The organism is Pseudomonas sp. PDM22, assembly GCF_014851965.1.
Lineage (GTDB): Bacteria > Pseudomonadota > Gammaproteobacteria > Pseudomonadales > Pseudomonadaceae > Pseudomonas.
The window spans coordinates 223,814-281,484 of sequence record NZ_JACVAR010000004.1; the positions used below are offsets into that span (position 1 = coordinate 223,814).

The 57,671-nt window shown below is 61.5% G+C and carries 45 protein-coding genes and 2 tRNA genes (2 of these 47 running past the window's edge); 4 read left to right on the forward strand and 43 right to left on the reverse strand.

From position 1 onward, the window contains the following. On the forward strand, positions 1-691 hold the 3' portion of the coding sequence (locus IB255_RS16040) for a GTPase/DUF3482 domain-containing protein (protein WP_081515303.1). It extends 683 nt beyond the left edge of the window; 691 of the gene's 1,374 nt are visible here — the last part of the coding sequence; the start codon falls outside the window, past its left edge; it ends in the stop codon at positions 689-691. 168 nt (positions 692-859) lie between these two features. Here the strand turns inward: IB255_RS16040 and IB255_RS16045 are convergent, their stop codons facing one another. Further along, entirely contained in the window at positions 860-1,327 is a 468-nt protein-coding gene (locus IB255_RS16045; protein WP_139791443.1) for a metallophosphoesterase family protein, read from the reverse strand. 48 nt (positions 1,328-1,375) lie between these two features. After that, on the reverse strand, positions 1,376-2,767 hold the full coding sequence (locus tag IB255_RS16050; RefSeq protein ID WP_065086527.1) for a uracil-xanthine permease family protein: 1,392 nt from the start codon (positions 2,765-2,767) through the stop codon (positions 1,376-1,378). A gap of 269 nt (positions 2,768-3,036) precedes the next feature. Here IB255_RS16050 and IB255_RS16055 point away from each other — a divergent pair, with 269 nt between their 5' ends. After that, positions 3,037-3,498: a pilin gene (locus tag IB255_RS16055; protein ID WP_065086526.1), complete on the forward strand. Its 462-nt coding sequence runs from the start codon at positions 3,037-3,039 to the stop codon at positions 3,496-3,498. Positions 3,499-3,562: 64 nt separating this feature from the next. On the opposite strand, the gene ilvD is transcribed toward IB255_RS16055, so the two are convergent. Further along, positions 3,563-5,401, reverse strand: coding sequence for a dihydroxy-acid dehydratase (gene ilvD, locus IB255_RS16060; protein WP_065086525.1), 1,839 nt, complete (start codon positions 5,399-5,401; stop codon positions 3,563-3,565). 377 nt (positions 5,402-5,778) lie between these two features. Between ilvD and IB255_RS16065 the strand changes: the two genes are divergently transcribed. Next, positions 5,779-6,108: a hypothetical protein gene (locus IB255_RS16065; protein WP_081515304.1), complete on the forward strand. Its 330-nt coding sequence runs from the start codon at positions 5,779-5,781 to the stop codon at positions 6,106-6,108. A 163-nt stretch (positions 6,109-6,271) separates the two neighbouring features. Here IB255_RS16065 and IB255_RS16070 read toward each other — a convergent pair whose 3' ends face one another. Together IB255_RS16070 and IB255_RS16075 are read right to left on the reverse strand one after the other, a co-directional pair. Beyond that, a complete protein-coding gene (locus IB255_RS16070; protein WP_081515305.1) occupies positions 6,272-7,468 on the reverse strand; it encodes a class I SAM-dependent rRNA methyltransferase in 1,197 nt (398 codons plus the stop codon). An 88-nt stretch (positions 7,469-7,556) separates the two neighbouring features. After that, positions 7,557-8,096 carry a type 1 glutamine amidotransferase domain-containing protein gene (locus IB255_RS16075; protein WP_081515306.1) on the reverse strand — a complete coding sequence of 180 codons (540 nt, stop codon included), beginning with the start codon at positions 8,094-8,096 and terminating at the stop codon, positions 7,557-7,559. Positions 8,097-8,289: 193 nt separating this feature from the next. Between IB255_RS16075 and IB255_RS16080 the strand changes: the two genes are divergently transcribed. After that, positions 8,290-9,114 carry an HDOD domain-containing protein gene (locus IB255_RS16080; RefSeq protein ID WP_139791463.1) on the forward strand — a complete coding sequence of 275 codons (825 nt, stop codon included), beginning with the start codon at positions 8,290-8,292 and terminating at the stop codon, positions 9,112-9,114. 129 nt (positions 9,115-9,243) lie between these two features. Here the strand turns inward: IB255_RS16080 and IB255_RS16085 are convergent, their stop codons facing one another. The 38 genes from IB255_RS16085 to mutY form a co-directional block, all read right to left on the reverse strand. Beyond that, positions 9,244-11,142 carry a beta-ketoacyl synthase gene (locus IB255_RS16085; protein WP_081515307.1) on the reverse strand — a complete coding sequence of 633 codons (1,899 nt, stop codon included), beginning with the start codon at positions 11,140-11,142 and terminating at the stop codon, positions 9,244-9,246. A 255-nt stretch (positions 11,143-11,397) separates the two neighbouring features. Continuing rightward, positions 11,398-12,330, reverse strand: a complete 933-nt coding sequence (gene arcC, locus IB255_RS16090; RefSeq protein WP_065086519.1) for a carbamate kinase — start codon at positions 12,328-12,330, stop codon at positions 11,398-11,400. 69 nt (positions 12,331-12,399) lie between these two features. Further along, a complete protein-coding gene (locus tag IB255_RS16095) occupies positions 12,400-13,410 on the reverse strand; it encodes an ornithine carbamoyltransferase (protein WP_065086518.1) in 1,011 nt (336 codons plus the stop codon). Between the two features lie 140 nt (positions 13,411-13,550). Beyond that, a complete protein-coding gene (gene arcA / locus IB255_RS16100) occupies positions 13,551-14,807 on the reverse strand; it encodes an arginine deiminase (RefSeq protein WP_081515308.1) in 1,257 nt (418 codons plus the stop codon). Positions 14,808-14,823: 16 nt separating this feature from the next. Next, a complete protein-coding gene (gene arcD, locus IB255_RS16105; RefSeq protein ID WP_081515309.1) occupies positions 14,824-16,275 on the reverse strand; it encodes an arginine-ornithine antiporter in 1,452 nt (483 codons plus the stop codon). Between the two features lie 672 nt (positions 16,276-16,947). Further along, positions 16,948-17,367, reverse strand: a complete 420-nt coding sequence (locus IB255_RS16110; RefSeq protein ID WP_081515310.1) for a GtrA family protein — start codon at positions 17,365-17,367, stop codon at positions 16,948-16,950. Next, positions 17,364-18,659, reverse strand: a complete 1,296-nt coding sequence (locus IB255_RS16115; RefSeq protein ID WP_081515311.1) for an NAD(P)/FAD-dependent oxidoreductase — start codon at positions 18,657-18,659, stop codon at positions 17,364-17,366. Before IB255_RS16115 ends, IB255_RS16110 begins: the two co-directional genes overlap by 4 nt. Next, positions 18,659-19,597, reverse strand: a complete 939-nt coding sequence (locus tag IB255_RS16120; protein ID WP_081515312.1) for an NAD-dependent epimerase/dehydratase family protein — start codon at positions 19,595-19,597, stop codon at positions 18,659-18,661. The genes IB255_RS16115 and IB255_RS16120 overlap by 1 nt, the downstream gene beginning before the upstream one ends. Beyond that, positions 19,594-21,144, reverse strand: a complete 1,551-nt coding sequence (locus IB255_RS16125) for a hypothetical protein (RefSeq protein ID WP_081515313.1) — start codon at positions 21,142-21,144, stop codon at positions 19,594-19,596. Before IB255_RS16125 ends, IB255_RS16120 begins: the two co-directional genes overlap by 4 nt. 170 nt (positions 21,145-21,314) lie before the next feature. Further along, on the reverse strand, positions 21,315-24,482 hold the full coding sequence (locus IB255_RS16130; protein ID WP_081515314.1) for a hypothetical protein: 3,168 nt from the start codon (positions 24,480-24,482) through the stop codon (positions 21,315-21,317). A 45-nt stretch (positions 24,483-24,527) separates the two neighbouring features. After that, positions 24,528-25,268, reverse strand: a complete 741-nt coding sequence (locus IB255_RS16135) for an SDR family oxidoreductase (protein ID WP_081515315.1) — start codon at positions 25,266-25,268, stop codon at positions 24,528-24,530. Then, complete coding sequence (locus IB255_RS16140; RefSeq protein ID WP_192210562.1) at positions 25,265-26,587, reverse strand: FAD-binding oxidoreductase; 1,323 nt, start codon at positions 26,585-26,587, stop codon at positions 25,265-25,267. Before IB255_RS16140 ends, IB255_RS16135 begins: the two co-directional genes overlap by 4 nt. Beyond that, a complete protein-coding gene (locus tag IB255_RS16145; RefSeq protein ID WP_081515769.1) occupies positions 26,587-28,032 on the reverse strand; it encodes a UbiA family prenyltransferase in 1,446 nt (481 codons plus the stop codon). The genes IB255_RS16140 and IB255_RS16145 overlap by 1 nt, the downstream gene beginning before the upstream one ends. 109 nt (positions 28,033-28,141) lie before the next feature. Beyond that, complete coding sequence (gene dctD, locus IB255_RS16150; RefSeq protein ID WP_081515317.1) at positions 28,142-29,527, reverse strand: two-component system response regulator DctD; 1,386 nt, start codon at positions 29,525-29,527, stop codon at positions 28,142-28,144. Continuing rightward, positions 29,524-31,317 (reverse strand): sensor histidine kinase, encoded by a 1,794-nt coding sequence (locus IB255_RS16155; RefSeq protein WP_081515318.1) that lies wholly within the window; start codon positions 31,315-31,317, stop codon positions 29,524-29,526. The genes dctD and IB255_RS16155 overlap by 4 nt, the downstream gene beginning before the upstream one ends. Before the next feature lie 168 nt (positions 31,318-31,485). After that, on the reverse strand, positions 31,486-36,423 hold the full coding sequence (locus tag IB255_RS16160; protein ID WP_081515319.1) for a GT99 family glycosyltransferase N-terminal domain-containing protein: 4,938 nt from the start codon (positions 36,421-36,423) through the stop codon (positions 31,486-31,488). Then, positions 36,420-37,730 (reverse strand): ABC transporter ATP-binding protein, encoded by a 1,311-nt coding sequence (locus tag IB255_RS16165; RefSeq protein ID WP_218189928.1) that lies wholly within the window; start codon positions 37,728-37,730, stop codon positions 36,420-36,422. Before IB255_RS16165 ends, IB255_RS16160 begins: the two co-directional genes overlap by 4 nt. Next, positions 37,720-38,538, reverse strand: a complete 819-nt coding sequence (locus IB255_RS16170) for an ABC transporter permease (RefSeq protein ID WP_081515320.1) — start codon at positions 38,536-38,538, stop codon at positions 37,720-37,722. Before IB255_RS16170 ends, IB255_RS16165 begins: the two co-directional genes overlap by 11 nt. Beyond that, positions 38,538-39,095: a dTDP-4-dehydrorhamnose 3,5-epimerase gene (gene rfbC, locus IB255_RS16175; RefSeq protein WP_081515321.1), complete on the reverse strand. Its 558-nt coding sequence runs from the start codon at positions 39,093-39,095 to the stop codon at positions 38,538-38,540. The genes IB255_RS16170 and rfbC overlap by 1 nt, the downstream gene beginning before the upstream one ends. Continuing rightward, positions 39,095-39,976, reverse strand: a complete 882-nt coding sequence (gene rfbA, locus IB255_RS16180; protein WP_192210563.1) for a glucose-1-phosphate thymidylyltransferase RfbA — start codon at positions 39,974-39,976, stop codon at positions 39,095-39,097. The genes rfbC and rfbA overlap by 1 nt, the downstream gene beginning before the upstream one ends. Further along, entirely contained in the window at positions 39,973-40,881 is a 909-nt protein-coding gene (gene rfbD / locus IB255_RS16185; protein WP_081515323.1) for a dTDP-4-dehydrorhamnose reductase, read from the reverse strand. The genes rfbA and rfbD overlap by 4 nt, the downstream gene beginning before the upstream one ends. Next, entirely contained in the window at positions 40,878-41,936 is a 1,059-nt protein-coding gene (gene rfbB, locus IB255_RS16190) for a dTDP-glucose 4,6-dehydratase (protein WP_081515324.1), read from the reverse strand. The genes rfbD and rfbB overlap by 4 nt, the downstream gene beginning before the upstream one ends. 3 nt (positions 41,937-41,939) lie before the next feature. After that, complete coding sequence (locus IB255_RS16195) at positions 41,940-42,911, reverse strand: glycosyltransferase family 2 protein (RefSeq protein WP_218189929.1); 972 nt, start codon at positions 42,909-42,911, stop codon at positions 41,940-41,942. A 343-nt stretch (positions 42,912-43,254) separates the two neighbouring features. Beyond that, positions 43,255-43,330 (reverse strand) — tRNA-Thr (locus IB255_RS16200). 74 nt (positions 43,331-43,404) lie between these two features. Further along, positions 43,405-44,943, reverse strand: a complete 1,539-nt coding sequence (locus tag IB255_RS16205) for a DHA2 family efflux MFS transporter permease subunit (protein WP_151188596.1) — start codon at positions 44,941-44,943, stop codon at positions 43,405-43,407. A gap of 13 nt (positions 44,944-44,956) precedes the next feature. Beyond that, a complete protein-coding gene (locus IB255_RS16210) occupies positions 44,957-46,141 on the reverse strand; it encodes an efflux RND transporter periplasmic adaptor subunit (protein ID WP_081515326.1) in 1,185 nt (394 codons plus the stop codon). Positions 46,142-46,155: 14 nt separating this feature from the next. Beyond that, positions 46,156-47,643 (reverse strand): efflux transporter outer membrane subunit, encoded by a 1,488-nt coding sequence (locus IB255_RS16215; protein WP_081515327.1) that lies wholly within the window; start codon positions 47,641-47,643, stop codon positions 46,156-46,158. Beyond that, positions 47,640-48,113, reverse strand: a complete 474-nt coding sequence (locus IB255_RS16220; protein WP_081515328.1) for a MarR family winged helix-turn-helix transcriptional regulator — start codon at positions 48,111-48,113, stop codon at positions 47,640-47,642. The genes IB255_RS16215 and IB255_RS16220 overlap by 4 nt, the downstream gene beginning before the upstream one ends. A 388-nt stretch (positions 48,114-48,501) precedes the next feature. Then, positions 48,502-49,722 (reverse strand): methyltransferase, encoded by a 1,221-nt coding sequence (locus tag IB255_RS16225; RefSeq protein WP_081515329.1) that lies wholly within the window; start codon positions 49,720-49,722, stop codon positions 48,502-48,504. 66 nt (positions 49,723-49,788) lie between these two features. Then, positions 49,789-50,481, reverse strand: a complete 693-nt coding sequence (locus IB255_RS16230; protein ID WP_081515330.1) for an ABC transporter permease — start codon at positions 50,479-50,481, stop codon at positions 49,789-49,791. Then, positions 50,478-51,173 carry an ABC transporter permease gene (locus IB255_RS16235; protein ID WP_081515331.1) on the reverse strand — a complete coding sequence of 232 codons (696 nt, stop codon included), beginning with the start codon at positions 51,171-51,173 and terminating at the stop codon, positions 50,478-50,480. Before IB255_RS16235 ends, IB255_RS16230 begins: the two co-directional genes overlap by 4 nt. A gap of 56 nt (positions 51,174-51,229) precedes the next feature. Then, a complete protein-coding gene (locus IB255_RS16240) occupies positions 51,230-51,982 on the reverse strand; it encodes an ABC transporter substrate-binding protein (protein ID WP_081515332.1) in 753 nt (250 codons plus the stop codon). Between the two features lie 14 nt (positions 51,983-51,996). Then, positions 51,997-52,770 carry an ABC transporter ATP-binding protein gene (locus IB255_RS16245; protein WP_045215765.1) on the reverse strand — a complete coding sequence of 258 codons (774 nt, stop codon included), beginning with the start codon at positions 52,768-52,770 and terminating at the stop codon, positions 51,997-51,999. Positions 52,771-53,053: 283 nt separating this feature from the next. Continuing rightward, positions 53,054-55,384 carry an LTA synthase family protein gene (locus IB255_RS16250; RefSeq protein ID WP_081515333.1) on the reverse strand — a complete coding sequence of 777 codons (2,331 nt, stop codon included), beginning with the start codon at positions 55,382-55,384 and terminating at the stop codon, positions 53,054-53,056. A gap of 305 nt (positions 55,385-55,689) precedes the next feature. Beyond that, a complete protein-coding gene (locus IB255_RS16255; RefSeq protein ID WP_081515334.1) occupies positions 55,690-56,778 on the reverse strand; it encodes an acyltransferase family protein in 1,089 nt (362 codons plus the stop codon). Positions 56,779-57,148: 370 nt separating this feature from the next. After that, a tRNA-Phe gene (locus tag IB255_RS16260) sits at positions 57,149-57,224 on the reverse strand. Positions 57,225-57,302: 78 nt separating this feature from the next. Beyond that, positions 57,303-57,575, reverse strand: a complete 273-nt coding sequence (locus IB255_RS16265; protein WP_015479334.1) for an oxidative damage protection protein — start codon at positions 57,573-57,575, stop codon at positions 57,303-57,305. Next, a protein-coding gene (mutY, locus tag IB255_RS16270; RefSeq protein WP_081515335.1) for an A/G-specific adenine glycosylase crosses the window boundary here: on the reverse strand, positions 57,572-57,671 show its 3' end. The gene runs 968 nt beyond the window's last position; 100 of the gene's 1,068 nt are visible here — the last part of the coding sequence; its start codon lies off the right edge, out of view; the stop codon is at positions 57,572-57,574. The genes IB255_RS16265 and mutY overlap by 4 nt, the downstream gene beginning before the upstream one ends.

A 57,671-nucleotide genomic window follows, 5' to 3' on the forward strand; every position in this document is an offset into this window, starting at 1 on the left:
GATCGCCGAGCTGCTGGTGGATGTCGCCGCTTGCCGCCAACTGGTGCCCGCTGGCGACAGTGCTGTTCGAGCAGCCACCGAGACGCTGCGCAATCAGGTGCGCAAGCGCGAAGATACCTGCGTGAAGGCGCTGCTCAGCCTCTACGCCTTCCGCAAGGACGACGCCCGCGCCGCCGATCTGCCGTTGCTGAACGGACGCTGGGGCGATGACCTGTTCAACCCGGAAACCCTCCGCCAACTGGGCATTCGCCTCGGTGGTGGCGTTGCGGCCGGTGCCGCGGCGGGGGCGGGGATCGACCTGCTGGTCGGCGGCCTGACCCTCGGCGCGGCCACAGCGCTGGGCGCCATCGCCGGCGGCGCCTGGCAGACCGTCGGCCATTACGGCCAGCGCCTGCTGGGCAAGCTCAAGGGCAGCCGCGAACTGTCGGTGGACGACAGCGTGCTGCGTCTGCTGGCGCTGCGGCAGCGGCAACTGCTGGCGGCCCTGCAGACACGCGGGCATGCGGCGGTGGAGGCTATTCAGGTGCAGTCGCCCGAAGACAAGCAGTGGCGCGAGGGCAAGCTGCCCGAGGCGTTGCGCAAGGCGCGTGCGCATCCGGAGTGGTCCGGCCTCAACGGTCGCTTGCGCAGCGAGAAGACCGAGCGGCAGGAGGCGGTGGCGCAGTTGGCTTCGCAGTTGCTCGAACCATAAGCCCATCGTCAATTTGCGAAATCGGCATGGCTGACGCCCCCTCACCCAGCCCTCTCCCTCCGGGAGAGGGCTGGGTGAGGGCAAGCATGAGCGCTGAATTTACCTGTGGGAGCGAGCTTGTGACTCACTTGGATGTGGGGAATGCCGTTTTCGGCCTCGCGAATGCTCTTAGACGAGCGTGACCATCTCCACCCTTGGCTGCCCTTCGGCGATCTCCAGAATCGCCAAGGCAATCGGCAACTTGAACCGCCGCGGTCCAGCGCTGCCCGGATTCAGGTACAGCACCCCATCGCGCACCTCGTTCAGCGGTTTGTGCGAATGGCCCACCAGCACGACATCGATGCCTTCGGCCGACGGATCGATGGCCAACTGCTTGAGGTCGTGGATCAGGTAGAGCCGCCGCCCGCCCAGTTCCAGCAGCAGTGTTTCCGGCAGCGCGGCGGCCCAGTCGTCGGTGTCGTTGTTGCCGCGCACCACGTCCAGCGGCGCCAGGGCGCGCAGCTGGTCGAGCAATGAGGCGGGGCCGATGTCGCCCAGGTGCAGGATACGCTCGCAGCCTTGCAGCGCCGCCAGCGCTTCGGGGCGCAGCAGGCCGTGGGTGTCGGCGATGACGCCGATGCGCAGGGAAGTGGTCATCCGGGGAGCATAAACGACGACGCCACCCGAAGGTGGCGTCGTGGCGGTTCAGCCGTTGTGCGAGGCCTTGGCGGCGTCGGACTCGGGCAGGAACCAGTTGAGCAGCAGAGCGCAGATGCCGCCGGTGGCGACGCCGGATTCCAGCACGTTGCGGATCGCGTGGGGCATGTGCGCGAGGAACTCCGGCACCTGGGAGATGCCCAGGCCCAGCGCCAGGCTGACGGCGATGATCAGCAGCGCGCGGCGGTCCAGGTGGGTGCCGGCGAGGATGTTGATGCCGGAAGCGGCGACGGCACCGAACATCACCATCACCGCGCCGCCGAGCACCGGCTCGGGGACGGCCTGGATCACCCCGGCGACGCTGGGGAACAGGCCCAGCACGATGAGCATCGCGGCGATCCACAGGCCGACGTGGCGGCTGGCGACGCCGGTCAGCTGGATCACGCCGTTGTTCTGCGCGAACACGGAGCTTGGGAAGGTGTTGAACAGGCCGGCCAGCAGCGAGTTGGCGCCGTTCACCAGTACGCCGCCCTTGATGCGCTGCATCCACAGCGGGCCTTCGACCGGCTGCTTGGAAATCTTGCTGGTGGCGGTGACGTCACCGATGGCTTCCAGCGAGGTCACCAGGTAGATCACCAGCATCGGGATGAACAGGCTCCAGGAGAAGCCCAGGCCGAAGTGCAGCGGCACCGGGACCTGGAAGGCCGGCGCCTCGTGCATGCCGGTGAAGTCCAGGCGGCCCAGGTAGCCCGCCAGCGCGTAGCCCACGGCCAGGGCGATGACGATGGCGCCGCTGCGCATCCACACCACCGGGATGCGGTTGAGGATGACGATGATTGCCAGCACCAGGCCCGACAGCATCAGGTTCTCGCCGTTGGCGAAGGTGCCGTTGGACATGGCGGAGAAGCCGCCGCCCATGCTGATCAGTCCGACCTTGATCAGGGTCAGGCCGATCATCAGCACCACGATGCCGGTGACCAGCGGAGTGATCAGGCGCTTCACGAAGGGCAGGATGCGCGACACGCCCATCTCCACGAAGGAGCCGGCCATGACCACGCCGAAGATCGCCGCCATCACCGCTTCCACCGGGGTGCCGTTCTTCACCATCAGCGCGCCGCCGGCGATCAGCGGGCCGACGAAGTTGAAGCTGGTGCCCTGGACGATCAGCAGGCCCGCGCCGAATGGCCCGAAGCGCTTGCACTGGACGAAGGTGGCGATGCCGGAGATCACCAGCGACATCGACACGATCAGGTTGGTGTCGCGCGGCGACACGCCCAGCGCCTGGCAGATCAGCAGGCCGGGGGTGACGATGGGCACGATGATCGCCAGCAGGTGCTGCAGTGCCGCAAGCCACGCGATGGGCAGGGCGGGGCGGTCTTCCAGGCCGTAGACCAGATCGGGCTGGTCCTTGGCGGCGGACGGATTCTCGAGGGAGCTCATGGGCGGCGGTCCGGGAAAAAAGAGCGCGATTTTACTGGCCCACGGCGGGATCGCACAGTGCCATGAGGCAAGTTGGGATGAATGGGGAAGCCTGGGTTCCTACGGCGTCATAGTGCGGTGGCACTCCGAAGGCTTTCGGCGTGGAAAAAACTGCCGAAATTTCAACAGGGTGCGCGGAAGCGTCTGAGTGTGTCGGCCCGCTGGCGTGGCTTCACTGGAATGCATCCGGAGCCATTCGGGCGTCCGGCTCTATCCAGAGGGATACGACGATGGGTAAACAACAAGGCTTCACCCTGATCGAGCTGATGATCGTGGTGGCGATCATCGGGATTCTGGCTTCGGTCTCCATTCCCATGTATTCGGACTATTCGTCGCGCTCAAGAGCTGCGGCAGCCAAGGCAGAGCTGTCCGCCGTCAAAACCGCTGTGAGCCTTTGTATCTCTGAAACGGGCAAGGCAGATGATTGCAAGGCGGGTGATTACGGGATACCGGAAAACTTTGCTGCGACGTCCAACATCACTGGCGACTATGCCGTCGAGAAGGGCGTGATTAAGGCTACGACTGCGGCCACTGATGCGGATGGGAATGCGCTCAAGATTGAGCTGACTCCTACCAAGGCAACGGGAGAGAGCTCGGTCGCTTGGGAAGAGAAGGGATCCATCTGCAATGCGGATCGTGGGCTCAAGCCGGGTTCGGGTGATTGCCCGAAGGTGCCTGCAACCAAGTCATAAGCCTTCAGGCCACATCAATAAAAAAGCCCGGCATTCGCCGGGCTTTTTCATGTCACCGCCAGACTCAACCGTCCAGCAGCGCCTTGTCGCGCACCGCGCCCTTGTCGGCGCTGGTGGCCAGCAGGGCGTAGGCTTTCAGTGCGGTGCTCACCTTGCGCGCGCGGGGCTGAGCTGGCTTCCAGCCCTTCTTGTCCTGCTCGGCGCGGCGGGCGGCCAGTTCTTCATCGCTGACCAGCAGGTTGATACTGCGGTTGGGGATGTCGATCAGCACCTTGTCGCCGTCCTGTACCAGACCGATGGCGCCACCCGCGGCGGCTTCCGGCGAGGCGTGGCCGATGGACAGGCCCGAGGTGCCGCCGGAGAAGCGGCCGTCGGTGAGCAGGGCGCAGTCCTTGCCCAGGCCCTTGGACTTCAGGTAGCTGGTCGGGTACAGCATTTCCTGCATGCCCGGGCCGCCTTTCGGGCCTTCGTAGCGGATGATCACGATGTCGCCCGGCTTCACTTCGTCGGCGAGGATGCCCTTCACGGCGCCGTCCTGGCTTTCGAAGATCTTCGCGCGGCCTTCGAACACATGGATGGATTCGTCCACGCCAGCGGTCTTCACCACGCAACCATCGAGGGCGATGTTGCCGTACAGAACGGCCAGACCGCCTTCCTGGGAGTAGGCGTGCTCGACACTGCGGATGCAGCCTTCGGCGCGGTCGGCGTCGAGGGTGTCCCAGCGGGTGCTCTGGCTGAAGGCCACTTGCGTGGGGATGCCGGCGGGGCCGGCCTTGAAGAAGGTGTGGACCTTCTCGTCCTGGGTCTGGGTGATGTCCCACTCGGCGATGGCGTCGGCCATGCTCGGGCTGTGCACGGTCGGTACGTCGGTGTGCAGCAGGCCGCCACGGGCCAGCTCGCCGAGGATGGAGAAGATGCCACCGGCGCGGTGCACGTCTTCCATGTGGTACTTCTGGATGTTCGGTGCGACCTTGCACAGCTGCGGCACCTTGCGCGACAGGCGATCGATGTCGCGCAGGTCGAAGGCGATCTCCGCCTCCTGGGCGGCGGCCAGCAGGTGCAGGATGGTGTTGGTCGAGCCGCCCATGGCGATGTCCAGGGTCATGGCGTTCTCGAACGCCTTGAAGCTGGCGACATTGCGCGGCAGTACGGACTCGTCGCCTTCGCCGTAGTAGCGCTGGCACAGTTCGACGGCCAGGCGGCCAGCGCGCAGGAACAGCTGCTCGCGGTCGGAGTGGGTGGCCAGGGTGGAACCGTTGCCCGGCAGGGAAAGCCCTAAGGCTTCGGTCAGGCAGTTCATCGAGTTGGCGGTGAACATGCCGGAGCAGGAGCCGCAGGTCGGGCAGGCGCTGCGCTCGTACTCGGCGACCTTTTCGTCGGAGCAGGAGTCGTCTGCGGCAACGACCATGGCGTCGACCAGGTCCAGGCCGTGGCTGGCCAGCTTGGTCTTGCCAGCTTCCATCGGGCCGCCGGAGACGAACACCACCGGGATGTTCAGGCGCAGGGCGGCCATCAGCATGCCGGGGGTGATCTTGTCGCAGTTGGAGATGCAGACGATGGCGTCAGCGCAGTGGGCGTTGACCATGTATTCCACGGAGTCGGCGATGATCTCGCGCGACGGCAGGGAATAGAGCATGCCGTCATGGCCCATGGCGATGCCGTCGTCCACGGCGATGGTGTTGAATTCCTTGGCCACGCCGCCGTGTTTTTCGATCTCGCGGGCGACCAGCTGGCCCAGGTCCTTCAGGTGCACGTGGCCGGGCACGAACTGGGTGAAGGAGTTGGCGATGGCGATGATCGGCTTCTTGAAGTCTTCGTCCTTCATCCCGGTGGCGCGCCAGAGGGCACGGGCGCCGGCCATGTTGCGGCCGTGGGTGGAGGTTTTCGAGCGGTAATCGGGCATGACAGGTTCCTGCGCATCAGGTCACGGTGGGAGTCGATCCGGGTCTTTAAGTGCGGCGGCGTACAGCGGGTAGGGCTGGCCGGCGAGACCTTGAGCAAACTCTAAGTCGTATCGTGAGCGCGGTACGCACCGGATGCAAACAGCAGATGGCCTTGCATGGGCGAGGTCGGCGCGGGGCTTGGCGGGGTCACCGCCTGCTCGGCCGGGGCTCACAGGCCCGCCGGGGGATAAATGGCAGGAATGCCCCGGATTCTACGCCGGCCCTTGCCGCCAGGGAAAGGCTGGCGGTCGGCACAAGGCATAGACTTTCGCCGCCCCGGCGTGGTCTGAATGGCCACTGGCGCTTTTCCCGTCCCGTTCGTTGAAGGAGCAACCCCATGAAAGTCACCCGCATCGTCCTGCTCGCCGCGCTGTTTGCCGGCAGTGTGCAGGCCTCGTCCGACGAAGCCTGGCAGGCGCAGGACAAGCAGCAGCGCGAAGCCTGCCTGGCGCTGAGCCATCTGCAGAACAAGAAGGTGCTGGGCTCGCCGGTGCTGTTCGACGACAGCGTGGGCTACACGGCGCTGATGATCGGCGGGCAATACCCTCAGAAAAAGAATGCTCAGAAGCACATGCAGGGCAAACCGGGCCGCGAGCTGTGCCTGTTCGAGCGCAAGACCGGCAACGCAGTGATCAGCGAGGCGGATTCGTTGATGCCGATGAAGTAATCGCAGGAGAGGATCGCGGATAAAGCGTCCCGCTTTATGCGCCCTACGCGGCTGCACACCGTAGGGCGCATAACGCCCCCGGCGTTATCCGCCATCCATTGCTGCATGAAAAACGGGGCGTTCCCCTGCGGAAACGCCCCGTTTTCTGGAGTGACGTGAAGCCTTAGCCGTTGGGCAGCAGGCGCACGGTCAGGCTCTTGATGTAGCGGGTTTCCGGGATCGCCAGGTGCACCGGGTGGTCCGGACCCTGACCGCCGCGCTCGAGCAACTGGATGTTGCGGTCCAGGTGGCGGGCGCTGCCCAGCAGGATGTTCTGCAGGTCGTCCTCGGGCAGGTGCATGGAGCAGGAGGCACTGACCAGCACGCCGTCCTTGGACAGCAGGCGCATGGCCTGTTCGTTGAGGCGGCGGTAGGCGGCCTCGCCGTTCTTCAGGTCCTTCTTGCGCTTGATGAAGGCGGGCGGGTCGGCAACGATCACGTCGAAGCGCTCGTCGGCGGCCTTCAGCTCGCGCAGGGCGTCGAATACGTCGCCTTCCACGCAGGCGACTTTCTCGGCGAGGCCGTTCAGCGTGGCGTTGCGCTCGACGCCGTCGAGGGCGAAGCCGGAGGCATCGACGCACATCACTTCGCTGGCGCCGAAGGCCGCGGCCTGGATGCCCCAGCCGCCGATGTAGCTGAACAGGTCGAGCACGCGCTTGCCCTGCACATAGGGCTGCAGGCGGGCGCGGTTCATGCGGTGGTCGTAGAACCAGCCGGTCTTCTGGCCGGCCAGCACTGGGGCTTCGAACTTCACGCCGTTCTCTTCCAGGGCGACCCATTCCGGGACTTCGCCGTAGGCGTTGGCGACATAGCGCTCCAGGCCTTCGGCGTCACGGGCGCTGGAATCGTTCTTCCACAGCACGGCGCTGGGCTTGAGCACCTGCAGCAGGGCGGCAAGCACGTCGTCGCGGTGTTTTTCCATGGTCGCCGAGGCGAGCTGGACCACCAGTACATCGCCGAAGCGGTCCACCACCAGGCCCGGCAGCAGGTCCGAGTCGCCGTAGACCAGGCGGTAGAAAGGCTTGTCGAACAGGCGGTCGCGCAGGCTCAGGGCGACATTCAGGCGGTGAACCAGCAGGGATTTGTCGAGAACGTGCTTGGTATCGCGAGAAATCAGGCGGGCGCAGATGAGGTTGTTCGGGCTCATCGCGACGATGCCCAGCGGCTTGCCGTTGGCCATTTCCAGGATGGCCTGTTCGCCGGCGCCGAATCCGTTCAGCGGGGTGGCGGCGACGTCCACCTCGTTGCTGTAGACCCACAGGTGGCCGGCGCGCAGGCGGCGCTCGGCGTTGGCTTTCAGACGCAGGCTGGGCAGGGTCATGGGGGAGGGCTCCGGCAAAAAGAGCGGGATTATAGCGCAGCAGCGTGCGCCGCCGGAGCGCGGCGCACGGGCTTTTGATCGGCGGCTCTCAGGCGGCGAGGGTTTCGATCAGCTGCTTGCTGAAGGCGGGGATGTCGTCGGGCTTGCGGCTGCTGATCAGCCCGCCATCGTTGACCACCTGTCGGTCGACCCAGTGGCCGCCGGCGTTGTTGATGTCGTCCTTGAGCGAGTTCCAGCTGGTCAGGGTCTTACCCTTCACCAGACCGGCTGAGACCAGCAACCAGGCGCCATGGCAGATCACTGCGATGGGTTTGTCGGCGTGGGCGGCCTTCTGCACGATTTCCTGGGCCTTGGGCAGGTTGCGGATCTGGTCGGCGTTGATCACCCCGCCTGGCAGCAGCACGGCGTCGTACTCGTCGATGCGGGCGGTCTCGAAGGTGTCGTCGACCTTGAAACTGTCCGCCGGCTGGTCGTGGTTCCAGCCGCGCACCTTGTCCTTGCTGTCGGAGAGGATCTTCACCTTGGCACCCGCTTCCTTCAGGGCGTCGCGGGGGCCAGTCAGCTCCACCTGTTCGAAGCCGTCGGTGACCAGGATGGCGATGGTCTTGCCTTTGAGTGTCTGGCTCATGTGGCTTGTCTCCCATTTCGTCCGCTTGGGTGTAAAGGTTCCGACACAGCCGCCGATGAAAGTTCAATCAAAAGCAGCACTTCCAGAAGCCCCGGCTCTGGGTAAACTGTGCGCCCCGTCAACTTTTCCCAGCGCGACCATGTCTCAAGAACTCTCCGCCGAACAGATCCGTCAGGCCCTGCAGGGCATCAGCGTGCCGCCGCAGCCGCAGATCATGGTTGACCTGCAGATGGAGCAGTTCATGCCCAACCCGGACCTGAAGGCGATCGCCAAGCTGATCAGCCAGGACCCGGGGCTGTCCGGCGCGCTGCTGAAGCTGGTGAACTCGCCGTTCTTCGGCCTGGCCAACCGCATCACCTCGATCCAGCGTGCGGTGAACCTGCTGGGCAGCCGCTCGGTGATCAACCTGATCAACGCCCAGTCGATCAAGGGCGAGATGAGCGACGCGACCATCGTCACCCTCAATCGCTTCTGGGACACCGCCCAGGACGTGGCCATGAGCTGCCTGACGCTGGCCAAGCGCATCGGCTACGAGTCGGTGGACGAGGCTTACGCGCTGGGGCTGTTCCACAACTGCGGCATTCCGCTGATGCTCAAGCGCTTCCCGCACTACATGGCGGTGCTGGAGGAGGCCTATGCCAGCGCGAGCGACGAGCGCCGCGTGGTGGACACCGAGAACCGCGTGCTGAACACCAATCATGCGGTGGTCGGCTACTTCACCGCGCGCTCCTGGCGCCTGCCGGAGCACGTCTGCGAGGCTATCGCCAATCACCACAATGCGCTGTCTATCTTCAGCGAGGACAACTGCCGCGATACCCAGCTGAAGAACCTGCTGGCGATCCTCAAGATGGCCGAGCACATCTGCGGCTCCTACCGCGTGCTGGGCAACCAGGACGAGGACCACGAGTGGGAGAGCGTGCGCGCGCTGGTGCTGGATTACGTCGGGCTCAGCGAGTACGACTTCGAGAACCTCAAGGCGAGCATTCTCGAGTTGGGCGTGGGGCAGGGGACCTACTGAATCTGCCTGCGTCGAAGCACCCTGTAGGAGCGGGCCATGCCCGCGATCGCGCGCATGGCGCGCTCCTGAACTGCTACTGGATACGAAAAAGCCGGGCATCTGCCCGGCTTTTTCGTTCAACGTCGGCGATCAGTCGAGCATGTCGCTGAAACGCGCGTCCTTCTTGTAGGCAATGGTCTGGCTGAAGCCGGGGACCTGGATGCCACGGTCGCTGATCTCGATGGCCTGCTCGTCGATCATGTCGTTGCCGAAGTTGTAAATGATGTCGAAACGGCCCTGGGTCGCGGCTTCGTCGTACTGCCGGGCGGCAGCGCGAGTGGCTTCGCGGCGGCCCTGGTAGTCGGCGAAGGCGGCGTCGCCGTGGCGCTTGCGCAGCATCTTCTCGGTGATGGCCGGGGACAGCAGCACGCCGGTGGCGTTGTTGCCGCCGAAGCCCTTGGAATTGATGAAGCAGACTTCCAGGTCGTCGCGGCGCACGTCGCTGCTGGACAGGGCGATGTGGTCCTTGAAGACGTCGTCGGCGAACTTGTCGACGGTCTTGATGCCGGGGATGACGCCGTAGCGGAAGGTGCCCAGGGCGGAGATCATCTGGTCGGCGCTGGCGGTGGCCAGGGAGTGGCCGACGAAGGCTTTCACCGCGGTGACCGGCCAGCCCTCGATGCCGAAGGCGGTGGCGACGCGGTCGAGGATTTCCGATTCGGTCACGCGGTTGGCCGGGGTGCTGGAGCCGTGGGCATGGACGAAGCTGTGCTGGCGCACGCTCTTCTCGCCGACGATCTGCGCGGCGGCGGCCACGGCCTTGGCCATGGTCAGGTAGTTGCCCGGGCCGGGGGCGGAGATGGACTTCTTGAAGCCGTCGGCGTTGATGAACACGTCCGGCACCGAGCCGTGGATGTCGGCGCCCAGCTCCAGGGCCAGGGCGTCGTCCATCAGCACCACGTACTGCGCGGACTCGGCCAGGGAGAAGCCGCAGTTGTCGCCGAACGGGCGGCTGGCGCGGCGGAAGTCGACGTCGTCGCGGCCTTCGATGTGGCGCAGGCCTTCCTCTGTGGCCAGCGCGCCCATGGCGGCGTAGCCCTCGATGATCTCGGAGGTGATCGGCGCTTCGGCGTTGCCGACGATGGCCACGCGGGCCTGGCCGGTGGTGATGACGTCGATGCCTTTCTGCAGGTTGTACAGGAAGGTGGCGCAGGCGCCGGTGACGCTACCGGTCATGCCGACGCTGCCCAGCACGTAGGCGTTGATGAAGTCGGTGGGCATGCTGTTGAAGCCCAGCGGCAGCTGCTTGGCCGACACGCGGTGGCCGCGCAGGCGCGACTGCAGCAGGCCGCCGAAGCCGTTCTCGTCCAGCTGGCTCATGATGCTGCTGGAGAACACGGCGATTTCGTCGGGCTGGACGGCGTTGCAGATGGTCTGCCAGTCGAGGCCGGTGGAGCGCACCGCGTCGGTGGCGGCGACCACGGACATCTGCAGGCCGCGCGGGTGGAAGCGCGAGTTGTACAGCTCGCTCGGCTCGAAGCCGGTGGGCAGCTGGCCGGCGGATTTCACCGGCAGCGCGCGGTAACTGTCGACCTTGAATTCGCAGCTGTCGTGCAGGGTGACGCGGACTTCGCCGCCTTCGAGTTCTTCCACCGACCAGTTGGCCGGCAGCGGCTCGGGCAGTTGCTTGCGCAGGGTGGTAAAGGTTACCGGGCTGCCGGCGGCGCTGACGGTCAGGCTCTTGTGGCAGTGCGCGGCGTCGACGTCGAGGTATTGCAGCTCGATGCGGCGGATCAGGGTGGACTGGCGAATCTGCTGCTCGAAGCGCTGCTCGATGGCGGCCAGGTCGAGGCTATTGCCGTCGGCGTCCTGGTACTGGCCGTCGACGACCTTGACCAGTTTCATCATGACCGCGAGACCGGCGAGGGTTTCCTGGCGGGCAGCGGGCTCCATGGATTCGAGGACGGTGCGGCGGAACCCATGGTGGAAGGAACTGCGGCCAGCCGCGTTATATCCACCAAAACCAACGATGACCGGTAGTCGAGACATCTCTCGGAAACTCCTTCAGCAAGTGCATCTTGCGCGCCGGACGACGGTGGCCCATGGCGGGGCGGCCCGGTGGCACAAAGCCAGGCGTGGCTTCTAGTGATTCGGAATGCTTTAGCTGACGAGGATGATGACCGCCGAGTCACGCTCGCGCCAGGATTTGTCGGAAGAAGGCGACGAGTTCCCGAGCGAATCCTGCAGGGCTCATGAATGAAAACGGGAGCCGCGAAGGGCTCCCGTTTTTTACCGCGGCAAATCTCAGCGGTATTCGATGCCAGCTTTCTTGGTGCTGACGCGAGTACCGGACTTGCCTTCGGTGATGGCGACGATGTTTTCCAGCGAGCCGATCACTGCGTCCTTGCCGGTCGCGCGGGCGAACTCGATGGCGGCCATGACCTTCGGGCCCATGGAGCCGGCGGCGAAGCCTAAGCGTTCCAGTTCGTCCGGGTGGGCCTGGGCGATGCCTTTCTGGGTCGGTTTGCCCCAGTCGATGTAGGCCGCGTCCACGTCGGTGGCGATGATCAGGATGTCAGCGGACAGTTCCTGGGCCAGCAGCGAGGAGCAGAGGTCCTTGTCGATCACCGCCTCGACGCCGGAGAGTTTCTTGCCGGATTCGTCGTACATGGTCGGGATGCCGCCGCCGCCAGCGCAGATGACGATGGTGCCTTTCTCCAGCAGCCACTTGACCGGGCGGATCTCGAAGATGCGCTTCGGACGCGGGCTGGCCACGACGCGGCGGAACTTGTCACCGTCCGGGGCGATGCTCCAGCCTTTCTCCTTGGCGAGGGCTTCGGCCTCTTCCTTGGAGTAGACCGGGCCGATGGGCTTGGTCGGGTTCTTGAAGGCCGGGTCCTTGGAGTCGACCTCGACCTGGGTGAGCAGGGTGGCGAACGGTACTTCGAACGGCAGAAGGTTGCCCATTTCCTGTTCGATCATGTAGCCGATCATGCCTTCGGTCTCGGCGCCGAGAACGTCCAGCGGGTACGGGCTGACCTTCTCGTAGGCCGCGCCCTGCAGGGCCAGCAGGCCGACCTGCGGGCCGTTGCCGTGGGCGATCACCAGCTCGTTGCCGGGGGCAACCTTGGCGATCTGTTCGGCAGCGATCCGTACGTTGGTGCGCTGGTTGTCGGCAGTCATGGGCTCGCCACGACGCAGCAGGGCATTGCCGCCCAATGCGACGACGATACGCATATTCATTTCCTCCGAAAGAGTGGGAGCGCCCGGACCGGCGACCTTGTCGCGGTCCGGGGCTGTCCGGCATTACATGTCGGCGAGGGTCGAAACGAGGATTGCCTTGATGGTGTGCATGCGGTTTTCCGCCTGCTCGAAGGCAATGTTGTACGGGGATTCGAAGACGTCTTCGGTCACTTCGATGCCGTTCTTCAGGTTCGGGTACTTGGCGGCGATTTCCTTGCCGACCTTGGTCTCGCTGTTGTGGAAGGCGGGCAGGCAGTGCATGAACTTCACGCGCGGGTTGCCGGCGGCCTTCATCATGTCCATGTTGACCTGGTAGGGCAGCAGCTCGTTGATGCGTTCGCCCCAGGCTTCGACCGGCTCACCCATCGATACCCAGACGTCGGTGTGGATGAAGTCCACGCCCTTGACGGCTTCTTTCGGGTCTTCGGTGATGGTGATGCGGGCACCGCTTTCTTCAGCGAACTTCTTGCAGGCGGCGACGTGTTCGTCGGTCGGCCAGAGTTCCTTGGGAGCGGCGATGCGTACGTCCATGCCGAGCTTGGCGCCGATCAGCAGCAGGGAGTTACCCATGTTGTTGCGGGCGTCGCCCAGGTAGGCGTAGCTGATGTCGTGCAGCGGCTTGTCGCTGTGCTCGCGCATGGTCAGCACGTCGGCCAGCATCTGGGTCGGGTGGTACTCGTCGGTCAGGCCGTTGAACACCGGTACGCCAGCGAACTTGGCCAGTTCTTCGACGATTTCCTGCTTGAAGCCACGGTATTCGATGGCGTCGTACATGCGGCCCAGTACGCGGGCGGTGTCCTTCATCGATTCCTTGTGGCCGATCTGCGAGGAGTTCGGGTCGATGTAGGTGACGTTGGCGCCCTGGTCATAGGCGGCGACTTCGAAGGCGCAGCGGGTGCGGGTCGAGGTCTTTTCGAAGATCAGCGCAATGTTGTTGCCTTTCAGGTGTTGCTGCTCGGTACCGGTGTACTTGGCGCGTTTCAGGTCGCGGGACAGGTCGAGCAGATAGCGCAACTCGCGGGTGCTGTGGTGCATCAGGCTGAGCAGGTTGCGGTTGTGCATGTTGAAAGCCATGGTGTTTCTCCTTGTGGGATCCAATCTCGGCCCTCGTCAGTACAGCTCGTGGCTGGCGGGGCGGGCGGCCCTGGCAAGGGCCGCCTCGTGAGGTCAATGCGCTCTGGTTGAGGTAGTCGCGTTTATCGGGTGCCGATCGATCAGTAGTCGATCGGGTCGCGGATGATCGGGCAGGTCATGCAGTGACCGCCGCCACGGCCCCGGCCCAGTTCGCCGGCGCTGATGGTGATGACTTCCACGCCAGCCTTGCGCAGCAGGGTGTTGGTGTAGGTGTTGCGGTCATAACCCACCACCACGCCCGGTTCCAGGCAGACCACGTTGTTGCCGTCGTCCCACTGTTCGCGTTCGGCGGCGAAGCTGTTGCCGCCGGTTTCGACGACGCGCAGTTTCTTCAGGCCCAGGGACTCGGCGACGACGGTCATGAAGTCCTTGTCTTCGCGCTGGACGTTGATGCCGTAGGGGCTCTTCTCGTCCGGACGCAGGATGAAGGGAACGATCTCTTTCACCACTTCGGGGAAGACGGTGACCAGGTCGCGGTCGCAGAAGGTGAAGACGGTGTCCAGGTGCATCGCGGCGCGGGATTTCGGCAGGCCGGCGACGATGACTTTCTCGGCAGCGCCCTTGGCGAACAGTGCCTGGGCTACCTGGCCGATGGCCTGGCGGGAGGAGCGTTCGCCCATGCCGATCAGGACGACGCCATTGCCGATGGGCATCACGTCACCACCCTCGAGGGTGGACATGCCGTGGTCCTTGTCCGGATCGCCGTACCAGACTTCGTATTCGGCGTTGGTGAATTCCGGGTGGAACTTGTAGATGGCGGTGGTCAGCAGGGTTTCCTGACGTCGCGCCGGCCAGTACATCGGGTTCAGGGTCACACCGCCGTAGATCCAGCAGGTGGTGTCACGGGTGAACTGGGTGTTGGGCAGCGGCGGCAGCAGGAAGCTGGAGTGGCCCAGGTAGTCGCGGTACATCTTCAGCGCCTTGGCGCCTTCGCTTTCCGGGATGTCGTCGGAGGCCACGCCGCCGATGAGGAACTCGGCCAGTTTGCGCGGCTCCAGGCTTTCGAGCCAGGAGCGCAGCTCGAGGGTCAGGCCGAGGCCGACGCTGTCAGCGGTGATCTTGCGATCGAGGATCCACTTCAGGGCTTCGGGGTTCGCCACGATGTCGGTCAGCAGGTTGTGCATTTCCAGAACATCGATGCCGCGTTCGCGCATCTTGGTGACGAAGTCGAAGTGGTCGCGCTTCGCCTGGTTCACCCAGATAACGTCGTCGAACAGCAACTCGTCGCAGTTGCTCGGGGTCAGGCGTTGATGGGCGAGTCCGGGCGAGCAGACCATCACTTTGCGTAGTTTGCCAGCTTCAGAATGGACGCCAAGTTTGGTTTTTTCCGTGCTCATGAGATGTCTCCAGGAGTTACAGAGTGAGGAAGCCGTCGTAGAGGCCATAGGCCGCGATCAGTGCACCGATCACGACAACCGCGAAGATGAGCTTCTCGACATTGGTGAAGATGGGTTGGCCCACTTCATGTTTCGCTTTGGCGAAGAGGATGACGCCGGGCGCGTACAGCAGCGCCGACAGCAGCAGGTACTTCAGGCCACCTGCGTAGATCAGCCACACCGCGTAGAGAACCGAGATACCGGCGATGATCAGGTCTTTGGTGCGGTCGGCCGAGTCGGTCTCGTAGGTCTCGCCCTTGACTGCCAGCAGCAGGCCGTAGGCCGCGGACCAGAAGTACGGGATCAGGATCATCGAGGTGGCCAGCAGCAGCATCTTGGTGTACGGGTCCATGCCACCGTCGGCGCTGCCGGAGGTGAAGAACACGATGACCAGGAAGACCTGCACGCAGATGTTGGTCAGCCAGAGGGCGTTGGCCGGCACCTGGTTGGCGTTCTCCTTGCGGAGGAACTCCGGCATGGTGTGGTCCTTGGCGGCAGCGAACATGATCTCGGCGCACAGCAGTACCCAGGAGAGCAGGGCACCCAGCAGGGAGATGAGCAGGCCGACGCTGATCAGGACCGCGCCCCAGTGGCCGACCACATGCTCCAGCACCAGCGCCATCGACGGGTTCTGCAGCTTGGCCAGTTCCGGCTGGGTCATCACGCCCATGGACAGCACGTTCACCAGTACCAGCAGCAGCAGGACGGTGATGAAGCCGATTACGGTGGCCTTACCGACGTCCGAACGTTTTTCCGCACGGGAGGAGAAGATGCTCGCGCCCTCGATGCCGATGAACACCCACACGGTGACCAGCATCATGTTGCGCACCTGGTTCATCACGCTGCCCAGGTCAGGATTGCTCTTGCCCCAGATGTCCGCGGTGAAGATGTCCAGCTTGAAGGCGAACAGGCAGATCAGGATGAACAGGAACAGCGGGACGATCTTCGCCACCGTGGTGATGGTGTTGATGAACGCCGCTTCCTTGATCCCGCGCAGTACCAGGAAGTGCAGGGCCCACAAGAGGATCGACGCGCAGACGATCGCCGCGACGGTGTCGCCCTTGCCGAAGATCGGGAAGAAGTAGCCCAGGGTGCTGAACAGCAGGAGGAAGTAACCGACGTTGCCGAGCCAGGCGCTGATCCAGTAACCCCAGGCCGAGGAGAAGCCCATGTAGTCACCGAAACCGGCCTTCGCGTAGGCGTACACACCACCGTCGAGTTGGGGTTTGCGGTTGGCCAGGGTCTGGAAGACGAATGCCAGGGTCAGCATGCCGACCGCGGTGATGGCCCAACCGATGAGGATCGCGCCGACGTCAGCGCTGGCGGCCATGTTTTGCGGGAGAGAGAAGATGCCCCCGCCAATCATCGAGCCGACAACAAGAGCCGTCAAAGCGCCTAGCTTTAGTTTTTGGCTGCTTTCTTGCGACATTTAAGAATCTCCCTATAGGAAGTTGGAGAGTGAGGCTATTTAGCGCCCGTCTTGGCGGGGCACTCCTGATTCAGGTCAATAGCTTGCTATCCAATGTATTGGGCAGTACTTCCTGCTCTGCCCACCCCGCATAAACCATAGGAGAGGTTTTGCATTAGCGCCCGATTTAGAGGGGATTTCGTGAAGATTTGAGCGCGGTTTCATGACCGCAGAATGGCAGTCGATTTCGCAGGCCCACGCAGGGCGCGTCGTTGCGCTTGATTCGCAGATGCAGAAAGGCGCAGGACCGCTGTGTAGGAAAGTCCTGAACGAAGATGCGGGAGGGGAAAATTGGCCGGGGCAGGATCACTGCACCCGGCGATGCGCCTGTCGAATCGAAGGCACGAGATGGCAAGAAGCCCGAAGGACACCGCCGGGTTCGTGGCCTGGCGGGCGCGACGTGGCAGGCACGTCGCGAGATGTGATGCACAAGGCAATCGCACCTGTGTCGCAGAGCAAGGTGTGTGCCAGGGCTGAAGACTACGTCAGAGCGCTCTGTGGCGCTGTTCGCCCTTGGTCGCAGTCCAGGCCATCGGCGGATTTCTGCTCAGAGGTCGTTGTCGTCGGCGGAATTTCCGCCATTGGGGAGGAGTGCACTACACCCGCATGGTGCACGGGTGTAGCGCGCAGGTCCTACCTTTCCGATGCCTTCGGGCCGGCAAAGGTGAAGAACTTGTACAGCAGGAAGGTACCAAAGGCAGGAACCGCCAACGAGAGGGCATGCGCCAGTCCATCGGCAATGGCCTCGAGGTTCATTTGACGCAGCACGTAGCGGAAGCCCAAGGCGGAAATCCAGACCACTGGCATGAAGGCCACGTTGATCAGCAGGAACTCCCGGGCCTGCGCAGCTATCGGCCGGGGCGAGCCTGGAAATACAAAACGTCGATTGAGCAGGAACGCCACGCTGATCCCAACCAGATAGGCCAGCAGCACCGACAGCGAGTAGTTGAACTCCTGGCTAAGTGCGTAGCGGGTACACCAGTTGGCCAGGGCAGCTGTCACGCCGACACCAATGAAGGTCAGGAACTGGCGGGTCAGGAAGTGCCTGATCATTTGGCTGCGGCCTGGATCGCCATCTTGCGGCCGAAGTCGATACTTTCCGAAATGCCGCGATCCTCCGGGTAGTAATAGGAGGTATCGGCGGCCCACAGGCCCTCGACCGGAAGTTCAACCGGCGGCAGGTGCTCCAGGTACCCGGGGTCGCAGATCGGTTGGGCGTAGCGATAGCGGCTGGCGCGCAGTTCGAGGAAGTCGGTGTCGGCCAACTGCGGATTGATCTTCTGCAGGTAGCGTTTCACCTTGTTCAGGAAGGCCTGGTCCGGCTCCTGGAACTTCGGGTGTTCGCCGGGCATGTAGAAGGGCACGTAGACGATGTGCTCATCCAGCGGGCGCAGATTGCTGTATTCCACGAGTCCCGGAATATCCATCTCGGGATCGTTGGTGTTGAGCCAGAAGTTCTCGGTAACCGCCTTGCGCAGCTTGGCGATGACGCAGACCACGGCAATGTTGTTGACCGAGCCGAACGCCTTGAGAGTGGCTTCGGGCAGATCTGGCATCAACCGCGGGACATAGGGCATCGGAATAGTACTGATGACCTTGTCGAAGGCGTGCTGCTCGCCGCCGGCTTCGACGCCACGGATCTTTCCGCCATCCATCAGCACCTTGCTGACAGGGGTGGCCAGGCGGAACTCACCGCCGTGCTGCTGGATGTAATCCCGCAGGCCGTGCAGCAAGGTCTCGGAGCCGCCGTCCAGGTAGCCCAGTTTTTCCCTGAACAGGCTGTAGCGCGAGCGGCCGATGCGGCGGATACGGCTCCAGATCCAGGCAGCCGAGAGGTTGCTGGTGTAGTCGTAGAACTTGTAGTCGAACAGCCGGCGCCATAGCACTTCATAGGCTTCCGCCCCGACCCAGCGCTTGATCCAGCCCGTGGCCTCGACGTGGTCCAGGGGTTTCCAGTCGTTACGCTTGGTCGAAAGGAACGCATGCAGGCCATAGCGGAACTTTGCGATGAAGCTCAGGCCGGAGAACTTCAGCAGCGCGATCGGGTTGCCCCAGGGCTGGACCTTGTTCTGGTACCAGTAACCCATCTTGGTCTCGACCCATTTCATGTGGTCGGCGAGGCCCAGTTCGTCCAGCACCTTGAGGAAGGCGTGGTCGGAGATGCAATGGAAGTGGTAATAGCGCTCAATGGACAGACCATTGAAGTCGAAGTGCGCAGTCATTCCGCCGACGCGGTCGTCAGCCTCGAAGATCACTGGACGATGGCCGTCCTTTACCAGCTGATAGGCAACTGCCAGGCCCATCGGGCCGGCGCCGAGCACGGCGATGCGTTGATTGTCCTTCATCAGAAATCCAGTACGACCTTGCTGTAGGTGGGGTGCTTGAAGGTTTGTTCCACGGCCTGGGCGAACGGCGTTGGTTTCACCTTGAAGATGCCGGGCCAATCGATCACCTCGAATTCATCGCGGGCCACCAGGGCCTTAAGCTGATCGGCAGTGAAGGGCGGGTTCTTGTCGAACAGGGCCCAGATCTTCAGCAGCGCGTAGAAGAGCCCATAGGGGATCTTCAGCAGCATGCACTTGGCGCCAGTGGTGTTGCGAATGGTGCGAATGATGTCGATGTAGTCGACTTCTTCCAGGCCGGTGATGTTGTAAACCTGGCCGGCGATGCGCGACTCGATGCAGCTGGCGATGATGCTGCTGAAGTCGCCGGCGTAGAGGGGTTGGCGCATGTAACGGCCGTTGCCCGGGATGGGGAATACCGGGACCTTCTGCATGAAGCGCGACAGCCAGCCCAGGTGCTTGCGGTCGAACCAGCCGAACATCAGGGTCGGGCGCAGCACGACACAGTTGATCCCGCTCTCCAGAACGATGCGCTCCTGCTCCTTCTTGGTATTGGTGTAGTGGTCGTCGGCGACCGACTCCACCACGGAGGAGCTGATGTGGACGGTGTAGGGAATCTGGTAGCGCTTGATCAACTCGAGGATGCGTTCGGTCGAGGTAATGTTGTTGCGCACGAACGGCTCCGGATTCGGATCGCCGATTTGCGCCTGGAGCATGACCACGCTGTCGGCGCCTTCGAAGTGCTTCTCCCACTCACCGGGCTCGGCGAGGTCGACATACTCGATGGTCAACTCCGGGTGCAGGCTGCGCAGGGTCTCGAGGTTGGCGCGGTGCTTGTCGAGGATGATCAGGTTGGTGTAGCCACGCTCCTTGAGCTGGGCGACCAGGTTCTGGCCGACCAGGCCGGCCCCGCCGGGGATGAGGATTTTCTTGCTGGTCAATTGGTTGTGCCTCCCAGGCAGACGAGCTGAACATCGTGAATCACTGACTTCCCCAGATTCTCGGTGGGATCCAGGCGCAAAGTGTCATCTTTGTGGCGCCGCTTGAATGCGAAATGCATAACGACGTCTCCGGTGGGATAGAAACGTCGTACAGAGCGTTGTTCCTTGAAGTTGAACTGCTGCCCCCAGAAGAGTTGTGCAAACCCCCCCTTTTCTCGCCATGCGTGGACCACTACTCCGAGATAGCGCTGGTCTTGGCATTGCGGAAGGGAAAATTGGATGCTCGGCTCGACGTCACCGGTCTCAAGTGCCATTTCACCGGGGGTATCCAGGCGAACGGCATTGTAGACATGCAACTGATCGAGCGGAATCTGAACTGCCGTCAACGGCGGCAATTGTTTCTGTACGTGAGCGGCCCATCCAGGGAACGCCGGCATGCTGGGGGCGATGGGAATGTACAAAGGACTAACTTGTTCTGCGAGACGACTGTATGCCATCCATTGCTGTTCGCCTCTGTCTACTCGGACTGCCCCTTGAATGCAGACCAGGGCGAATGCCACCAACGCCAGCACGCCAATGGTCGCGAAGTAACGAAAGGCAAGACCTGCCGAAAAAATCAGCAGCGTATAGGGGATCAGGTAATACCTCGAGCAGATCCCTAGCGGGCTGAGCAGCTGCGGTTCGTGCCGCTGAGTGAGCAGGCCGGCCAGGTAGAACATGGCAGCCAGCGCGAGCAGCGATACCTGAAGAACTCTCTCCTGATGGCTGCCTCGTATGAGTTGCATGGCCAATGCGTAGGCAAAGAGCACCCAGACCAGCAACGCGCAAGTTGCACCGAATACCGAGTTCAAACCAAAAGTGAAAAATACCCAGAGAGCCTGAAGCCAATGCCGGTAGTCGGGGTCCATCGGAGCGGTGCTGTCAACTCTATCGCTGGCTACCAGGAAGTAAACCTGAATCAGTGCACTGCCGATGATGATGAGGTAGACCACTGCAGCCTTTGTCATCCGTCTGTGGAGGAGTGTCTGCAGAACGAGAATCGGAAGTGTGATCAGAGCAAAGGGGCCTGTCAGACCGGCGATGATCAATGCTGTGCTGGTGAATACTCCTGGCTTGGTGGTGTCGGGATGGCAAATGAACAGAATCAGCGCGATGGCGATGAACCAGTGGGCATTGGTGAGAGTAAAGAAAGCTTCTCCATTGTTTGGCTGCAGAAGGACGCAGCCGACAAGAATGAGACAGCTGGCATTACTCAGTGCATGTTGGCGGCCATAGTGGCAAATGAGAAATACGGCGATGCCGACAGCCAGGAGCCATCCCAGGTTGAAGAGACCAGGAATGAAGGCGAGTGGGAACTGGCTCGCCAGCAGCGCGACCAGGCGTGGGAAAAGGTGCAGATAGCCATTATAGGGGGACCAGACTGCCTTGACTCCGCCTTCAAGTGCCTGGTTGAGAAAAACGTTGCCGTCCTCTCCCCACAGACTCCCCAGGATCAGGCTCGAGTTGCCCACTTTCAGCGCCAGGAGCGCCAGCATGAGCAGGAGCAACAGCGATGTCCTGAAGCGTTCGATCTTTTCCTCTAGAAATGTATGAGCGTTAGTGACGTTTCGGCACGCCCAGGCCTGTGGATTGCGAAACATCGGTGTCCCGTCTGTAGTGCTGAAGGCAGGTGGAGAGCGGGCCCGCATGCGGATCCGCTGCCACATACGACCGTATGTCAGTTCAACGTGATGGTTTGATCCAGCGACTGGCACCGCTCGAATTGGTCGCCATTGCTACGCACGATACCAACGCGGTATTCGCCGGAAAGCTCATGGGTGTCAAAGCGGGCCAGGAACCCGGACTGGATGAGCTTCTCGTTCTTGAAGAGGCTGCTTACGTCGCTTCTTGCCACCGCTTCCGTCGGGAATATCCGGGATACGCCGTTATGATCCTGCAGAGTGACGAATACATGCTCAGGAAGTTTCCCCTCGGCGCTGGAAAGCACGGTCCAGCCTTCGATAGCTGCATTCTCCCCAGTCTTGACGGGAGTGCCGGTGGGCTTTCCATTGATGGAGTCCAGGTGCCCTTCACAACTTGTGCTTGGTCGCGCGTTCTGCAAAGCGAGTGAGGCCAGATTGCTCGGTCCATTCAGGTTGATTGAGACAGCATCCTTGGGACCGGGGCACTCCTCGTACGGACCACCGCCAGTGCGCAGTACGCTGATATGGAAGCGGCCCGAGAGGCCACGGGTGTCGACTCGGGCAATGTAGCCTGCGTTGGCCAGCCGCGGGTTCTTGAAGGCATTGCTCACATCCGGCCGCCGCTGAGGACGAGTGGGATAGATTCTGTTTTGGCCTTTCTCGTCAGTCAGCTTGATGAAGACGTCTTCTGGAAGTTTTGCCTCAACGCTCGACAGAGCGGTCCAGCCTTCGATGTCCACGTAGTCGCCAGTTACGGCTGCGCCATCCACAGATACGCCAGCAATCGAGTCCACGTGCCCCTCGCATTGTGCGTTCGGGGAGGCCTGGAGCATGGCGGCAGTCGACTGGATGGGCTGGGATATGATGTTGATCGCTACTGGCGCCTGTAGAAGCTTGCAGTGCTCATACTCGGATCCGCTTCTACGCAGCACACCAATCTCGTAATTGCCGGAAAGTGAGCGAGCGTCAATCGTGCTGGTGATTCCGGCCCGGTCCATAGTCGGTGACTTGAAATAGGCGGCAAGGTCCGGGCGCATTTGAGTCTGGGCAGCGTAGAAGCTCATCTCGCCATTTTCGTTGCGAAGGCTGATGAACACTTGATCAGCCAACTGGCCTGTCGTGCTGGAGATAGCGGTCCATCCTGTCACCTGGAGGGTGCGACTGAGGACCTCGCTGGAGCTCGCCGGTTCACGATTGAGCGAGTCTATATGCCCTTCACAGGATGGATTTTCGCGAGCGTCAAGCATTGCCTGGGAGGGGCTTGCGTGAGCAGCAAAAAGATTCTCGACGGGTGCGTGTCGAGGGGGAATGTCGACCTGGATGAACTGGACCTGCAGGCTCTCCTGCCAGTCAGAAGACGAGTCATCCTTGGTAATCCAGAAGCTGGTGACTTCTTTTTCCACCGGTACTTTCGTCGGACCATCGGCGAGAAGCGCCAGATCAAACGCATCTTCGATAAGCGGTGAAACGACAAAACCACTCTCTGCCATGCTGGGGACGAAGTGGAATTTGCGACGCTCACCGTTGCGCAACTCCAGGTTGATACTCAAGCCCCCGCTTTTGTACAGCGTCTTGCTGATCTTTCCCTGCAGGGTTTGCTTCATGGAAATGCGGGCGAAGAGTGCTCCTGAATACCTTGGAATCGTTATCGCCTGTCCCAGGGTTGCCGTCTGCGTGTGCACTAGCCCGCTATCCAGATCGACCGGATCAAGGCGCTCTCGATGGAGTACCAGATAATTGCCATCCAGTGAGATGGGCGCGTAGTTGCGAAGCATGGTTGGCCAACTGGCGCCGTCTTCCAGAGCGGGAAAGCGCCCATCTATGCTGGTTACTTTTACAAACAGGTTATCCGGGGACTTTTGAGAGCGGAGATGGGATTCGTTCGCTAGCGCCAACGCGGGTGTATAGGCCGAGTAGCTTTGGAAGACCGGCCGTGGTGCCCACTTGTTGCCGGAAGCGATCAGGGTGGTGATATCCCATGGATAGATGTCGCTGGTGCCACTCAGCATGCGTACAGGATCTTCCTGATGCAGGTGAGTGAGTCTCTGTTGGTAGGCAGTTGCGAGCTTGCCGGGAGAAGTAATTCGCTCGGCAATTGCCCGGCCAGCGGAAATGTAACGATCAGCCAGGTTGCCACGGACATTCAGCAAGTCGTAGGACGGCACCTGCAGGGCCAGAGCTACCCCCCCTGCCAAGCACAGAGCGAAGAGTGGCTTGGGGATGTGGTTGGCCAGAAGCAGAATGGCGATCAAGAGAGAGCCCAATGCGATTGCCACGTGATCCACGCGAACGAACGCAGCCTTGAAAGACAGGAACAGGTATAGGGCAAACGCCAGAAGCAGGAAAAGTGTGCTCAACCGAGGGCGACGGCCTGGCAGTAGGCTTATGAGGATCAGGCCGCTGACGATCACATAGGTGATGATTGCCCGGTTGTCCCCATAGGTCGCCATGGCGATGGTATAGCCGGAAATGATCGGCAGAATGTTGTGGAAGAACTGCAGCAGTGCAGAGAGAGGCTGACCCGCAGCCAGCCAGAATATCAGTGCGGCTAGCGGTGGCAGCAACAGTGTTGAGATGGCGACAGTGTGTTCTTTCCGGATCCATGCCAGTAATGAGCAGAGAGCTCCCACACTCAGGCACAGGGGCAGCAAAGATCCCTTGATGAGCGGAAGCAGCCCAAGGCCCACGGTGCAGAGGATGAAAAGAGTCCTCGCCCCATGTTTGCCGGCACCATCTCCCAGAAGCTGATGGAGTGTTAGTGCCAATAGCAGGGGGTAGGCAAAGAGCAGACTGTCCTTGCTGATTACCCCTAGCCAGCAGAAAGCAAGGGTGGCCGCCAAGATCGCCCAGGCAGGTAGTCTGCGATAATTGATCAGCAGAAGCGTGCCATAGATGGCGCCCAGTATGGTTCCGCTGATTACCCCTAACAGATCGCTCTGTGGGTGGTACATGAACGTAAAGAGCGAGGCATAGGGGCCGAAGGTAAAGACCACGTCCTGGCCAATCACAAGTCTTTGGGCGAGAGCCTCTTGTATGCCGACCGCCCAGGATGCATCCAGCCCCATGTCCGGTAGGCGAGGAGCGATGGGGGCGACAATGCCAACCAGAAGGATCATGACCGTAGCGTGAATCAACCATTGCAGGATTCGGCTAGCAGTGATTTGTGCCCGACCGGTGGCTGGGGTCGTGGAAAAAATTGGCATGGCGAGTTCCGGTGCCCTCAGTGACTTAGTGATTCCGTTCGGTGGTCAGATGTTGGTTTTCTTGAACAGCCCGGTAGGAATGTTACGAATCAACAACATGATCAGGCTCCAGAACCAGGGCGTATAGATCGAGTCCCGGTGCTTTTCGATTGCGCGGTTGATGTCCCGGGCAACTTGATCAGGGGTCGCCAGCAGCAGTTTGGGCAGGGTCAACCCTTGGGTCATGGGTGTATCGACGAAGCCCGGCTTGATTGTGAGCACATGGACTCCTACCTTGAACAAGCGCGCACGCAAGCCCTCGCAGAACGTGCTGACTGCCGCCTTGGCAGTACCGTACAGGTAGTTGGAAGGACGACCACGGTCTCCCGCCACCGACGAAATCACAGCCAGTGTTCCGGTGCGCTGTTCTTCCATGCGATTGGCCAGGCGGGTCAATAGTGCGATCACGCTCAGGCCGTTGCTGGAGAATTCACGCAGAGCGACGTCGACATCCTGCTGACAAGCTGCCTGGTCTGGCAGGGTGCCATGTGCGATCAGGCATACGTCGACTCGGCCCAAAGTGCTGAAGGCTTCCGCCAGCATGCTCTCATGGGATGGCAAGTCATTCAGATCAAGTGCGTGGGTCTGGACCAAGCTGGTTCCCCGCGCGCGCAGGTCGGCGGCCACCTGTTCGAGCTTTTCGGTATTGCGCGCCACGAGGAAGAAGCGAGCCGGTTCAGTTGCCCATTGGCGCGCGCAAGCGGTGGCGATGGCGGAATTGGCGCCGATGATCAGGATGTTTTTCATGCTTGAGTCACGCGTGTCCAGAATTGGGAGATGAGTGCCGGGTCACGGAGGGCCTCGACCTGCTGCCAGGCCGGATAGAAGGCGCGGAAATCCTCGCCGGCCATGTGTGCGTCCTTGGCCGGGTACAGTCGCCCTCCCGCCTGGCGAACGACCTGGTCGAGGCGACGGAACAGGACTCGGTCGAGATCCTGGTGCTGAGGGAAGTCCAGGGCCAGGGAGACGCCGGGCATGGGGAATGACATGAGTCCGGGAGAGGCCACTGTGCCACAGCGTTTCATCACGGCGAGGAACGAGCCGCTCCCGCTGCCGGCGATACTGGAGAGAACTTCGCGCATGGCTGGCTCGGCTACTGCATCGGGAATGACACACTGGTACTGCTGGAAGCCTCGGCGCCCATAGATCCGGTTCCAGTGCAGGATGCTGTCCAGTGGATAGAAGAACGGGTCGTAGCTGCCTCGGGAGCCACGGCGTCCCGGCTGGTGAAGGTGGAAATAGGCATTATTGAACAGATTAAGACTGAGTCTGTTCATAAGAGTGATGGGGGGCGTGACAGGGACGCTCAGGCGCGTTCGCCCATCAAACTGCAACTTGCCCTCACGGGCGTGATTGCCAACGGAGAAAACTCCCCGGCCGGCAGAACTGCCTCGCGCCAGGCAGTCGATCCAGGCGACGGTGTATTCGTGGGTGCGGTCGAACTCTTCGGATAGCGAGAAGAACTCGCCAAGTGAGTCGAAGCGCACATTGACACCATCTATCTCGCTCGACGTGATCGGCATCAATTGCAGTTCAGCCCAGACAATCACCCCACTCAGCCCAAGCCCGCCAATAGTGGCTCGGAATAGCTCGGTATTCTCCTGCGCCGAGCAGACCAGTGCCTCCTGTTGATCGGAGCGCAGCAGAGACAGGCGTTGTACGTGGCGGCCAAACGTCCCACGAACGTGGTGGTTCTTGCCATGCACGTCGTTGGCGATGGCGCCGCCCAGTGTTACGAACTTGGTGCCCGGTGTGACGGGAAGAAACCAGCCACGAGGAATGGTCACTGCGAGAATCTCGGCCAGCGTGATGCCCGACTCGGCCAGGATGACGCCATTTTCCCAGTCGGCAGATATCAGTCGGTCAAGTTGCCGGGTCTGCAGCAGCTCTCCACTGGATGCCAGGCAACTATCGCCGTAGCTTCGGCCGTTTCCGTAGGGGAGAGTACCGGCCGGGTGTTTTGCCAGCCGATGCAGAAGCGCAGGTAGTTCGCTTTGCCAACTGCAGGGGTGTCGTTGCTGGAGGAGATACGGATAGCGGCCCCAGGATGCCAGTTCTCGGGTCATCAGGCTGCTACCCAGAATATCAACGCAAAAAAGGCACCAATCATCAGGCTGGCGCGGTCCTTGATTGCAAAGACGACGGGGTCGTCATGCATCAGCCCGCGATGGGTCAACATCCAGACTCTCGTTATCCAGAACAGCAATAATGGGCAGGCGAGCCATATCAGCTGCGGATAGTGATACATGGCGGCAGTGGTAGCGTCCTGGATGTACAGGGCGAGGACCATGACTGACAGGTAACCCGAGGCGGCTCCCAGGGACGAGATCATTTCCAGGTCATCCGGATAGTAGCCGCGTCCTCGTGTTTTCTGACTCTTGCCCTTCATCCGTGCTTCGCGCAGTTCGGCATAGCGTTTGACCAGAGCCAGGCTGAGGAAGATGAACATCGAGAAGGCCAGCATCCAGAAGGTCAGCTTGACGTCAAAGGCAAATGTGCCGGCAATAATGCGCGAGGTGTAGAGCATTGCCAGAACTATGACGTCCACCGCCATTCTGCGCTTGAGCCAGAAGGAGTAGGCGAGAGTCAGCAGGTAGTAGGCGGCCAGTGCCAGACCGAACTTCCATGGCAGCAAAAGTGCGGATCCGATGAACCCGATGAGCAGTAAAGCCGGGAAAGCGAACAACCCGCTCTGAATTGATATGGCGCCGCTGGCGAATGGGCGGCGGCGTTTTGTGGCGTGGTGCCGATCATCTTCCAGGTCGAGCAGATCGTTCAGGATGTAAACACTGGACGCACACAGGCCAAAAAACAGGAAGGCGAGCAGACCGTTGAGCAGCAGTTGGGGCTCGAGCAGGCGATGGCTGGCCAGAAGCGGTACGAAGATCAGGGCATTCTTGGCCCACTGGTGAACGCGCAGCGCCTTCAACCAGGTACGGGCGACCTTGATTTCCCGCTTGATTTCACTCTCGACGTTACCGTGGTCATGCGCGCGGCGACTGATCTTGCCGTTGGAGTTGACGACGTATGCGCGCCGCGCGGCCTGCCAGACCGGCAGATCATCCGCCGAGTTGCCTGCGTAATCGAAGCCCTGCATGCCAAATTCCGCAACCAGCGCATCGCGCTTGCGTTCGGCGGATAGGTTGGTGTTTTCGTCTGTGGCCATCACCTGGTCGAATACGCCCAGGTGGTCGGCAATGCGCTGGGCATAGCTGTGATGGCTTGCCGTGGCCAGAATGATCCGGCGACCGTTCTGTCTTTCCTGGCGAATCAACGCCAGGACGTCTTCGTTGTAAGGCAGCACGGATACGTCGAGCGGCGCCATATGGGCCAAGCGGCTTTTGAGGTTTGCTTTCCCCTGAGCGAGCCACCGTACGGGTGTCAGTGCTTTCAACGGGTGGAGTTTGAGAAAGCTGAGGCCTGACTCGAGCAGTAGGTCACTGTGAATGAGGGTGCCATCAAGATCGATGACCAAAGGGGCTGACACGTACTGCTTCCTCAACAAGTCCATATGCAAAAGAGACAAGAGCCCTGGTGATTGATGTAGGACTCTTCGGAGCCTGCGGATAGTAACGTCTGAAGTCATGCAGCAAAAGCCGTAATCCGATGCTCTGCCGTTTTCACCCTTCGCGGTCACCACCATCACCGGGGTTCAACAGCAGGCCGTGCTTGCGCAGTTTGTCGTGCAGGGTCTTGCGCGGTACGCCCAGCGCTTCGGCAAGGCTGCGCAGGGAATTGTGCGAGCGGCCCATCTCGGCGGCGATCAGCGAGCGCTCGAAGGATTCCACCTGCTCGTTCAGCCCGGCGCCGGGAGTGGCGGCGGTGGCCTGCCCGTGGCTGTCGTCCAGCCCCAGGTCCAGGCCGAGGGCGTAGCGCTCCGCGGCGTTCTGTAACTCGCGGACATTGCCCGGCCAGCCGTGTGCCAGCAGTTGCGCACGTTGCGCCGAGTCCAGCGGGCGGGCGTTCAGGCCATGGCGCTGCGCACCGCGCTCGGCAAAGTGCTGGAACAGCAGCAGGATGTCGTCGCCCCGTTCTCGCAATGGTGGAATGCGCAGACTGGCTACATTCAGGCGGTAGTAGAGGTCGGCGCGGAAGCGGCCTTCATCGGAGGCCAGGCGCAGGTCCTCCTTGGTCGCCGCGATGATGCGGATATCCAGTGGAATGAGCTGGTTGGAGCCCAGGCGCTCGACGGTGCGCTCCTGCAACAGGCGCAGCAGCTTCACCTGGACGTCCAGGCTCATGCTCTCTATCTCGTCGAGGAACAGCGTGCCGCCGTTGGCGAACTCGAACTTGCCGATGCGGCGCTTCTGCGCGCCGGTGAAAGCGCCCTGTTCGTGGCCGAACAGTTCGCTCTCCACCACTGACTCGGCCAGCGCGCCGGCGTTGATGGCGACAAATGGACCGTTGCGGCGGCTCGACAGGTCATGCAGGGCGCGGGCGACGACTTCCTTGCCCGAGCCGGTTTCGCCCAGGACCAGCACGTCCGCCTGGATCGCCGCGAGCGATGCGACCTGCTGTTGCAGACGCTGCATTGGCGCAGACTGGCCCACCAGACGGCCCCGGACTTCTTTCTGCTCGGTCAGGGCCAGGCGCAGGCTGCGGTTTTCCAGCACCAGTCGGCGCACATCGAGTGCGCGGCGCACGCTGTCCAGTAGCGCATCGCTGGGGAAGGGCTTCTCGAGGAAGTCATAGGCGCCCGAGCGCATGGCCTTCACGGCGAGCGGTACATCGCCATGGCCGGTGACCAGGATCACCGGCAATTCGGAGTCTTGCGCGTGCAGTTGCTCCAGCAGTTGCAGGCCATCGATGCCCGGCATGCGGATGTCGCTGACGATAACTCCCGGCCAGTCACGCGCCTGCTGCGGATCGATCTGCCGCGCATCGCCCAGGGCGACCACCTTGAAGCCAGCGAGGTCGAGGGTCTGGCAGAGCGCCTGGCGCAGGTGCGGGTCGTCATCGATCAGCAGCACCTGGGTGGTGGAGTCGAACGGCTCGGCCGAACTCATGCGCGGGTTTCCTCTTGCGGCGTCAGGGTCACGCCGGGAATGCCCGGCAACAGGTGCAATTGTACGAGAGCGCCGCCCTCGGGGTGGTTGCCCAATTCAAGATGTCCGCCCAGCGTGCGTAACAGGGTGTCGCAGATGGCCAGGCCCAGACCCAGGCCTTTCGCGCTGGTCTTGGTGGTGAAGAAGGGCTCGCGAGCATGGGCCAGGGCTTCGTCGGAAAAGCCGGGCCCGTTGTCACGCAGGGACAGGATGATGCGCTCGGGCGTCTGCTCGGTGGTCAGCCAGATGCGCCTTGGCAGTCCCTTCTCGGCCAGGGCGTCGAGGGCGTTGGAGATCAGGTTGGACAGGATCTGCCGCAGCCGCGTCTCGCCGGCCTGCACCCAGATTGCCGCGTCGGGCAAGTCGCGCAGCAGTTCCACGTTCATCGCCTGGCGGCGCTGGGCGAGCAGGGCCAGGGCGTCATTGATCGCCGGCTGCAGTGCGACGTTTTCCGGCGCCCGGCGGGCACCGCGGGCGTAAGCCTTGAGGTGGCCAATGATCGAGGCCATGCGCCCGGTCAGTTCACCGATCTGTTCGAGGTTGCCGCGGGCGTCGCTGTAGCGCTCGTGGTCGAGCAGTACGCGGGCGTTGTCGGCGTAGCTGCGTATCGCCGCCAGCGGTTGGTTGAGCTCATGGCTGATGCTGGCGGACATGGTGCCCAGGGCGGTCAGTTTGCCGGCCTGCACCACTTCATCCTGGGCGTGCATCAGCTCGCGCTGCGCCTGCTCGCGATTGCTGACTTCCTCCTGCAGCCGCATGTTGGCACCTTCAAGCTCCTGGGTGCGCTCCTGCACACGCAGTTCCAGCTCGTGCTTGGCCTGGGCCTCCAGGGCAATGCGTTCGAGGTAATGGCGGCGGCTGATAGTCAATAATGAGAGTAATAGAAGCAGCGCGACCAGGGTGGCCGCGCCGATCAGGACGACGCTGCGTACCGGTGCGTCGACCTGGGATCGAGGGGTATAGATGCTAACCGTCCAGCCAGTCTCGGGCAGGTGGCGGCTCTGGCTGATCCAGCGGCGCTGGTCGATCTTCAGCGGCGCCGGGTGCAGCACCGGATAGGGAATGTTCTCGGCGATCTCGCGTTGCTTGGCGGGGGATAGCTCCTTGCCAGTGTGGAAACGCCAGGCGTTACTGGACGAGAGGATGACGACGCCGTTGGAGTCCATGACCAGCAACTGCTCCGGCGTATTACCCCAGAGCTGCTCCATGTGTTCGAGGTCGACCTTCACTACCAGCACGCCGAGCAGCTTGCCGCCGTCGCGGACATCGCTGGCGAAGTAGTAGCCGCGGCGCTTGGAGGTCGTCCCCAGGCCGAAGAATCGTCCCTGCCGACCTTGGGTCGCTTCCTTGTAGTAGGGGCGGAAGGCGAAGTTGCGGCCGACGAAGCTGTCCGGCTGATCCCAGTTGGAGGCGGCGTGGGTCATGCCGTCCGCCTGGATCAGGTAGATGACGTCTGCCCCGGTGCGCCCGCGGATGCGCTGCAGTTCCAGGTTGGCGGCGTTCTGTGCTGTCAGGCTCTCCGGCGTTTGCAGCGCGGCGCGCAAGGTCGGCAGTTCACCGAGGATCGGTGGCAGGTCCTCGTAGCGGCGCAGGGTGCCGAGCAGGTTGGCGACGTAGAGGTCGAGGGTCTGCTGGTTCTGCTCAGCCAGTTGCTCGCTGTAGTAGCGCTGGGCGAAGAAGTGCAATGGCCAGAGCAGAAAAGCAGCGAACAAGAACAGTAGCAGGGCATGCCAACCAAATCGATTAACCATAGCCAGACGTGCCTGTTACAGGGGGAAAGTTGCAAGGATTTTATTGGATATCAGCGGTATTGGAAGGCTTGCCGGTCTATGGGCGCTGGCGGTTTCTTTCAAGCGGATAGCAACAGGCCAGCGCAATGGCTGGCCTGTTGTGGTGAAGGTGAAGCTCCTCGGCGCCTGTTATGGCTCGCTGGCTTCGACTCCATTGAGCCGGAAGGGAGCTCCGCCAGATGCACTCTGCAGAGTATGCTGGCTGAGTAATTTATCTCTTGCCGCATTAGCGAGCTGGTGCCTGAGAGTCGCGTCGCTGACCAGACGATCCAGTGCCCCATACCAGGCCTCGGGATCATTGGGCACTACCAGACCGGTGACCTCGTTTTCGATCGTGTCGCGATAGGCCGGTACGTCGGAAGTCAGTGTCGCGAGCCCCATGGCGGTGTAGTCGAGGAACTTGATGCCGCTCTTGGCGCGATTGAATTCGTTGTCCACGAGTGGGGCGATGCCGATATCGAAACTCATGGAACGAATCAGCCAGCTGGCAAAGGCAGGATAGGACGTGCTTGCATGGCTGGGAACGTCGATGTACCGGCACCAGCCTGATTCGTTTCTGTCTGCACTTACCCCGATGAGATTGATGCTGACGGCCTTGCCATATTTGTTCTTGATTCGTCGCAGCACGCCTTTGACCATTTCGAAGTCTGCGTGGTGCGTCATCGTGCCCATGTAAACAATCGCTACCTCATTGTGCGCCCAGCGATGCAGCGGTGCACCGTCGAGCGCCCAGGTAGAGGCATCCAGCGCGTTCGGAACGACCTTGACGTTGTTGCTGTGCTTCGCCATTCGCTGCTTCAGCTCTGGCGTGGAAACTCGCACTTCGCTCGCCTTGGAGGCCAGCAGGCGGATACTGGATGCGTAAGCGGCATACCGTGCCCGTTCGGGGTGTTCACTTTCGGCAATGCCAAGCAGGTCATCGTCGAGGTCGTAAACGAGGCGCATGCCATGCTTCTGACAATGCTCGACCAACTCGGTGGCGTGATGTCCGTGCAGTGCGATCCGGTGCGTGTAGATGGTATCAGCCACATAGCGGTGGATGTCCGCCGGACGAATGACCCTGACGTTTGAAGATGGACCTGCGGTGGCCAGTAGCGGAAGAAGTACTCGGATGTAGGCGCAGGGGCTAGGACGCTCTCCCAGCATTTCTGCAACAACCAGAATGCTGTGGGTGTCGGAACGACGCAGATCGACGAGAGTGGCTTCTGCACTTGCATCGGTTGCAATCAGATGCGCATAGCGATCGGGATAGAAGGCTTCCTTCGGTGCAGCGGGTTCCGCCTCGGTATGGGGAGGGGGCAACTGCTGCTCAAAGTGCGTGCGAATGCTCTGGAAGAACTGCAGCGTTTCTTCGCCGGAGGAGTTCCACGGCTGGACCCAGCTCCATGGGCGCCCGGCAACTCTCTCCGGCAGCGCACCCAGGTTCGCCCCAACCACGGCGCGTCCCGCCGAAATGGCCGCGCTCAAGGTGTAGCTATAGGTTTCCGGCCAGGTGGAGGCGAGCCAGATGACGTGCGGATCCGTTTCATCAATCAGTCGGATCAGATCCTCATCGCGGTACTCGCCACTTTCGGAGTAAATGTCGGATTGAGGAAGGGTTTCCATCGACCGACCAATCAGGTGGAAGTGGATGTCCCGTGCATTCTCCTTGCGTGCAGCGACGAGGCAGTCGGAAACGAGCTGCGATCCCTTGTGCTTGGCCAGCCAGCCAAGAAGCACAACGCGCAACGGTTCATCCTGGGCAAGGGTGGGAACCCGGAGCGGTACGTCGTCGAGTACTTCGTGGCTTTCGACGACTACGGGAGCAGATGGGTGATAACGCTGGACCCGGTTTGCCACGTCCTGGCTGGGGCAAATGACTCGCCGTGCATCATCCAGTAGCCACGCATGTTTCTGGCGCCACCAGACGATGTCCTGCGCGCCATGTGCTGGCCTGGCCGCAATGCAGCGATTGCAACCGCTGGCATCGGGCTCCCCGCAGTAGCGCCCTTCGTGAGCAAAGTTTATCTGGGGGCAGAGGCTGTAGTAGTCATGGACGGTGAAGTCGAAGGGAACGCCCAGGCTGGCAATGACTTCCTGAAGCTTCTCGGGCATTCCAACGGTGTGATGAATGTGGATGTAGGTGACGCCGAAGGACTTCAGCAGGTCTGTCAGGAAAATGACATGGTCTGTCAGGTGCAGGTCGAAACCTTGGAGATCCGAGTTGGCGGACTTCAGGATGACAGCATCTTCCTGGCCGCTTTTGGGCTGCAGGATCAGGCAGTGTGCCTTGTCTTCCAGGCTCGCGCAGAGCTCATCGACGTGCTTCTGAGTACCTCCCCCGAGGTGGTGGGTAACCATCAGCACTACAGGCAAGCCGCTCAGCCGGTAACGCGCAGCGGTGGCCGCAATTCGCATCGGCTCAGCTTCTGCGGTCGTGACGTGCTTGGCGACTTCCGCCTCGTAGCTGGGGTAGCGGTCCCGCAGGATCTGCATGGCGCGCGCCTTGCCTGGAGAGCTATCGGATTGGAAGCTGACCTCGCCGGCATGGAAGACGAATGTGTCAGTTGCCAGAAGGTGGGTCCAGCCGTTGGCAAGGGCCCGAAGGCAGAAGTCGTTTTCTTCACCGTAGCCTTTGCCGAAGGCTTCTTCGTCGAACAGGCCAACCTCATCCAGGCAGGCGCGGCGAATGTACATACAGAAGCCGACGGCGGTTGGAAGCGTGACCGAACGACCGGCGTTGGCTTCCCAGAACGCCTGATTGAGGAAGCCCAGGTCCTCTTCTCCAGGCAGGCCACGAATGCCCTCGATGCGGGGGTAGCTGCAAATGGTGGCATTGTTGGAGAAGGGGGTTACAGAAGACACCCGTTCGCTGCTGTACGCATGCCACACCAGCCGATCGAGCCAGCCGTCGGCGACCTCGGTGTCGCTGTTGAGCAGCAGCACATCGTTTTCCGGCGCCAGGCGCATGCCGCGGTTGACAGTGCCAACAAAGCCAAGGTTTTCCTCGTTACGCAGGACGATGAACTCTGGGGATTGCGGCAGGCTTTGCAGGTACGCCGAGACTTCCGGCTCCGGGCTGCAGTCATCGATTACCACGATTCGCGCAGGAGTGTTGCATTTGGCTGCGAGTACCGACTCGATGCAGTTTCGTGTTTCTGTCAGGCCGCGATAGACCGGAATGATAACGTCGACATCCACGAGAGGAGCGTCAGGTAGTGCTGTGGAGTTGACAGGCAGATAGTCGGACAGCGGTCGCAAGCTGGTGACCGGAGCGAGCCTCGATTCCGGAGAGCCGGCGGAGTGATGCTGATTGACCAGTGCCAGCGATGCTCGTCGACGAAGTCCTTTAATTCCCTCGTTACCGACAATGACCCAGGCCTTCTTCAGGATGGCTTTCGCGCCGTCACGCCGGAATAATCTCATTATTCCGTGGAACCGGTAGCGGAGCTTGGGCATAGCAAGGCCCAGCCTGCGCAGAGGGGCGGTTAGTTTCCAGCTGGTAGAGCTCATCAAGCTGGTGATAGTGGCCTCGCGGGCCATCACCGCTTCGTGATAGGCACCGATCTCAAGCGAATGCAACTGTGCAGCATCCTTGAGCACCGCAATATCGGCGTCGTGAGCGACTACCTTTCGGCGCAGTACGTTGAGGCTGGTGTGAGAACTGTAGAGCTCACTTTCCAGTTTCGTCTCGCGATCTCTTGCCTGCAGTAGCTCGCTTTCCAGCTCTCGCTCGCGGACACTGACCTGTGACAATGCATTTTCCAGCTCTTGCTCTCGTAAGCTCGCTCGAGATAGTTCTATTTCCAACTCGCTTTCCATACGGCGAACCTCCTCCTCCAATTGCTGAGTTCTGGTCCTGAGTTCTGATTCGCTGTGGATTAGCTTTTCCATGTTGTTCCGCTGAAGTTCCTGTTCAATCATCTGCTTCAAGGTCTGTGGCATTTCAGGATGAGGTGCGCCGTCCTCGGCTGCATAATGAGCTATATGGCGATAGGTAATGTCGCGCTCATTGTGACAATTAAGTCGAAAACGCAGGTAATCAATGTCAAAGATCAGCTCCTGCGGCACCAGATAGCTGAACAGATAAAAAGCAAGTGCTGAGTGCCGTGTTTCGACTGAGGACTCCACGATGAACTTGTAGGAGCTGTCGCCGAGGGCTGTTACCTTCTTGTCGCGTAGCAGCGCCTCGAAACCTATGCTGGAGTTGATGGTGAGCAGTTCGTCAACCCTGGCCAGGAAATAGTCGGTATTGGGAGACTGGTCCGCCAACAGCTTGGTGTCGTCGAGTCGGAAGAGACTGCCCGGATGGGCGCGTACAAGCAATTGTTCTGCCGGGTAGGCAATTTTGGCGAAGCTGATAATGCTGCTATTGTCGTAACCGTTGGAGAATGCAATCAGGTTGGAGTCATCTTCTACCTGAAGTGCAAGTCCAATCCTGACTTTCGTGTTGTTGCACTCGAAGTGCATCGGGGATGGCCGAGAGAAATAGCCTAGAAGATTCGCGGTCGTTGTATCTATGCCGAGACTGTCAGATACCTCGGAGAAGCGTGAATGTGCTTCCGTGTTGCCATTGACGCCACTGAAATCCAGATAGGCTGTGCTGCGGTAGCTGGGAAATCGAAGCGGTCCGAGTTCCAGATGTATAACTGGCAGGTCGCGCGCACGAGCGACCCGCTCCAGGGTGGGGCAGTTGCACCAGGTGACAATGGCCTCGAGGTCATTGACCTGATCCAGCGCCACTTCCAATTCGGCGCTAAGCGCTTTCAGGTCGGATGTGAGGAAGGTACGAAATACCTGAACGGGATTTCGATTGTGCTCCTCAAGAAGCTTCCCGAATAAATCTGGTGACAGCATATGGTAAGTATGCTGCTGCAGCGTCTCTCTCGTCGGTAGGGTGTAGTTCAGGCGTTGGGGGGCATCACCGACATGTTCCCAGCGCTGAGCGTTCGCTTCCAGATCGAGGTACTGCTCGCCAGTAATGAAGTACAGGGGCTCTTTTGACTGGCTGAGAAACTTGTAGAAAACCCAGAGGTACGGGGCTGGAAGGCCGCGAAACGGGTAGGGCGGAAGGAAGATCGCAATCATGGCAGATTGCCCTGGCTGACTTTCATTGGTGCGAAGACGACACCGACCTGGCTGCGTGCCGACCAGAACTTGATCTGCTGAATAGGACGACGTTGATCCAGTTCTTCCCGTTCTCCCATACTCACGCAAGCCAGGCCACAATGAATCAGGTAGTCTCCCTGGCTGATAGGTAACTTCGCGGAATACTCCACGACTTGCGTACCGGGGACAAGGTTCAGGATGTAGCCAGCGTTCAGGTTGTTATCACCCCACACGTCTGAGCCTTGCGTTCTGGAGATGGATATCCCCAATACAACGTCATTAATGGACTCAGTGGAGGCAAGTGTAATGCGGAAGGTAACTTCCTCCCCGCTTCGAACAATGGGTTCCTCGGCTAGCGACTTGCCATCCGACTTGATGATTTCCAGGCTTCGGATAATTGCGCGCGCGGAGCCGAAGCGTTTCTCGTTGATTTCCCTGTTAGTCTCGGCTGCCTGCAGTTGCTGCAGCTCACGAACGTCAAGAGGGCGCTCTGCCGTCAGTTCCTTGACTTCTGTGGCTGCTACCTTGGTATTCTGGCTGAGCATCCCTTTCTCGTAGGCCAGTACCGCCGACAGCACATCGGTGCTGTCGATCGTGATTCTTCCTTTATCAAGCACGATGCAGCGGTCGGCGTATTCAAGAACGCTGCCGGTTGAATGGGTAACCATGATGATGGTCACGCCCTTTTTACGGAGATCTTCCATCCGCTTGTAACACTTGTATTGGAAACCGATATCTCCAACGGAAAGTGCTTCGTCGACAATCAGGATTTCCGGATCGACGCATGCCTGAACGGCGAAGGCCAGCCTTACGTACATGCCGCTGGAGTAAGACTTGACTGGTTGATCGATGAAGTCGCCGATGTCGGCGAAGCTTTCGATCTCGGCGAAACGATTGTCTATCTCTTCTTTGCTGAGACCCAAAACGCTGCCGTTGAGGTAAACGTTCTCCCTGCCTGTGAACTCAGGATTAAATCCAGCACCGAGTTCGAGTAGTGCAGCAATCCGGCCATTTACTTGGACAGAGCCGTCAGTTTGGGCAAGTGTTCCGCAAATAATCTGCAGTAACGTGGATTTGCCTGCGCCATTCCTACCGAGAATGCCGAGGGTTTCTCCGCGTTGAACTTTCAGTGAAATGTCCCGCAGGGCCCAGAACTCCCGGTAATAGCGTTTTTCCGAGAGCGACAGGCGAGGGAGTAAGAACTGCTTCAGGCGGTCCCTGGGTGTGTCATATATCTGATAACACTTGCTCAGGTTACTGACGTGAATTGCAACCTCAGAGGACATCAGCAAACCCCTTGCGTGTTTTCTGGAACCAGGCGAATCCCAGCCAGAGAATGGCCAACGCAATCAACATCGAAATACCCAGCCCTTGCCAGTCTGGCTCCTGGCCAAAGACAAGGACGGCACGAGACTGCTCGATGGTGGAGGTCAAGGGGTTAAAGCTGAACAGGGGCTGCAGCTCTTTTGGCAGGGCGCTCACCGGGTAGAAGATCGGGGACAGGAACATCAGCGCTGTGGTCAGGATTCCAATGACCTGGGATACGTCCCGCAAATAGACTCCGGCCGACGCCAAGAGCCAGGAGACTCCTAGTGTGGCGAGCAGCAGAGGGAGCATTACCACAGGGAAGTACAGTATTTGAATATGGGGCAAGCCGAAGATGATGGCGTGAAATGCGAGCCATACCAGTAGGCTGACGAGTCCATGAAAGACTGAGGTTGCTAGGCTAACTACAGGAAGGATCTCCAGGGGGAAGATGATCTTCTTGACGTAGTTCGTGCTGTAGAGAATGACCGTGGGGGCCTTGGTAAACGTTTCAGCAAATACGTTGAATACGATGAGGCCGGCAAACAGGATTAGTGCAAACTCTGTCTTCGACGCTCCGCTGTCGCCCCAGCGCGCCTTGAGAACCACGCTGAAGACGAAGGTATAGACCGTCAGCATCAGAATAGGATTGAAGAGAGACCAGAGGGTTCCGAACAGGGAACCCTTGTATCGACCTGAAATCTCGCGACGGGTCAGTTGCAGAATCAGGCTGCGATTTCTCACGAGTGATCGAAGAATCTCTATGGGCGCAATGCTATGTTGACGCATTACGCGTAGACCTCGGCTTCGCAAAGGAGCTTGCCAATTTGGTCTTTTCCTGAGAGCTGCGGCGCCTTTCCGCCAAGTCGTTCGAGCATCCAGTCCACACCGATGTCAGCGTCGCTCCACATAAGGCAGCGCTCATGTTCAGGGGCGTAGTAGCTCGTGGTCTTGTAAAGGAAGTCTGCTGATTCCGAAAGCACCACGAATCCGTGAGCGAAGCCCTCCGGTACCCACAGCTGATGCTTGTTCTCTGCATTGAGTAGGGCGCTGACCCATTTGCCAAAAGTGGGCGATGATCGACGCAGATCTACGGCGACATCCAGCACTTCGCCGCTAACGACTCGTACTAGTTTTCCCTGCGGGCTCTTGATTTGATAATGCAAGCCACGCAACACGCCTTTGCATGATCGCGAATGATTGTCCTGGACAAACGTTACCGGGCGATCAATCGCTTCCTCGAAATGCTGATGGTTGAAGCTCTCAAAGAAGAAGCCACGATCATCACCAAATACTCTAGGTTCGATGAGCACAACTTCCGGAATTGCAAGGCGGGTAGCTTTCATCAGTAAACAGTCTCAACCAGCAGGCGTTTCAGGTATTGGCCATAGCCGTTCTTGGCTAGCGGGGCTGCCAGTGCTTCCAGTTGTTCCGCGCTGATCCACTTCTGGCGGAAGGCGATTTCCTCTGGGCAGGCAACTTTCAGGCCCTGGCGGTTCTCCAAGGTGGCAATAAAGTGGCTTGCTTCCAGAAGCGAGTCGTGAGTGCCAGTATCCAGCCAGGCGTAGCCGCGGCCCATGATCTCGACGGAGAGCTCGTTTCGCTCCAGGTACAGGCGGTTGACGTCGGTGATTTCCAGTTCGCCACGGGCGGAGGGCTTGATGCTCTTGGCGATATCGACGACCTGGTTGTCGTAGAAGTACAGGCCGGTAACGGCATAGCTGGACTTGGGCTTCGCGGGCTTTTCTTCGAGGCTGATGGCCTTGCCATCACCATTGAATTCCACCACGCCGTAACGCTCGGGGTCATGCACGTGATAGGCGAACACGCTGGCGCCGGAGGTGCGCTTCATCGCACTCAGCAGCAGCTCCTGGAACTCATGGCCATGGTAGATGTTGTCACCCAGCACCAGCGCGCATGGGTCGTTGCCGATGAATTCCTCGCCGATCAGGAAGGCCTGGGCGAGCCCGCCCGGCGATGGCTGCACCGCGTACTGCAGGTTCAGGCCCCAGCGGCTCCCGTCGCCCAGCAGTTGCTCGAAGCGCGGAGTGTCCTGAGGGGTCGAGATGATGAGGATGTCGCGAATCCCCGCCAGCATCAGAGTGCTCAGCGGGTAGTAGATCATCGGTTTGTCGTAGACCGGCAGCAACTGCTTGGAGATTGCCAGGGTTGCCGGGTGCAGACGGGTACCGGATCCACCAGCGAGAATGATTCCTTTGCGCTTCATACTGTTCCCTGATCGACCAATTCTCTGATCATGCGTTGAGCGTGGTATTCCCAGTGAGGGAGTCGCACGTCGAAAGTCCCTTGTAGCTTGTCGTTGGCGAGACGAGAGTTCGCCGGGCGCTTGGCGGGTAGCGGATACTCACTGGTCGCGATCGGAGCGATGCGTTCCGGAGCTGCGCGCAATTTACTGCCGAGGCGAATGGCTTCGCCAACGACGAACTGGGCGTAGCGATGCCAACTGGTCTCGCCGCTGGCAACCAGGTGGTAGGTGCCGCTTGCGCGGGAGCTCAGTTCGCTGTCGTGTGCCAGACGCTGCAATACCAGTGCGGTGACGTCCGCAATCAGCTCTGCACTGGTTGGGGCGCCGAACTGGTCGGCGATCACTCGAAGCTCATCGCGCTCCTTGGCAAGACGCAGCATGGTCTTGGCAAAGTTGGCGCCGCGGGTGGCGTAGACCCAGCTGGTGCGGAAAATCAGGTGCCGGCAGCCGCTTTCATGGATCGCCAACTCGCCTTCGAGCTTGGTCTGCCCGTAGATTCCCAGCGGCCCCGTCGCGCAAGCTTCGGCAAAGGGCGTATCCCCACTTCCGTCGAAAACATAGTCGGTCGAGTAATGAACCAACCACGCTCCTGTTTCGAATGCCGCGCGCGCCAGCACCGCCACAGCCTCGCAATTGATGCGCCGGGCGGTGCTCGCATCACTCTCGGCTTTATCGACCGCCGTATAGGCTCCGGCGTTTACGATAACGTCAGGGGCCTCGTCCGCAACCAGTTGCTCCAATTGAGCAAGGTCACCCAGGTCAGCCCTGTGCCGATCGCAGACCACCAGGTCCGCCAGTGGAGCCAGGGCACGCTGGAGTTCCCAGCCGACCTGGCCATTGGCGCCCAACAATAGGATCTTTTTCATGCGTACTGCTTGCCTACCCACTCACGATATGCGCCGCTGGTAACGTTGCTTACCCAGGCCTGATTCTCCAGGTACCAGCGAACGGTCTTGCGGATACCCGTTTCGAAGGTCTCTGCTGGCTTCCAGCCCAGTTCACGCTCGAGCCGTGAAGCGTCGATGGCATAGCGCCGATCATGGCCAGGACGATCTTTCACATAGGTGATCTGATCGCGATAGCTCTTTGCGTCAGCCCGCGGCTGCTCCTGGTCGAGGATGTCGCACAAGGTGTGGACGACGTCGATATTGGCTTTTTCATTCCAGCCACCGACATTGTATGTCTCGCCCAGTTGTCCGGACTCCAGAACGCGACGGATTGCAGTGCAGTGATCCTTAACAAACAGCCAGTCACGGATTTGCTGTCCGTCGCCATAGATAGGCAGCGGCTTGCCCGCCAGCGCGTTGTGGATGACCAGTGGAATCAGCTTTTCCGGGAAGTGGTACGGACCATAGTTGTTCGAACAATTGGTGGTCAGCACCGGCAGCCCATAGGTGTGGTGGTAGGCACGCACCAGGTGGTCTGAAGCGGCTTTGGACGCGGAGTAAGGGCTGTTGGGCTCGTACTTGTTGCTTTCGCTGAATGCCGGGTCGTTCGGGCCAAGGGAGCCATAGACTTCGTCAGTGGAGACGTGGAGGAAGCGGAAAGCCTGTTTCTGGCCTTCGGCCAGACCATTCCAGTGCGAGCGGACTGCTTCGAGCAGGCGGAAGGTGCCGACGATATTGGTCTGAATGAAGTCCTCCGGACCATGAATGGACCGGTCAACGTGGGACTCTGCAGCAAAGTTCAGCACGGCACGAGGTTGATGTTCGGCCAGCAGGCGGGAAATCAGATCGCCATCGCCAATGTCGCCGTGTACGAAAAGATGGCGCTCATCGCCATCCAGGCTGGCCAGATTCTGGCGGTTGCCGGCATAGGTCAGCTTGTCGAGGCTGATGACTTTTTCGTCACTTTCCGCCAGCCAGTCGAGAACGAAATTTGCGCCGATGAAGCCGGCGCTGCCGGTTACCAGAATTGTCATTAGTCATACCCTTTGAAAAATGGCGGCAGCGGCCAGGCCGACGGTGCCCAGTAACGTTTGTCTGTGGACCCCGGACTGGCGAATCAGAGTCAGCCTTTGGGAGAGATCGGTGTGTCGGCTCTGTTCGAACAGGGCGAGAGCCCGTTGATTTTCGGGGGTGAGTCGGTCTCGGAACGTTGTCAGGGCCTTGATGTTCGCGCTCATCCAGGCGCGAAAAGTGCCGGTGAACAACTTTCTCACCCTGATGAGGCGTTCTTGAAGGCTGGAGTTGGAGCCAACGAGATTGTGCGGGTGCTGGCGATAGCCAACGGTTGGCGTCGCACAGTACTCGACCGCTCCCCCGCAACCACTGATCAGCAAATAAGCCCACCAGTCGTGGGAAACGATGTACTGCTGTTCAGGCGTCTGTGCCAGCAAGCGTTGCGCTGCACGATTCAACAGCATGGTGTTGCCACCGGCAATGCTCTGTACCAGCGCGTTCTCGAAGCATGGAGGGCGCTCGAAAAGAGGGGAGAAGCCAATGGTGTGGCCTTCCTGGTCGATCAGTCGAGTGCGTGAGCAGAACAGGGCAGGCTGTTCGTCAGGTACGCCACGAACCCATTGAAGACCCATCCGCAGTCGTTCGGGGTCCCACAGGTCATCCTGGTCGCAAAAGGCAATGTACGGCTGGGTCAGCGCGCGGTTGCGCAATAGGCTGAGGAAGTTGGCCGCAAATCCGCGGCCAGGCCCGGTGGTGATCACGAGGCGATCACCCAGCCGAGTTTGGTATTCAGCAAGTATCGCCAGCGTGGAGTCGGAGGAGCCATCATCGGACGCAAAAATCACCCAGTTCGGGTGGCTCTGAGCAATCAATGAGTCGAGCTGCTGCCCCAGGAAGGATTCGCCATTGTAGGTTGACAAGAGAATGGCGACCTGGTCGGCCGACTGGGAGACGCCCCATCCCTCATGGGCATTAGCGGAGGGGGAGGAAATCAAAACAGTGCCTCCGACGGATCCATCCGATCAGTGCTGATGGTGTCGAAACACCGTTGTGGTAAACCGGCCAAATCTAGGCTTGGCAGGCGCGTAGCCGCCCGCGAAAAAAGAGGTCCGGGGGAAAAGTCGACCATTATATGCAACGTACCTTGGGAGTAAACCCATAATCCTGCTGAGGCTTTTCCTACAGAGTAGGAGAGGCTCGAGAGGTAATCATCCGAGTACCTATAAAGCGAGTTGGGATTGCGCTCAAGGTAAAAAGTTTCTGCAGGTGGGGCTGCTTTCGGATGACTGGACGTCGACGCGCAGGCAGGAGTAGCCGTACGGGTGTTCAGGAAAGGAATGGTGCCGGCACCAGGAGTCGAACCCGGGACCTACTGATTACAAGTCAGTTGCTCTACCAGCTGAGCTATACCGGCAAGGAGGGGCGCCATTATAGTCACGGCGCCCTTGGTGTAAACCACTGATTTGTCAGAATGATCCGCAGTTTTTGTCAGTGACCGCCCGCAGTCGCTGCGCCGGGCTTGGCGCCGAAGGGCGGCTTGGCCAGGCAGATGACTACCAGCATGGCGAGGAACAGCCAGCCCAGCAGGGTGAAGTAGTCGATGGTGCTGATCATGTAGGCCTGGCTTTCCACCATCCGTTCCAGCAGCGCGGCGCTGTGCTGGCCGGGGCCGCCTAGCTGTTCGACGGTGGCGCGGGTGGCCGGGTCGTACTGGCTGAGGTTTTCGGTCAGGTAGGCGTGGTGCATGGTCGCGCGGCGGTTCCAGATCCAGGTGGTCAGGGATGCGGCGAAGCTGCCGGCCAGGGTCCGCAGGAAGGTTGCCAGGCCGGAGCCGTCGGCGATCTGGTCGGGCGGCAGATCGGAGAGCAGGATGCTCAGGATCGGCATGAAGAAGAACGCTACGCCCAGCCCCATGAACATCTGTACCAGCGCGATGTGCAGGTAGTCGACCTCGGTGGTGAAGTCGGCGCGCATGAAGCAGGTCGCCGCCATCGCCAGGAACGCCAGCCCCGCCAGCAGGCGCAGGTCGAAGTTGTTTGCGTAGCGACCGACCAGCGGCGAGAGGAATACGGGCAGGATGCCAATCGGTGCGGCCGCCAGGCCCGCCCAGGTCGCGGTGTAGCCCATCTGGGTCTGCAGCCACTGCGGCAGCAGCAGGTTCATGCCGAAGAAACCGGCGTAGCCGCCGACCAGCGCCAGGGTTCCCACCGTGAAGTTGCGGTGCACGAACAGTCGCAGGTTGACGATCGGGTGCTTGTCGGTCAGCTCCCAGATCACGAAGACCGCCAGGGCGATCGCCGCGATGACCGTGCCGCCGATGATGAAGCCGGATTCGAACCAGTCCAGGTCGTTGCCCTTGTCGAGGACGATCTGCAGGGCGCCGACGCCGATCACCAGCATCGCCAGGCCCATGTAGTCCATGGGCGCGTGCTTGATCACAACTGGGCGGGCGCGCAGTTGCTGGTAGACGACCATGGCGGCGAACAGGCCGATGGGCACGTTGATGAAGAAGATCCACGGCCAGCTGTAGCTGTCGGTGATCCAGCCGCCGAGGATGGGCCCGGCGATGGGCGCGACCACCGTCACCATCGCCAGCAGTGCCAGTGCCATCCCCCTTTTCGCCGGCGGATAGATGGAGATCAGCAGGGTCTGGGTGATCGGGTAGAGCGGCCCGGCGACGAAACCCTGGATGGCCCGGAAGCCCACCAGCATGCCCATCTGCTGGGCGACACCGCAGAGGAACGAGGCGACCACGAAGAGCAGGGTGGCAGCAATGAACAGCCGCACCTCTCCGACCTTGCGGCTCAGCCAGCCGGTGAGCGGCAGGGCAATGGCGTTGCTCACCGCGAAGGAGGTGATGACCCAGGTGCCCTGCTCGGAGCTCACCCCGAGGTTGCCGGAGATGGTCGGCAGAGCGACGTTGGCGATGGTGGTGTCGAGCACCTGCATGAAGGTCGCCAGCGACAGGCCGATGGTGGCCATAACCAGGCTGGGGGGGCTGAAACTGCTGCTGTTGGGCTGGCTCATGACGGTAGTCGGATCAGCGCTGCGCGGTGCTGTGGTTGGCGTCGGCCAGGTTGGCCTGGATCAGCTTCTCGATCAGCTGGTCGGCCGAGGCCAGTTGCTCCTGGTAGACGTCGGTGGAGAACACCGCCTCGTGCGGCGATTGCTGGGCGAGGGCGGGTCCGCTCTGGTCGTGCAGGCTGACGTTGACGTCCATGGACAGGCCGATGCGCAGCGGATTCTTCGCCAGTTCCTCGGGGTTGATGCGGATGCGCACTGGCACGCGCTGGACGATCTTGATCCAGTTGCCGGTCGCGTTCTGTGCCGGCAGCAGGGAGAAGGCACTGCCGGTGCCGACGCCGAGGCTGTCGACGGTGCCGGAGTACTTCACTTCGCTGCCATAGAGGTCGGAGCGGATTTCCACCGGCTGGCCGATGCGCATGTGCTTGAGCTGGGTTTCCTTGAAGTTGGCGTCGATCCACACCTGGTCCAGCGGGATCACTGCCATCAGTGCGGCACCCGGCTGCACGCGCTGGCCGACTTGCACGGTGCGCTTGGCGACGTAGCCGGTGACCGGCGCGATGATCACCGCGCGGGCGTCGTCCAGGTAGGCCTGGCGCAGCTTGGCGGCGGCAGCTTTGACGTCCGGGTGCGAGGCGATCACGGTGTCGTCCACCAGCGCGCGGTTGGTGTCCAGTTGCTGCTCGGAGTTGGTCAGCGAGCTGCGCGCGGTGTCCAGGGCGTCGCGGGCGTGAGCCAGTTCTTCCTGGGAGATGGCGCCGTCGTTGGCGAGGTTCTGCCGGCGCTTGAAATCGGCCTCGGCCTTGGACAGGGCGACCTTCTTCGTGGCGACGTCGGCCTTGTAGCCGTCGACGTTGCTGAACAGCCCGCGCACCTGGCGCACGGTGCGCGCGAGGTTGGCTTCGGCCTGCTGCAGGGCGATGTCGGCATCACTGGGGTCGAACTTCACCAGCACCTGGCCCTTGCGCACCAGATCGCCGTCATCGGCGCCGATACTGACCACGGTGCCGGTGATCTGCGGGGTGATCTGCACGACGTTGCCGTTCACGTAGGCATCGTCGGTGTCCTCGTGCCAGCGGCCGTAGAGGAGTTCCCAGGCGACGCTGGCGAGGCCGGCGAGGATGACGACGGCGAGCAGGATCAGCAGCCAGCGCCTGCGCTTGGGGTTGCCGTTCTGGGTTTCTTGGGTGGCGGTGCTCATGTCGGGTGCCTCGTTCAGTGCGCGGCGGCCGCGTTCGCCTGGGCGAGCGGGGCAGGAGTGGAAGTGGTGTCGGGCTGGTAGCCACCGCCCAGGGCCTGGACCAGTTGCACCGAAAGGTCGATGCGTTGGGCGTCCAGGCTGGCCAGCTGGCGTTCGGCGAGGAGCAGCTGCTGCTGCACGCTGAGGGCGTCGAGGTAGTTGCCGACGCCTTCGCCGTAACGGCGCATGGCCAGGTCGAAGTTGGACTTTGCGATATCGCGGGCATCGCGCTGGTCGTCGATCTGCTGCTCCAGCGAGCGCAGCTTGCCGAGATCGTCGGTGACCTCGCCGAGAGCGCTGACCAGGGTCTTGTTGTACTGGGCGACGGCCAGGTCGTAGTCGGCGTCCTTCCCGGCCAGGTTGGCGCGTAGGCGGCCACCGTCGAAGATCGGCAGGGAGATGGCCGGCGCGATCTGGAAGAACCGGCTTGGCGCTTTCAGCACGTCGCTGGTATGCAGAGCGGCCAGGCCGACCATCGCGCCCAGGTTCACGTTGGGATAGAACTCGGTCTTCGCCGAGTCGATACTTTTTGATGCAGCTTCGACCCGCCAGCGCGCGGCGACGATGTCCGGGCGGCGACCCAGCAGTTCGGCCGGCAGGTTCGACGGCAGGCTCAGCGCGCCGGGCTTGAGCACCTGCGGACGCTGCAGGTCCTGACCACGGTCCGGGCCCTGGCCGAGCAGGACGGCGAGGGCGATGCGGTCGCTGGCAATTTCCTGTTCCGCGGCGGCCAGCTGCTGCTTGGCGCTGGCGACCTGGGACTGCGTCTGTTGCAGCTGGACCTTGCTGTCGAGACCAGCGTCCATGCGTTTCTGGCTGAGCTGGAAGAGGTGCTGCGAGCGATCCAGTTCGTCCTTGGCCAGGTCGCGGGCAACGAAGGCGTGGGCCAGATTGCTGTAGGCGCGGGCGACATTGGTGGAGAGCGTGATCGAGGCGGCCTGGCGGTCGACTTCGGCAGCGTTGGCCTGGCCGAGGGCGGCTTCCCAGGCGTCGCGCTGGCCGCCCCAGAGATCGAGGTCGTAGCTGAAGCTGAGCGACAGGTATTTTACCGCCGAGTAGCGACCGCCCATGGGCGCAGGAATCACGCTTTCCGGTGCGCGGATGCCGGCATAACTGGCGGTGCCCTTGACGCTGGGCGTGCGCGCGGCGTCCTGCGCTTGCGCAGCGGCGATGGCCTGGCGTGCGCGGGCGCTGGCGATGTCCAGGTCCGGCGTGCCTTGCAGGGCCTCGCTGATCAGACTGTCCAGCTGCGGGTCGCCCAGGCTGATCCACCAGTGCTCGCTGGGCCAGGCAGCGGTGGACAGCGGAGTACCATCGAGGCTGACGCCAGCCTTCAGGCTGGCGGGGTCGACGGCCTTGCCACTGATGTCCAGGCCCTTGTAGCTGACGCAGCCGGACAGGCTCAGCGCGGCGGCGAACACGGCGGCCGGCAGCAGGGCGATACGGAGATGGTTCATGATCATTTCTCCTGCGCCGCGCAATGGGCCGCGGCGCCGTGGGCGCGCAGGATCTTGTCGAGCAGGCCGGTGAGGGTCTGCAGTTCATCGCGGGAGAGGCCACTGACCAGCTCGTTCATGGCTGCAGCGGCGATGCTCGGGGCTTCGTCATTCACGGCCTGTCCGGCGGGGCTCAGGCTTAGGCGCACGCTGCGTCGGTCGTTCTGGCAGGGCTCGCGGACCAGCAGGTCCTTGCGTGCCAAGCGGTCGAGCATGCGGGTCATGGACCCGCTGTCGATGGACAGCTCGCGGCACAGCTCGGCCGGGGTGTTGGCGCGGTCGTTGCCGATGAAGAACAGCACCTTGAACTGCGCGGCGGTGATGTCCAGGTGCGCCAGATGCTTGTCCAGCAGGCGATCCTTGAGGATGGCGGTGGCACCCAGCAGCTGGCCGATGGAGCCTTTGAACGGAAAATCCGCGACGTCGTAGTGATTCATGTCAAAACAGAAAGCTGCTTAGGCAGTGAAATGTTTCGAAATGATACTGCCTAGGCAGCGATTGACAAGATTAGATTGTCGCGATTACGCAACAATCCGTTCGACGAAGCGCTATTGGAGCAGGAATGGCAACAGGAATGGCTGATTTCCTACACCGCCGAAGACCTTTATGCACAAGGGGGGTAGCTTTAGGGCGCAAATCGCATATGAGATGTGATAGCAATCACGAAGTCTCATAACCCACTGTTTTTAAAAGATTAAATTTATATGTACAGAAAATGACCAGATCGCAGCGAGGCGGTCTGGGCAGTAAGGAAGGGGAGTTTTTTCCGGGGTTACGAACAGAGTTATCCACAGGGTCTGTGGGTGAAGCCCTGGAACGCCCGTCTCAGATGCGTTCGGCCAGTAATAGCAGGTTGCGAGGGGTCATCCGGGTGGCGCAGAAGGCGCCCAGGGTGGCGCGATAGCCCTGTTCCTCGAGGAATAACGCGCGATCGAGCAGCAGCCACAGCTCCATGGGGCGGCGGAACAGTCCGCGCACCAGTTCCAGGTTGCGAACCTGGGCCAGGCGTTGCCAGCCCCTGGCCTCCAGCTCCTGCCAGTCGGTGCCAGTGGGCAGGTCGAGTCCCCTGAGCGCGGCCAGGTCGCGGCAATAGTCGGCGAAGGGCTTGTCCAGCCAGGTCGGCGGCACGGAGGGAGTGGGCAGGTAGTCATTGCTGCCGCGGACTTCCCGTTGCAGCAGGTCGAAAGCCAGCCGCCGCGCCATCGAACCGTCGCGCTGGCGGCGCACGCGGGCGCCAGCGGTGACGGTTTCCGCGAGCGGCAGGCGCAGGTCGTCCCGCGAGAGCAGCAGGGTGGAGCTTTGCGCGGCGTGCGAGAGCGGCTGGTAATACTCGCTATCGATGCGGTTGTAGCAGCAGGGCGCCACGGCGAGCTGGCGGCAGCCCTGGGCGCTGGCCAGTTGCAGCAAGCGTACGTGCAGGTTGCCGCAGGCGTGCAGGGCGACGGCGGTGTGCTCGGTCTGCAGGTGCTCGCGGACGTCTGGTGCGAGTACGTCCTGCTGGTGATGCCGGGCGAGAAGCTGAAGCCGGTCGCTCAGGCGCTGGCCGTCTTCCACCAGGGCATGGTCAAACTCCAGGCTCAGCAGCGGCTTGCCGTCACGCGCCAGCAGACGGCCCAGATGGCCTTTGCCGGCGCACCAGTCGAGCCATTGCTGCGGTGCTTCCGCGAATTCCAGGCGGCTGGCGAAGGCTTCGATCTGTTGCCACTTGCGGCCAGGCACATCGACGGTCAGCTGGTTCGGCAACTTGCCCAGCGGCGTCGCCGGGAGTTCGCCGACGACGGACAGCTTTGCGGCCGTGGCAGCCAATGCCGGAAAGGGCGCGGGGGCGTCGAGCTGCTCGGGCGCGTTGTGCACCGCCTCGGCGTCATCGAGGCTGCGGCTTCGCAGCCAGGCGGCCAGTTCGGGGTGCTCGCGCTCCCAGGCCAGCTCCGGCGCCGTGAAGGGTTTCGGCCGCCATAGCGCCTGATGGTCCAGCAGGAAGCCGTCCAGTGCCTGGAAGCGCTGGAGCAGGTCGGAGCCGGTCAGGGGAGTGTCGTTCGGGAGCACGGTGCGAAGCGGAGGCAAACCACGGGGCGCGCATTATAGCGACCCCGTGGGCGAACGGTGCGCCGGTCAGCGGCCCTGCATGGAGTCCACCTTCAGCCAGCGTTCCAGCAGGCGGAAGATGCGCGTCAGCAGCAGCGTGATGACCAGGTAGAACAGGCCGGCGAGGCAGAAGAACAGCATGGCCTCGTAGGTGCGCGCGATGATGGTGCGGGTCATGCCCATGATGTCGAACAGGGTCACGGTGTACACCACGGCGCTGGCCTTGAGCATGAGGATCACCTCGTTGCTGTAGGCCGGCATGGCGATGCGCGCGGCGCGCGGCAGGATGATGTGGAACAGCGCCTGGCGACGGGACATGCCCAGTGCGCGGGCGGCTTCCACTTCACCCACCGGGATGGCGTGGATGGCGCCGCGCAGGATCTCGGCGATGTAGGCCGCGGTGTGCAGCGTCATGGTCAGCAGGGCGCACCAGTACGGGTCGCGCAGGTACGGCCAGAGCGGCCCCTTGCGCACACTCTCGAACTGGGCGAAGCCGTAGTAGACGATGAACAGCTGCAGCAGCAGCGGCGTGCCACGGAAGAAGAAGATGTAGGTGTAAGGCACTGCTCGCACGTACCAGTGGCGCGAGGCGCGGGCGATGCCCAGCGGTACGGCCAGGCACAGGCCGGCGACCACGGCGATGGCCAGCAGCTCCAGGGTCAGGGTGGCGCCCTGGAACATCTTCGGCAGCCATTTGAGGATCAGCTCGAGATCGGTCATAGCTCGTTCCTCACGAAGCCACGGCCGGCGCGACGCTCGAGGAAGTGCAGGGCGGCCATGATGAAGACGGTCAGGCCCAGGTAGATGAAGGCCGCGGTCATGTAGAAGGTGAAGGGCTCCTTGGTCGCGTTGGAGGCGACCTGGGCCTTGCGCATGATCTCGTCGAGGGTGATCAGCGAGACCAGGGCGGTGTCCTTCAGAAGAATCAGATAGAGGTTACCCAGGCCCGGCAGCGCCACGCGCCATACCTGCGGCAGCACGATGCGCCAGAAGATGCGTGGAGCCGAGAGGCCCAGCGCCTGGCCGGCTTCGCGGTGGCCCTTGGGAATCGCCAGCAGCGCGCCACGGAAGACTTCGGTGGCATAGGCGCCGAAGCATAGGCCCAGGGCACAGGTGCCTGCGGCAAAGGGCGAGAGTGCGAATTCGGGGTGGCCGAAAAGGTCACCGATGGCGTTCAGGCCGGCCACGGTGCCGAAATAGATCATCAGTACCCAGAGTGTCTCGGGTACGCCGCGAACTACGGTGGTATAGAAACCGCCGAGCATGCGCAGGAAGCCGTTCTTCGAGGTCTTGGCGATGGCGCCGAGCAGGCCGAGGACCAGTCCCACGCAGACTGCGGCGAGCGAGAGCTTAAGCGTCATCCAGGTGCCGGCGATCAACTGATCGCCAAAGCCGTGCAGGTCGAAAATCATGGGGAGTCACGCCTGAAGGCGCGCGCCGCCCGGCGAGGGGCGGCGCGGCACATGCATCAGTAGATGCTGAAGGGGAAGTACTTGTCGTTGATCTTCTTGTAGGTACCGTCGTCGACGATTTCCTTCAGAGCGGCGTTCAGCTTGTCACGCAGCGGGTCGCCCTTGCGCACGGCGATGCCGATCTTGTCGTTGTCGAACACCGGCTCGCCCTTGAACTCGAAGTCCTTGCCGGCGTCGCTCTTCAGCCAGTCGTACTGCACGAACTTGTCGGCCAGCACGCCGTCGAGGCGGCCCGAGGACAGGTCGAGGTAGGCGTTTTCCTGAGTGTCGTACAGCTTGATGGTGACGGTGTCGGCCATGTTGTCCTCAAGCCAGGTGCCGGCGATGGTCGCGCGCTGCGCACCGATCACCTTGCCCTTGAGGTAGCCCTTGTCGGTCTTGAAGTCGGTCGACTTCGGCGCCACGAACTGCAGCTTGTTGGTGTAGTAGGCGTTGGTGAAGTCAACGGCCTGCTTGCGCTCGTCGGTGATCGACATGGAAGCGACGATGAAGTCGAACTTCTTGGCGTTCAGCGCCGGGATGATGCCGTCCCAGTCGGAGGTGACGACGTCGCACTCGGTCTTCATCTTGGCGCACAGCGCCTTGCCGATCTCGATATCGAAACCGACGACCTGGCCGCTGGCGTCGATGCCGTTGAAGGGCGGGTAGGCGCCTTCGGTACCGATGCGCAGTTTGTCCGCGGCGATGGCCTGGCTCCCCAGGGCGAAGGTGGCCGCGATAGCCAGAACGATCTTCTTATAGTTGTTCATGCAGTAATGCTCCGTTAGCGGTGGCTGGACATGAATTGTTTACAGCGTGCCGATTGCGGGTTGTCAAATACCTGCTGCGGCGGTCCCTGCTCTTCTACCAGGCCCTGGTGGAGGAACACCACCTCACTGGATACCTGGCGGGCAAAGTTCATTTCATGGGTTACCAGCAGCATGGTGCGACCCTCATCGGCGAGCGCACGGATAACGTTAAGCACTTCCTGGACCATTTCCGGGTCCAGTGCCGACGTCGGCTCGTCGAAGAGGATGACCTTGGGCTGCATCGCCAGCGTGCGGGCGATGGCGGCGCGCTGCTGCTGGCCACCGGAAAGCTGCGCGGGGAAGCTATGGCGCTTGTCGGAGATGCCGACCTTGGCCAGCAGGGCCTCGGCGATCTCGGTGGCCTCGGCCTTGGTCTTGCCCAGCACACGACGCGGCGCCTCGATGATGTTGTCGAGGATGCTCATGTGCGGCCAGAGGTTGAAGTTCTGGAAGACGAAGCCCAGTTCGCTGCGCAGACGGTTGATCTGCTTGTTGTCCGAGGCGACCAGCGAGCCGTCCTTGGTCTTCTTCAGCTTGAGCTCTTCACCGGCGACCAGGATCTGGCCCTGGTGCGGGTTCTCCAGCAGGTTGATGCAGCGCAGGAACGTGGATTTACCGGAACCGGAGGAGCCGAGAATGGAAATCACATCGCCGTCGCGGGCGGTCAGGGAAATGCCTTTGAGCACTTCCAGGTCACCGTAACGCTTGTGCAGGTTACGGATTTCCAGTGCGGGTATGGCCGTGGCCATAGGGGGCTCCTCTATTGTTATTCGGACGCTTTCGCAGCAGGTCACTGCAGAATCGGGGCCATCCTGGCGAGGGGCAACCTAACACGCACTCCTGAGTGCGCCAAGCGCCCATCTGCCGCGGTCGTCGGCTGTAGTGGCAAGTTGTCGCATTGCCGCTCGGCGTTGTCGCCTGGGCTGAACTAGCCGCGCCGGATGAGGGCATCAGGTGGTGGCGCGGGGGCGGGATAGTGCCAGTTTAGACCGGCCGATAAAAGTCCGGCGGCCCTGGGGCCGCCGGTTGGTATCACTGCATCATCTGCCGCAGTTGCGGGTTCGGATCTTCGATCGCCTCGGCAGGGGTTATGTCGTCCTGGGATTCCGGTGGCTGGCTGGCCATCAGGTTCGGGTGCCCGGACAGGCGCGGGATCGGCAATGGCTTGGCTTCGGCCAGACCGGTACCGCCAGCCTCGGTGGCGTTGATCGTCGATTTGCGCGGCTGGGTCAGCACGTGGAAATCGGTGATCTCGATGATGCCCTTGCCTTCGGCGAGCAGGTGGAAGGAGAAGGCCTTGCGGGCTTCCTCGTTGTCGAAGCCGAAGCTCACTTCCAGCGGCTGGTTGCGTTTCACCAGGGGGAAGTCCGGCATCTCGATGGGCACGGGCTTCTCGAAGGAGCGCGTCTTGAGCGTCACTTTCGCCCCATTGGCGTCCATCTGGATCGCGCGGATCTTCAGGCGCACCGTGGTGTGGGTGTTGGCCGGAAACTCCAGGTACTGCGCGCCGATCAGGTTGTCGGTGTACTCGTTGTCGATCTGTGGCTTCAGGCGGATCCGTTCCTTGGTCGCGAACTGGTATTCGCGAGCCGACTGCGCCTTGGTCACCGACTGGTCGAGGATGTCTGCTCGGGCAGTCATCAGGCGGGCGTCGCGGCCACTGAAGCGGCCTTCGAACTTGGCGGTGTCAGCGATGAAACCGTCACTCTTGTAGCGCCGGCAGACCTGCTGGAAGTCGCACTCGGTGAAGTTGCCCTTGCCGTCGTGATAACGCTGCATGCCGTTGGTGAAGGTCACCATCTCGCGGCCGTTGGCGTATTCGCGGAATAGCGAGCGGCCGGCGATATCCTGTGGCGCCTTGATGGCGAAGTAATCGAGCACCGAGGATTCCAGGTCGACGTGGCCGTAGACGCCGGCCTTCACTGGCGGCAGCGCGGCCTGTTCCGGTGCAAGAATCAGGTTCAGGCCCCAGGCCGAGGCAAGGCGCACGTTGTCGATGCCGTGGGATTCGTCGGAGGTGACGATCACCAGGGTGTCCTTGAGCACGCCTTTCTCTTCCAGGCCCTTGAGGAAGGCATCGACGGCGTCATCCAGGTAGGCGACCGCGGCCTGGCGCGGCGTCGGGTACTTGGCCAGGTATTCCGGGGTGGCCGAATACGGCTGGTGTGTGCCGACGGTGAGCAGGGTGAGCATCCACGGCTGCTTCTTCTGGCGCAGCTGGCCGACATAGTCCAGCGCGCCCTCGAAGAAGGCCTTGTCGTCCATGCCCCAGGCGAATTCCAGGTAGGGTTTCTTCTTGAACCAGTCGCGGCCCAGGGTCTTGTCGAAGCCCATGGCCGGCATGACCTTGTCCTTGGCCATGAAGCGCAGCCCGGCGCCCTGCAGGAAGTGGGTGCTGAAGCCGGCCTGGTGCATCTGTGCCGGCAGGCATTCGGCGGCGCGGGTCGGGTTGCCCAGCAGTTCGACGCCCTTGGGCGTGCCGTTGTCCAGCTTGCTGTAGTCGCCGCAGAGCATGGCGTAGAGCCCGCGGATGGTCTGGTGGCTGTGCACCACGTAGTCCGGCGTGGTCATGGCGCGCTCGGCCCAGGTGCTCAGGCGCGGCATCATCGATTCTTCGTAGCTGCTGCTCAGGGCGGCACGGTTGGTGGCGACATAGGCGCCAGGGATACCCTCCATGGCGATGATCAGTACGTTCTTCGCCTGGCCGCGGCCGGCCAGCAGCGAAGTGCCATTGAGGTCGTGCTGGGTCAGGCCGGTGACGTCCGGGCGGACCTCCGGTTGGTCGCGGTCGCGCCAGTCCTGGTAGGCCATCTCGCCGCTGGTGACGGCGCGGGAGACCAACTGGTGCGGCAGGTTGAACTGCTTCCACATCTCCGCGTCGCTGGGCTGGAAGTACTGTACGCCAGCGTGGGCGGCCAGCAGTGCGGCCGGTACGGCATAGGCGTAGCGCGGCAGCGGCTTTTCGCGGCGGCGCCAGAGCAGCGCGCAGAGCAGGATGCCGGCGCCGATCAGGATTGCCAGGTGCAGGTGGTTGAGCCCGCCGCCCTCGGTGGAGTTGGCGACGAAGGTCGGGTCGGCGAGGAAGTGCAGGTCTTCCGGCGCAGGCATGCGGCCCACGGCGCTGACCAGTTCGGCGGTGCCGATCACCGACAGGGCCCACACCAGCATGACCGGAATGGCGATGAACAGTCGACGGTTGTGCACTGCGACGACCAGCAGGGTGCCGAGCGCGAGGTCCGATAGGTAGCCCAGCGGGGAGCCCCAGCCAAGGCTGTAGCGGCCGATCAGCGGCACCAGCAGGAAGAGGGCAGACAGGGAAACCAGGTTGCCCCGGGAACTCCACCAGCTTATGAGTTTGCGCACAGTGACTCCGCTACGAAGCATCGAATCCCGGAGGGTATCTCACTACAGGGTGAAAATCGTCCGGATGGTCATGATTCTGAAAGATTGGTGTGCTACGTGCCAGTAGACAGTGTAGTCCGGCAATCATTCGAAATGATCGGACGAAGAGACCTGACGGGCTGATCGAAGGGGGGGGGCGATTCGTGCGGAAGGCGGCTGCTGGTAATGAAGTGCATGAGCACGGCTGAGGGGCTTTCGCCGAGATGTCCCAGCTACGACTATTGGTTCGCTTTACCCCGCTGGCGCGCCAGCGGGGTGGGTGCAACCTAGGGGGGCGAGGGCAAGACGGTCGTGTTTGTATTGACGGCCTTTCCCGGTGACCGGTCTTTTATGGAAAGTGCCGGCTTCTCTATAAGTCTGAATGATATCCAAGCCACTGCAGTGGAGAGGGCGACGGCTATAGCGATGAGATACCAAGTGCGGCCGATGTGTGCGACGGTCAGTGTCAGTACGGCTTCGGCGATCGCGAAGTGATAAATGTATATCCCATATGAAGTGTCGCCGAATGCGCGGGGAATGCGCACGATGAACTTGGTCGATAGAGCGACACCGATAACAAGGAACGGAAAAATGAGCATTTCCGCAAGGTCGTAATGCAGCCGGTTCGGCAGGAAAAGAGCTGCTATCCAGGCTGCCAGCAGGGCCGGTGCGAGCCAGGCCAGCCGCTCGGGTCTTTTGATGTACAGTGCAATGACGGAGCCAGCAAACAAGTAATAGACGCAGGTCATTCCCAGTCGAAGTGGGAAGAAGAACAAATTGGCTCCGAAGCCCTTGACCGAGATTATTTCTGAGAAGGACAGGCTCGTGTAGTCGTGATAGTGGAAATACAGCAGGACTGCAACAGTTGCTGCAATCATGAGTTTTCCGAAGTGCCGCCAAGGCGCGAGCAGGCCCACAAGGATGTAGAAGCTCAACTCAGCCGTGAGAGAGTAAAGCTGGCCAACCAGTGGGGCGCCGCCAAATACGCCTGGCAGCGATACATTGAGGGGGAAGACGAACATCGTGCCAAGGAACTGCCAGGTTTGCCCTGTGCTGAAATATTCCCTGGTTGAAAGGCTGGTAAACAGTGGGCCAAGCACGAAGGCCATCAGTGGAATGGCGACGAAGAGGGCTGGGAATATACGCAGCGCGCGTGCTCTGAAAAAGCGCGGGGCTGGATTCGATAGGCGGCTTTTTGTAATCAGGAAGCCGCTGATCACGCAAAATATATTTAGTCCGACTCCACCAAGGGTCTGATTTCCCGTGGCGTCACCCAGAGGCTCGGAGCTCAGCACGATAGTGGCTGAATGGCTTACTGCTACAAGCAGCGCCCCAAGTAGTCGCAATGCGTCAAAGTTATTTGTTCTGTGGTTCATTTGGCCGCCATTAGCCGGTTGTTTATAAAGGGGCTCTGCTTTCAGTTGTAGCCCTTGTGAGTAATTAGACTTTTCTTTCTCACTAAATGAGTTCGCCTGCTGGAAAGCTGATTGCTTTCAGTGCTCCAGGAAAGTACCGACCCTTTCGAGTACTGCCGTCTTCGGCCGCGACTCCAAAATCCCGTGGCGGATGCTACATCAGGCCGCTTGCGAGCACTAGGCGGGTTGGCCAGAGAACGACGCGAGAGGGTGGCTTCGGCGTGGTCGCTGGGCTTGATCGGTTGTGAGGAGCTGGGGGGGGCAAAAAAAAACCGGCTCAAGGCCGGTTTCTGTTCTTCAGCTGATATTTGCACCACCTGAAGAGAAGAGGTGGTGCCCAGGGACGGAATCGAACCGCCGACACGGGGATTTTCAATCCCCTGCTCTACCAACTGAGCTACCTGGGCAACGTGGCGCGCATTAAAAGGGTTTTCGGAAGGGGTGTCAAGCGTGCCGCGAAAAAATTTTTCAAATAATACCGAAGCTTACGCGCTGGGCGGGACGTAGCCCTCGGCCTGCGCGTATTCCTCGCCCGACAGGAACTTGTCCATCTCGGCGGTGAGGAACTTGCGATCCTCGGCATTCATCATGTTCAGGCGACGCTCGTTGATCAGCATGGTCTGGTGCTTCTGCCATTCGTCCCAGGCTTTCTTCGAGACGTGCTCGTAGATGTCCTGGCCCTTGGCTCCGGGATAGGGCGCGCGATCGAGGCCGGGCAGCTCTTCTTTGTATTTGCGGCACATCACCAGTCGGGTCATGACATTTCTCCTGCGTTCAACACGTCGGCGGCTCGTTTGAGCAGCTTCTTCACCGGGGCGGCAAGGCCGAGCCGCGGCGGGGTGGCGAGGTTATAC

Bases quoted from the DNA above. Each gene is read 5' to 3' on its own strand.
- IB255_RS16045 (WP_139791443.1), bottom strand. From the start codon at position 1,327: ATGACCACTTCCCTGCGCATCGGCGTCATCGCCGACACCCACGGCCTG.
- IB255_RS16050 (WP_065086527.1), bottom strand. From the start codon at position 2,767: ATGAGCTCCCTCGAGAATCCGTCCGCCGCCAAGGACCAGCCCGATCTG.
- IB255_RS16055 (WP_065086526.1), top strand. From the start codon at position 3,037: ATGGGTAAACAACAAGGCTTCACCCTGATCGAGCTGATGATCGTGGTG.
- ilvD (WP_065086525.1), bottom strand. From the start codon at position 5,401: ATGCCCGATTACCGCTCGAAAACCTCCACCCACGGCCGCAACATGGCC.
- IB255_RS16065 (WP_081515304.1), top strand. From the start codon at position 5,779: ATGAAAGTCACCCGCATCGTCCTGCTCGCCGCGCTGTTTGCCGGCAGT.
- IB255_RS16070 (WP_081515305.1), bottom strand. From the start codon at position 7,468: ATGACCCTGCCCAGCCTGCGTCTGAAAGCCAACGCCGAGCGCCGCCTG.
- IB255_RS16075 (WP_081515306.1), bottom strand. From the start codon at position 8,096: ATGAGCCAGACACTCAAAGGCAAGACCATCGCCATCCTGGTCACCGAC.
- IB255_RS16085 (WP_081515307.1), bottom strand. From the start codon at position 11,142: ATGTCTCGACTACCGGTCATCGTTGGTTTTGGTGGATATAACGCGGCT.
- arcC (WP_065086519.1), bottom strand. From the start codon at position 12,330: ATGCGTATCGTCGTCGCATTGGGCGGCAATGCCCTGCTGCGTCGTGGC.
- IB255_RS16095 (WP_065086518.1), bottom strand. From the start codon at position 13,410: ATGGCTTTCAACATGCACAACCGCAACCTGCTCAGCCTGATGCACCAC.
- arcA (WP_081515308.1), bottom strand. From the start codon at position 14,807: ATGAGCACGGAAAAAACCAAACTTGGCGTCCATTCTGAAGCTGGCAAA.
- arcD (WP_081515309.1), bottom strand. From the start codon at position 16,275: ATGTCGCAAGAAAGCAGCCAAAAACTAAAGCTAGGCGCTTTGACGGCT.
- IB255_RS16110 (WP_081515310.1), bottom strand. From the start codon at position 17,367: ATGATCAGGCACTTCCTGACCCGCCAGTTCCTGACCTTCATTGGTGTC.
- IB255_RS16115 (WP_081515311.1), bottom strand. From the start codon at position 18,659: ATGAAGGACAATCAACGCATCGCCGTGCTCGGCGCCGGCCCGATGGGC.
- IB255_RS16130 (WP_081515314.1), bottom strand. From the start codon at position 24,482: ATGCCAATTTTTTCCACGACCCCAGCCACCGGTCGGGCACAAATCACT.
- IB255_RS16135 (WP_081515315.1), bottom strand. From the start codon at position 25,268: ATGAAAAACATCCTGATCATCGGCGCCAATTCCGCCATCGCCACCGCT.
- IB255_RS16140 (WP_192210562.1), bottom strand. From the start codon at position 26,587: ATGACCCGAGAACTGGCATCCTGGGGCCGCTATCCGTATCTCCTCCAG.
- IB255_RS16145 (WP_081515769.1), bottom strand. From the start codon at position 28,032: ATGGACTTGTTGAGGAAGCAGTACGTGTCAGCCCCTTTGGTCATCGAT.
- dctD (WP_081515317.1), bottom strand. From the start codon at position 29,527: ATGAGTTCGGCCGAGCCGTTCGACTCCACCACCCAGGTGCTGCTGATC.
- IB255_RS16155 (WP_081515318.1), bottom strand. From the start codon at position 31,317: ATGGTTAATCGATTTGGTTGGCATGCCCTGCTACTGTTCTTGTTCGCT.
- IB255_RS16160 (WP_081515319.1), bottom strand. From the start codon at position 36,423: ATGATTGCGATCTTCCTTCCGCCCTACCCGTTTCGCGGCCTTCCAGCC.
- IB255_RS16165 (WP_218189928.1), bottom strand. From the start codon at position 37,730: ATGTCCTCTGAGGTTGCAATTCACGTCAGTAACCTGAGCAAGTGTTAT.
- IB255_RS16170 (WP_081515320.1), bottom strand. From the start codon at position 38,538: ATGCGTCAACATAGCATTGCGCCCATAGAGATTCTTCGATCACTCGTG.
- rfbC (WP_081515321.1), bottom strand. From the start codon at position 39,095: ATGAAAGCTACCCGCCTTGCAATTCCGGAAGTTGTGCTCATCGAACCT.
- rfbA (WP_192210563.1), bottom strand. From the start codon at position 39,976: ATGAAGCGCAAAGGAATCATTCTCGCTGGTGGATCCGGTACCCGTCTG.
- rfbD (WP_081515323.1), bottom strand. From the start codon at position 40,881: ATGAAAAAGATCCTATTGTTGGGCGCCAATGGCCAGGTCGGCTGGGAA.
- rfbB (WP_081515324.1), bottom strand. From the start codon at position 41,936: ATGACAATTCTGGTAACCGGCAGCGCCGGCTTCATCGGCGCAAATTTC.
- IB255_RS16205 (WP_151188596.1), bottom strand. From the start codon at position 44,943: ATGAGCCAGCCCAACAGCAGCAGTTTCAGCCCCCCCAGCCTGGTTATG.
- IB255_RS16210 (WP_081515326.1), bottom strand. From the start codon at position 46,141: ATGAGCACCGCCACCCAAGAAACCCAGAACGGCAACCCCAAGCGCAGG.
- IB255_RS16215 (WP_081515327.1), bottom strand. From the start codon at position 47,643: ATGATCATGAACCATCTCCGTATCGCCCTGCTGCCGGCCGCCGTGTTC.
- IB255_RS16220 (WP_081515328.1), bottom strand. From the start codon at position 48,113: ATGAATCACTACGACGTCGCGGATTTTCCGTTCAAAGGCTCCATCGGC.
- IB255_RS16230 (WP_081515330.1), bottom strand. From the start codon at position 50,481: ATGACCGATCTCGAGCTGATCCTCAAATGGCTGCCGAAGATGTTCCAG.
- IB255_RS16235 (WP_081515331.1), bottom strand. From the start codon at position 51,173: ATGATTTTCGACCTGCACGGCTTTGGCGATCAGTTGATCGCCGGCACC.
- IB255_RS16240 (WP_081515332.1), bottom strand. From the start codon at position 51,982: ATGAACAACTATAAGAAGATCGTTCTGGCTATCGCGGCCACCTTCGCC.
- IB255_RS16245 (WP_045215765.1), bottom strand. From the start codon at position 52,770: ATGGCCACGGCCATACCCGCACTGGAAATCCGTAACCTGCACAAGCGT.
- IB255_RS16255 (WP_081515334.1), bottom strand. From the start codon at position 56,778: ATGAACCACAGAACAAATAACTTTGACGCATTGCGACTACTTGGGGCG.
- IB255_RS16265 (WP_015479334.1), bottom strand. From the start codon at position 57,575: ATGACCCGACTGGTGATGTGCCGCAAATACAAAGAAGAGCTGCCCGGC.